This window comes from Gemmobacter megaterium, assembly GCF_900156815.1.
Taxonomy (GTDB): domain Bacteria; phylum Pseudomonadota; class Alphaproteobacteria; order Rhodobacterales; family Rhodobacteraceae; genus Wagnerdoeblera; species Wagnerdoeblera megaterium.
Window position 1 is genome coordinate 1 of sequence record NZ_FTOT01000001.1, and the last position, 57,671, is coordinate 57,671.

General features: G+C 64.7%; 50 protein-coding genes, 2 tRNA genes and 1 riboswitch (1 of these 53 running past the window's edge). Of the genes, 33 read left to right on the forward strand and 19 right to left on the reverse strand.

The annotated features are described in order from the left end of the window. Nucleotides 1-94: GTP-binding protein (locus tag BW970_RS00005; protein WP_018590913.1), on the reverse strand; the 94-nt coding region annotated here is incomplete at its 3' end. Between the two features lie 124 nt (nucleotides 95-218). Then, nucleotides 219-800, reverse strand: a complete 582-nt coding sequence (locus BW970_RS00010) for a hypothetical protein (protein WP_076527487.1) — start codon at nucleotides 798-800, stop codon at nucleotides 219-221. Nucleotides 801-974: 174 nt separating this feature from the next. Between BW970_RS00010 and BW970_RS20680 the strand changes: the two genes are divergently transcribed. The 3 genes from BW970_RS20680 to dusA all read left to right on the forward strand — a co-directional run bounded on the left by BW970_RS20680 (nucleotide 975) and on the right by dusA (nucleotide 2,746). Further along, complete coding sequence (locus BW970_RS20680) at nucleotides 975-1,430, forward strand: hypothetical protein (protein ID WP_159441406.1); 456 nt, start codon at nucleotides 975-977, stop codon at nucleotides 1,428-1,430. A gap of 71 nt (nucleotides 1,431-1,501) precedes the next feature. Beyond that, nucleotides 1,502-1,577: transfer RNA gene (locus BW970_RS00020), tRNA-Trp, on the forward strand. A gap of 179 nt (nucleotides 1,578-1,756) precedes the next feature. Continuing rightward, a complete protein-coding gene (gene dusA, locus BW970_RS00025; RefSeq protein WP_076527491.1) occupies nucleotides 1,757-2,746 on the forward strand; it encodes a tRNA dihydrouridine(20/20a) synthase DusA in 990 nt (329 codons plus the stop codon). Here the strand turns inward: dusA and BW970_RS00030 are convergent. The 3 genes from BW970_RS00030 to BW970_RS00040 are packed head-to-tail and all read right to left on the reverse strand — an operon-like array spanning nucleotide 2,743 to nucleotide 7,636. Next, entirely contained in the window at nucleotides 2,743-3,519 is a 777-nt protein-coding gene (locus BW970_RS00030) for a heme-dependent oxidative N-demethylase family protein (RefSeq protein ID WP_076527493.1), read from the reverse strand. The two genes, dusA and BW970_RS00030, sit on opposite strands and share 4 nt — an antisense overlap. Further along, nucleotides 3,519-7,106 (reverse strand): transcription-repair coupling factor, encoded by a 3,588-nt coding sequence (mfd, locus tag BW970_RS00035; protein ID WP_083701075.1) that lies wholly within the window; start codon nucleotides 7,104-7,106, stop codon nucleotides 3,519-3,521. Before mfd ends, BW970_RS00030 begins: the two co-directional genes overlap by 1 nt. A gap of 2 nt (nucleotides 7,107-7,108) precedes the next feature. After that, complete coding sequence (locus BW970_RS00040) at nucleotides 7,109-7,636, reverse strand: component of SufBCD complex (RefSeq protein WP_076527496.1); 528 nt, start codon at nucleotides 7,634-7,636, stop codon at nucleotides 7,109-7,111. A gap of 123 nt (nucleotides 7,637-7,759) precedes the next feature. Here BW970_RS00040 and hemB point away from each other — a divergent pair, with 123 nt between their 5' ends. Together hemB and BW970_RS00050 are read left to right on the forward strand one after the other, a co-directional pair. Next, nucleotides 7,760-8,758 (forward strand): porphobilinogen synthase, encoded by a 999-nt coding sequence (gene hemB, locus BW970_RS00045; protein WP_076527498.1) that lies wholly within the window; start codon nucleotides 7,760-7,762, stop codon nucleotides 8,756-8,758. A 118-nt stretch (nucleotides 8,759-8,876) separates the two neighbouring features. Then, nucleotides 8,877-9,440, forward strand: coding sequence for a lipid-binding SYLF domain-containing protein (locus BW970_RS00050; protein WP_076527500.1), 564 nt, complete (start codon nucleotides 8,877-8,879; stop codon nucleotides 9,438-9,440). Between the two features lie 193 nt (nucleotides 9,441-9,633). On the opposite strand, the gene BW970_RS00055 is transcribed toward BW970_RS00050, so the two are convergent. Next, nucleotides 9,634-9,909, reverse strand: a complete 276-nt coding sequence (locus tag BW970_RS00055; RefSeq protein WP_076527502.1) for an usg protein — start codon at nucleotides 9,907-9,909, stop codon at nucleotides 9,634-9,636. Between the two features lie 207 nt (nucleotides 9,910-10,116). Between BW970_RS00055 and gyrA the strand changes: the two genes are divergently transcribed. From gyrA to BW970_RS00090, 7 genes are all read left to right on the forward strand, one after another. Further along, a complete protein-coding gene (gene gyrA / locus BW970_RS00060; protein WP_076527504.1) occupies nucleotides 10,117-12,846 on the forward strand; it encodes a DNA gyrase subunit A in 2,730 nt (909 codons plus the stop codon). 69 nt (nucleotides 12,847-12,915) lie between these two features. Continuing rightward, complete coding sequence (locus BW970_RS00065; RefSeq protein WP_076527506.1) at nucleotides 12,916-13,494, forward strand: retropepsin-like aspartic protease family protein; 579 nt, start codon at nucleotides 12,916-12,918, stop codon at nucleotides 13,492-13,494. A gap of 81 nt (nucleotides 13,495-13,575) precedes the next feature. After that, complete coding sequence (locus BW970_RS00070) at nucleotides 13,576-14,667, forward strand: PA0069 family radical SAM protein (protein ID WP_076527508.1); 1,092 nt, start codon at nucleotides 13,576-13,578, stop codon at nucleotides 14,665-14,667. Nucleotides 14,668-14,790: 123 nt separating this feature from the next. Next, the gene (locus BW970_RS00075; protein ID WP_076529059.1) at nucleotides 14,791-17,337 is read left to right on the forward strand and encodes a penicillin-binding protein 1A; all 2,547 of its coding nucleotides are present in this window, start codon (nucleotides 14,791-14,793) and stop codon (nucleotides 17,335-17,337) included. Between the two features lie 168 nt (nucleotides 17,338-17,505). After that, the gene (locus BW970_RS21275) at nucleotides 17,506-19,581 is read left to right on the forward strand and encodes a calcium-binding protein (RefSeq protein ID WP_159441407.1); all 2,076 of its coding nucleotides are present in this window, start codon (nucleotides 17,506-17,508) and stop codon (nucleotides 19,579-19,581) included. 94 nt (nucleotides 19,582-19,675) lie between these two features. After that, nucleotides 19,676-20,803 (forward strand): peptide chain release factor 2, encoded by a 1,128-nt coding sequence (gene prfB, locus BW970_RS00085; RefSeq protein ID WP_076527512.1) that lies wholly within the window; start codon nucleotides 19,676-19,678, stop codon nucleotides 20,801-20,803. Nucleotides 20,804-21,021: 218 nt separating this feature from the next. Then, nucleotides 21,022-21,792 (forward strand): DUF2189 domain-containing protein, encoded by a 771-nt coding sequence (locus BW970_RS00090; RefSeq protein WP_076527514.1) that lies wholly within the window; start codon nucleotides 21,022-21,024, stop codon nucleotides 21,790-21,792. 66 nt (nucleotides 21,793-21,858) lie between these two features. On the opposite strand, the gene BW970_RS00095 is transcribed toward BW970_RS00090, so the two are convergent. The 4 genes from BW970_RS00095 to ppk2 form a co-directional block, all read right to left on the reverse strand. Then, a complete protein-coding gene (locus BW970_RS00095) occupies nucleotides 21,859-22,341 on the reverse strand; it encodes a bactofilin family protein (protein WP_076527516.1) in 483 nt (160 codons plus the stop codon). Then, on the reverse strand, nucleotides 22,331-23,671 hold the full coding sequence (locus tag BW970_RS00100; protein WP_076527518.1) for a M23 family metallopeptidase: 1,341 nt from the start codon (nucleotides 23,669-23,671) through the stop codon (nucleotides 22,331-22,333). Before BW970_RS00100 ends, BW970_RS00095 begins: the two co-directional genes overlap by 11 nt. A gap of 142 nt (nucleotides 23,672-23,813) precedes the next feature. Continuing rightward, nucleotides 23,814-24,662: a ferritin-like domain-containing protein gene (locus BW970_RS00105; protein WP_076527520.1), complete on the reverse strand. Its 849-nt coding sequence runs from the start codon at nucleotides 24,660-24,662 to the stop codon at nucleotides 23,814-23,816. An 87-nt stretch (nucleotides 24,663-24,749) separates the two neighbouring features. Beyond that, on the reverse strand, nucleotides 24,750-25,730 hold the full coding sequence (gene ppk2 / locus BW970_RS00110) for a polyphosphate kinase 2 (RefSeq protein ID WP_076527522.1): 981 nt from the start codon (nucleotides 25,728-25,730) through the stop codon (nucleotides 24,750-24,752). A 358-nt stretch (nucleotides 25,731-26,088) separates the two neighbouring features. On the opposite strand from ppk2, the gene BW970_RS00115 reads away from it, so the two are divergent. Both BW970_RS00115 and parE read left to right on the forward strand, forming a co-directional pair. Then, on the forward strand, nucleotides 26,089-26,748 hold the full coding sequence (locus BW970_RS00115) for a glutathione S-transferase family protein (RefSeq protein WP_076529061.1): 660 nt from the start codon (nucleotides 26,089-26,091) through the stop codon (nucleotides 26,746-26,748). A gap of 106 nt (nucleotides 26,749-26,854) precedes the next feature. Next, complete coding sequence (parE, locus tag BW970_RS00120) at nucleotides 26,855-28,807, forward strand: DNA topoisomerase IV subunit B (protein WP_076527524.1); 1,953 nt, start codon at nucleotides 26,855-26,857, stop codon at nucleotides 28,805-28,807. A 65-nt stretch (nucleotides 28,808-28,872) separates the two neighbouring features. On the opposite strand, the gene BW970_RS00125 is transcribed toward parE, so the two are convergent. After that, nucleotides 28,873-29,607: a DUF3108 domain-containing protein gene (locus tag BW970_RS00125; protein WP_076527526.1), complete on the reverse strand. Its 735-nt coding sequence runs from the start codon at nucleotides 29,605-29,607 to the stop codon at nucleotides 28,873-28,875. A gap of 155 nt (nucleotides 29,608-29,762) precedes the next feature. Between BW970_RS00125 and meaB the strand changes: the two genes are divergently transcribed. From meaB to ruvB, 4 genes are all read left to right on the forward strand, one after another. Next, complete coding sequence (gene meaB, locus BW970_RS00130; RefSeq protein ID WP_076527529.1) at nucleotides 29,763-30,740, forward strand: methylmalonyl Co-A mutase-associated GTPase MeaB; 978 nt, start codon at nucleotides 29,763-29,765, stop codon at nucleotides 30,738-30,740. 10 nt (nucleotides 30,741-30,750) lie between these two features. Continuing rightward, nucleotides 30,751-31,932, forward strand: coding sequence for a trans-sulfuration enzyme family protein (locus BW970_RS00135; protein ID WP_076527532.1), 1,182 nt, complete (start codon nucleotides 30,751-30,753; stop codon nucleotides 31,930-31,932). Nucleotides 31,933-32,059: 127 nt separating this feature from the next. Next, nucleotides 32,060-33,088, forward strand: coding sequence for a sensor histidine kinase (locus BW970_RS00140; protein ID WP_371870120.1), 1,029 nt, complete (start codon nucleotides 32,060-32,062; stop codon nucleotides 33,086-33,088). 50 nt (nucleotides 33,089-33,138) lie between these two features. Beyond that, entirely contained in the window at nucleotides 33,139-34,167 is a 1,029-nt protein-coding gene (ruvB, locus tag BW970_RS00145) for a Holliday junction branch migration DNA helicase RuvB (protein WP_076527534.1), read from the forward strand. A 4-nt stretch (nucleotides 34,168-34,171) separates the two neighbouring features. Here ruvB and BW970_RS00150 read toward each other — a convergent pair whose 3' ends face one another. Together BW970_RS00150 and BW970_RS00155 are read right to left on the reverse strand one after the other, a co-directional pair. Continuing rightward, a complete protein-coding gene (locus BW970_RS00150; RefSeq protein ID WP_076527536.1) occupies nucleotides 34,172-34,822 on the reverse strand; it encodes a GntR family transcriptional regulator in 651 nt (216 codons plus the stop codon). A gap of 30 nt (nucleotides 34,823-34,852) precedes the next feature. Further along, a complete protein-coding gene (locus tag BW970_RS00155; RefSeq protein WP_076529065.1) occupies nucleotides 34,853-35,545 on the reverse strand; it encodes a M48 family metallopeptidase in 693 nt (230 codons plus the stop codon). A 110-nt stretch (nucleotides 35,546-35,655) separates the two neighbouring features. Here BW970_RS00155 and BW970_RS00160 point away from each other — a divergent pair, with 110 nt between their 5' ends. From BW970_RS00160 to rpoC, 10 genes are all read left to right on the forward strand, one after another. Further along, nucleotides 35,656-35,976: a TIGR02300 family protein gene (locus BW970_RS00160; protein ID WP_076527538.1), complete on the forward strand. Its 321-nt coding sequence runs from the start codon at nucleotides 35,656-35,658 to the stop codon at nucleotides 35,974-35,976. Nucleotides 35,977-36,088: 112 nt separating this feature from the next. Beyond that, nucleotides 36,089-36,164 (forward strand) — tRNA-Ala (locus BW970_RS00165). Between the two features lie 195 nt (nucleotides 36,165-36,359). Further along, nucleotides 36,360-36,557, forward strand: coding sequence for a preprotein translocase subunit SecE (gene secE, locus BW970_RS00170; RefSeq protein WP_076529067.1), 198 nt, complete (start codon nucleotides 36,360-36,362; stop codon nucleotides 36,555-36,557). 172 nt (nucleotides 36,558-36,729) lie between these two features. Then, complete coding sequence (gene nusG, locus BW970_RS00175) at nucleotides 36,730-37,266, forward strand: transcription termination/antitermination protein NusG (RefSeq protein WP_076527540.1); 537 nt, start codon at nucleotides 36,730-36,732, stop codon at nucleotides 37,264-37,266. A gap of 100 nt (nucleotides 37,267-37,366) precedes the next feature. After that, nucleotides 37,367-37,819 (forward strand): 50S ribosomal protein L11, encoded by a 453-nt coding sequence (gene rplK / locus BW970_RS00180; RefSeq protein WP_076527542.1) that lies wholly within the window; start codon nucleotides 37,367-37,369, stop codon nucleotides 37,817-37,819. A 4-nt stretch (nucleotides 37,820-37,823) separates the two neighbouring features. Then, complete coding sequence (rplA, locus tag BW970_RS00185; protein WP_076527544.1) at nucleotides 37,824-38,522, forward strand: 50S ribosomal protein L1; 699 nt, start codon at nucleotides 37,824-37,826, stop codon at nucleotides 38,520-38,522. 268 nt (nucleotides 38,523-38,790) lie between these two features. Beyond that, nucleotides 38,791-39,306, forward strand: a complete 516-nt coding sequence (gene rplJ / locus BW970_RS00190; protein ID WP_076527546.1) for a 50S ribosomal protein L10 — start codon at nucleotides 38,791-38,793, stop codon at nucleotides 39,304-39,306. Between the two features lie 69 nt (nucleotides 39,307-39,375). Further along, the gene (rplL, locus tag BW970_RS00195) at nucleotides 39,376-39,753 is read left to right on the forward strand and encodes a 50S ribosomal protein L7/L12 (RefSeq protein WP_076527548.1); all 378 of its coding nucleotides are present in this window, start codon (nucleotides 39,376-39,378) and stop codon (nucleotides 39,751-39,753) included. A 241-nt stretch (nucleotides 39,754-39,994) separates the two neighbouring features. Beyond that, nucleotides 39,995-44,128: a DNA-directed RNA polymerase subunit beta gene (gene rpoB / locus BW970_RS00200; protein ID WP_076527550.1), complete on the forward strand. Its 4,134-nt coding sequence runs from the start codon at nucleotides 39,995-39,997 to the stop codon at nucleotides 44,126-44,128. Between the two features lie 46 nt (nucleotides 44,129-44,174). After that, nucleotides 44,175-48,422, forward strand: coding sequence for a DNA-directed RNA polymerase subunit beta' (gene rpoC / locus BW970_RS00205; protein WP_076527553.1), 4,248 nt, complete (start codon nucleotides 44,175-44,177; stop codon nucleotides 48,420-48,422). A gap of 168 nt (nucleotides 48,423-48,590) precedes the next feature. Here rpoC and BW970_RS00210 read toward each other — a convergent pair whose 3' ends face one another. Beyond that, nucleotides 48,591-49,817, reverse strand: a complete 1,227-nt coding sequence (locus BW970_RS00210) for a urate hydroxylase PuuD (protein WP_076529070.1) — start codon at nucleotides 49,815-49,817, stop codon at nucleotides 48,591-48,593. Nucleotides 49,818-49,928: 111 nt separating this feature from the next. On the opposite strand from BW970_RS00210, the gene BW970_RS00215 reads away from it, so the two are divergent. Both BW970_RS00215 and BW970_RS00220 read left to right on the forward strand, forming a co-directional pair. Continuing rightward, nucleotides 49,929-50,849 (forward strand): LysR family transcriptional regulator, encoded by a 921-nt coding sequence (locus BW970_RS00215; protein ID WP_076527555.1) that lies wholly within the window; start codon nucleotides 49,929-49,931, stop codon nucleotides 50,847-50,849. Further along, the gene (locus tag BW970_RS00220; protein ID WP_076527557.1) at nucleotides 50,846-51,265 is read left to right on the forward strand and encodes a hypothetical protein; all 420 of its coding nucleotides are present in this window, start codon (nucleotides 50,846-50,848) and stop codon (nucleotides 51,263-51,265) included. Before BW970_RS00215 ends, BW970_RS00220 begins: the two co-directional genes overlap by 4 nt. A 20-nt stretch (nucleotides 51,266-51,285) precedes the next feature. Here the strand turns inward: BW970_RS00220 and metZ are convergent, their stop codons facing one another. Then, entirely contained in the window at nucleotides 51,286-52,467 is a 1,182-nt protein-coding gene (gene metZ, locus BW970_RS00225) for an O-succinylhomoserine sulfhydrylase (protein ID WP_076529071.1), read from the reverse strand. A 38-nt stretch (nucleotides 52,468-52,505) separates the two neighbouring features. Next, nucleotides 52,506-52,586: riboswitch (SAM riboswitch) on the reverse strand. 21 nt (nucleotides 52,587-52,607) lie between these two features. Next, nucleotides 52,608-52,985, reverse strand: coding sequence for a nuclear transport factor 2 family protein (locus tag BW970_RS00230; protein ID WP_076527559.1), 378 nt, complete (start codon nucleotides 52,983-52,985; stop codon nucleotides 52,608-52,610). A 78-nt stretch (nucleotides 52,986-53,063) separates the two neighbouring features. Between BW970_RS00230 and BW970_RS00235 the strand changes: the two genes are divergently transcribed. Further along, the gene (locus BW970_RS00235) at nucleotides 53,064-53,768 is read left to right on the forward strand and encodes a glutathione S-transferase family protein (protein ID WP_076527561.1); all 705 of its coding nucleotides are present in this window, start codon (nucleotides 53,064-53,066) and stop codon (nucleotides 53,766-53,768) included. 40 nt (nucleotides 53,769-53,808) lie between these two features. Here BW970_RS00235 and BW970_RS00240 read toward each other — a convergent pair whose 3' ends face one another. The 3 genes from BW970_RS00240 to ftsY all read right to left on the reverse strand — a co-directional run bounded on the left by BW970_RS00240 (nucleotide 53,809) and on the right by ftsY (nucleotide 56,408). After that, complete coding sequence (locus BW970_RS00240; RefSeq protein ID WP_076527563.1) at nucleotides 53,809-54,414, reverse strand: inner membrane-spanning protein YciB; 606 nt, start codon at nucleotides 54,412-54,414, stop codon at nucleotides 53,809-53,811. A 6-nt stretch (nucleotides 54,415-54,420) separates the two neighbouring features. Next, complete coding sequence (locus tag BW970_RS00245) at nucleotides 54,421-55,320, reverse strand: EamA family transporter (RefSeq protein WP_076527565.1); 900 nt, start codon at nucleotides 55,318-55,320, stop codon at nucleotides 54,421-54,423. A 101-nt stretch (nucleotides 55,321-55,421) separates the two neighbouring features. Beyond that, nucleotides 55,422-56,408, reverse strand: a complete 987-nt coding sequence (gene ftsY / locus BW970_RS00250) for a signal recognition particle-docking protein FtsY (RefSeq protein WP_076527567.1) — start codon at nucleotides 56,406-56,408, stop codon at nucleotides 55,422-55,424. 166 nt (nucleotides 56,409-56,574) lie between these two features. Between ftsY and BW970_RS20685 the strand changes: the two genes are divergently transcribed. Then, complete coding sequence (locus tag BW970_RS20685; RefSeq protein WP_159441408.1) at nucleotides 56,575-57,351, forward strand: serine/threonine protein phosphatase; 777 nt, start codon at nucleotides 56,575-56,577, stop codon at nucleotides 57,349-57,351. Between the two features lie 49 nt (nucleotides 57,352-57,400). Then, nucleotides 57,401-57,671, forward strand: the beginning of a protein-coding gene (locus BW970_RS00260) for an alkane 1-monooxygenase (RefSeq protein WP_229740416.1). The gene runs 827 nt beyond the window's last position; 271 of the gene's 1,098 nt are visible here — the first part of the coding sequence; its start codon is at nucleotides 57,401-57,403; the stop codon falls past the right edge of the window.

Consider the following 57,671-nt stretch of genomic DNA (forward strand, 5'->3'; position numbering starts at 1 on the left):
TCGCAGCCGTCAGCGTCGTCTTGCCGTGGTCAACGTGACCAATCGTCCCGATGTTCACGTGCGGCTTGTTACGTTCAAACTTTGCCTTCGCCATGGCCCAGACATCCCATGCTTGGGGGCCCCCGCAGGCGCGGCCGGCCCGATTCAACACCGGGCGCGATGTATCGGCTGCCAAGGGAAATTTCAAGCGCCGTCGCGTAGAGGCCGGCGCCTGTGTGTCATTTCACCGATGCGGCGGGAATGGTCACGATCGGCTTGGCATCCGGGTCGAAGAACTGCGGGTTCTTTGCCAGCCAGTCCTCGATGGCAAGGGCTGCGTTGAAGGACAGATTTTCCATCTGCTCTTCGGCGGTCTTGGTCAGCCCGGTGCCGACGACTGTGCCGCCCGACAGGGTTTCGAACACAGTCAGCTGCTCTGGCTTGGGGTTCAACACCTTGCCGCCCTCGGTGTCGGTGATCAGCGTGACCGAGATGATCAGCACCGATTTGGGCGAGATCACCAGCGGCACACCGGGCGGGGCAAGCGCATAGCCATCGACATGCACGCCCAGGTGATAGAACGTGTCGCCGTCGATCCGTCCGAACCTGTCGCGAACGGCCTTGCTCAGCGCGGCTTTCCATTGTTCGGGCTGTGCATCGCGTGAAATCGGCGCCTTGGTCGCCTTGTCGGCCACGACGGCGACATGGCCCAGCTTGAACGATGCAAGCTCTGCAGGCGGGGCATCAAGGCCGGTGCGGGTTTCGCAGGCGGCCAGCGCCAGGGTGGCGGCGGTCAGGGCGATCAGGCGGAATGCGGTCATCGGGGTTCTCCGTTGGCCGAACCGCCATAGCCGAAAGCCGGCACCGGGGCAACGCCCGCCCCCGTCTGCGGCCAGGATCCCGCCGATGCCCCCCCGTATCGGGCACGCTTGACCGCGCTGCGGCGCCGTGTCCCCATGGCGTCTGACCACCACCTCCCGCCCCGCGAGTCGCCCATGCCGCACAAAGCCGCCCTTGCCATTGTCTGGGCCGTCCTGACGGTCGCGCTGGCCGCCCCGGCCCGTGCCGATGACCCGCCCCTGACGCTTGAACTGACATTTTCGCAGCGGGCCTTGCAGGAACTTGCGGGCCTGTCCGAAATGGTCACGGTCTCGGCGTTTTATTTCGGCGAACCCGCGCCCGGCGCGACGATCGAGCCGGACGAGGACGGGCTGATCTTTCTGGGGCTGGAGGAACATGTGATCTGGCCGGTACCGCAACGGCTGCGGCTGGGGGCGAATCTGGCGGCGATGCCACATGCGCAGGTGGTCGCGCCGCAGGTGAACGTGAATATCTATTCCGCGCGTTTCGGCGCCGAGGACAACCTGCTGGACTGCGGGCTGATCGACGGGCCGGTGCAGGATTTTGCCGGCAGGCCGCAGACCATTGGCTGCAAGCTGATCGGCGAATGATCCGGCCGCGGTCGCCCGCGATTCCCCCTTGACCCGCCCGAGCCGCTGGCTTAACCCCTGCGCCACGGCCTAGGGGTATAGCTCAGTTGGTAGAGCATCGGTCTCCAAAACCGAGGGTCGCGGGTTCGAGTCCCTCTGCCCCTGCCAAGTTCCTCGTCGGGACTTGTGGCCTGTGACACCATTCGGATGGTGCCCCGTGGGGCAGCATCTTCCAAGGTGCAAAGCGATCAGCGGAGTATCACATGCCGGGTGGCGCAATCGGTGGACCCGCTTTCGGGCCAGGCCCGGCAGGACAGGCCCAGGCCGTCCGAGGCGCTGGCGCGGCGATGCCGGTCCCGCCGCCGCACAGGCTGTCTGTCGCCCCAATGATGGATTGGACCGACCGGCATTGCCGGGCCTTTCACCGCACCCTGTCGCGCCGGGCGCAGTTGTGGACCGAAATGGTGACCGCCCCTGCGGTGATCCATGGCGACCGCGAGCGGCTCTTGGGTTTTGAGGCAGCAGAGCATCCGGTTGTGCTGCAACTGGGCGGGTCGGATCCGGCACAGTTGGCGCAGGCGGCGGCCATCGGCGCCGACTTCGGCTATGACGAGATCAACCTGAACTGCGGCTGCCCATCGGACCGGGTGCAATCGGGGTGCTTTGGCGCGGTGCTGATGGAACGCCCGGAACTGGTGGCCGAGTGTGTGGCGGCCATGATCGCGGCACAGCCCCGGCCTGTGACGGTGAAATGCCGCATCGGCGTTGATGATCAGGTGCCCGAGGAGGTGCTGCCCGCCTTTCTGGAAACCGTCTCGGCGGCAGGTGTGCGGCATTTCGTGATCCATGCCCGCAAGGCCTGGCTGCAAGGGCTGAGCCCCAAGGAGAACCGCGAGATCCCGCCGCTGAACCATGCCTTGGTGGTGCAGATGAAGCGGGACTTTCCCCAGCTTGAAATCTGTCTGAACGGCGGGTTGACCGCGCGCGATCAGGTGCCGGGATTGCTGGATCAGGGGCTGGACGGGGCGATGTTTGGCCGGGCCGCCTATCACGATCCGGCTGCGGTGTTGCTGGGGGCCGACAGCACCCTGTGGGGGCAGGCCGATCCGGTGGACAGCGCCGAAGGCGCGGCCGAGGCGATGCGCCCCTATATCGCGCGGCATCTGGAACGGGGCGGGCGGCTGCATCAGATCACCCGGCACATGCTGGGCCTGTTCACTGGGCGGCCCGGTGCGCGGGCTTGGCGGCGGCTGTTGTCCGAGGCAGGCGGGCGGCCCGGATCGGGGCTGGCAGACTATGACGCGGCACTGGCTGCGGTGGTGTCGCGCGCCGCCTAAGGGTGCAGGGCGTGGAACGCGGCCAGAGCGTCGGGGTCAACATCGTCGATATGAACGATGCTGGTGTGGATCGAGAATACCACGGCGCGGGTTTTTTCCAGCCTGACAAGGCATTGGCGCTCGGTTCTCAGGTAATTTCTTGACTGCGGGCGCGGCCGTTCCTCGCCTTCGCGGCGGGGCTGGTGCAGGCTTGGGTCTTCGTACAGCAGCGCATTGGCCCGCCAGAGTGGTTGTTCGGGCCGGATCGCATCGAACAGCCGCTGGACGCGCGCGGCCAGTGCCGCATCATAGACCGCGACCGGAGTATGGATCCCCGTCAGCGGGCGGCCGATCTTTTCGGCCAGCGTCCAACTGGCCGGAAAGCACAGGATGGCCGCCATCAGGGCGTGTTCGCTTCCCTGGGGCAGGTGGATGCAGAAATCCTCTTGCACCAGCCGGCCCAGGGTCAACAGCGGTGCGGCCCGATCCAGCGGGACGGTAACACCATCGGGGCGGGTGACAGAGCCGTGGCCCATGTGGTGGCCAAGGGCTGGCAGTTGGGGCAGCACCAGCTCCAGCAGTTCCGATGCCGCCTCTTGGGCCGGGGCCATCAGGGCATGGACCGTCTCGGGGCAGGTGCGGATCAGCCGGTCGCGTTCGGCCATCTGGCCTGCAAAAGCCTCGTCCACGCGCAACCAGTCACCGGGGGCCACCGGCTGGATGCCGGGCAGCCGTGCGGTGGCCGGTTGCATCCAGGGCATCTGCGGCAAGCGTCGTTGCAGGATGGGCGCCATCACCGGCGGCGCCCCGGAAAGACCGGCTTGTCGCGCGGACCCAGCTTGCGCCGTTCCACCGGCACCGCCCGCGGCATCGGCTTGGGCGGCGGCGGTGGCGGCGGGGCCTTGGGCGGCGGGCCGGTCGGGCGGGGCGGTTGTTTGGGCGCCGCGCCGGGGCGGGTGCGGTCGGCCAGATCGCGGGCGATGGCGAAGGCGCCCTTGATCTTGTCGGCCTCGGAGGACCAGTCGCGGGCGATGACCAGCTTGTTGTCCTTGATCCGCGTATGCTGCGGGTCGGATTGCAGATATTCGACCAGACCGGCCGGATTGGCGTATTTGTCGCCGTGGAATTGCACGGTGGCGCCCTTTGGCCCGCCATCCAGCCGGGCGATGCCAGCCTTTTTGCACATCGCCTTGATACGCATGACCAGCAAGAGCGTGTTGACCTCGCGCGGGACAGGACCGAAGCGGTCGATCAGTTCGGCGGCGAACCCTTCCAGTTCGACCTTGCCGGTCAGACCGGACAGGCGGCGATAGAGGCCCAGCCGCACGTCCAGATCTGGAATGTAATCCTCGGGGATCATCACCGGCACGCCCAGGTTGATCTGGGGCGACCAATCGGTATCCAGCGCCTGCGGTCCTTCGATCTCGCCGGATTTGATCTTGGCGATCGTCTCTTCCAGCATGTGCTGGTACAGTTCGAACCCGACTTCCTTGATATGGCCCGACTGCTCCTCGCCCAGCAGGTTCCCGGCGCCGCGCTGGTCCAGATCGTGGCTGGCCAGGGTAAAGCCCGCCCCGAGGCTGTCAAAGCTGGCCAGAAGCTTCAGCCGCTTTTCCGCCTGTGGTGTCAGGGGAACGCGCGGCTTGGTGGTCAGATAGCAATAGGCGCGGGTCTTGCTGCGCCCGACCCTGCCGCGGATCTGATAGAGCTGCGACAGGCCGAACATATCCGCGCGATGCACGATCATCGTGTTGGCCGTCGGAATGTCGAGACCGGATTCGACGATGGTGGTGGCCAGCAGCACATCGGCCTTGCCATCGTAGAAATCGTTCATGCGCTGATCCAGATCGCCTGCCGCAAGCTGCCCGGTGGCGGTGATCACCGAGACTTCGGGCACGTGTTCGCGCAGGAAATCCTCGATGTCTGGCAGGTCAGAAATGCGCGGCACCACAAAGAACGACTGCCCGCCGCGATATTTCTCGCGCAGCAGCGCCTCGCGGATGGTGACGCCGTCGAACTCGGACACATAGGTGCGGATCGCCAGCCGGTCCACCGGAGGCGTGGCGATGATCGACAAATCCCGCACGCCCGACAGCGACAGTTGCAGCGTGCGCGGGATGGGCGTTGCCGTCAGCGTCAGGACATGGACGTCCGAGCGCAATTCCTTGAGCCGTTCCTTGTGCGCCACGCCGAAATGCTGTTCCTCGTCGATGATCATCAGGCCCAGGCGCATGAACTTGACCGCCTGGGCCAGAACGGCATGGGTGCCCACGACGATATCGACCGTGCCATCGGCAAGCCCGGCGCGGGTGGCGGCCGCCTCCTTGGCGGTGACAAACCGCGACAACGGGCGCACGTTCAGCGGAAACCCCCGGAACCGTTCGGCAAATCCGCGATAGTGCTGGCGGGCCAGCAGGGTGGTCGGGGCGATGACCGCCACCTGCAACCCGGCCATGGCGGCGACAAAGGCCGCGCGCATCGCCACCTCGGTCTTGCCGAACCCGACATCGCCGACGACCAGACGGTCCATCGGGTTGCCATTGGCCAGATCCTCCAGTACAGCGGCGATGGCCGACAACTGATCATCGGTTTCCATATAGGGAAAGCGGGCGCAGAACTGGTCCCACATGCCATCGGGCGGGGTCAGCACGGGGGCCGCGCGCAGGTGGCGTTCGGCGGCCACGCGCATCAGGCGGTCGGCAATCTCGCGGATGCGTTCCTTGAGCTTGGCCTTGCGCGCCTGCCAGGCCCCGCCGCCCAGCTTGTCCAGCAGACCTTCGTCATGGCCATAGCGCGACAGCAGCTCGATGTTTTCCACCGGCAGATACAGCCGGTCGCCCCCCGCATATTCCAGCGCCACACAATCATGCGGCGCCCCCAGCGCGGTGATCGTTTCCAGCCCCTTGAAACGGCCGATGCCATGTTCGACATGAACCACCAGATCGCCGGGCGACAGGCTGGAGGTTTCGTTCAGGAAATTCTCGGCCTTGCGCTTGCGCCGGGGGCGTCCGACCATACGGTCGCCCAGGATGTCCTGTTCGGAAATCACCGTCAGGCCCGGCGCCTCGAACCCGTCCTCCAGCGGCCAGATGACCAGATAGAGCCGCCCCTTGCCCGGTTGCGCCGGGGGCAGGGCGCGCAGATCGTCCACCAGTTCGGCGCCGGTCATGCCCTGATCCGCCAAAAGCCCGGCCATCCGGTCGCGCGCGCCTTCGGAATAGTGGGTCAGGATCACATGGCCGGCGGATTTGCGCGCGCGGATATGGTCGGCCACGGCTGCGAACAGATCCACGCCCTCGGCCTGCCGTTCGGCGGCAAAGCTGCGCCCGCGCCGGGCGCCTGCGTCGATCACCGCGGGTCCGGGCGGTTGCGGGGCGCCATGGAACTGCACCACGCGGCTGTCCGCCAGCGCCACGCCCCACGCCGCATCGTCCAGATACAGCAATTCGGGCGGGCAGGGCTTGTAGACGCTGTCGAGCCGCGCCTTCGTGCCCAATGCCTCGCGCCGGGCGTCATACTGGTCGGCTATCGCCTCCCATCGGGCGGCGCGCATGGCCTCGGACTGGTCGTCCAGCGTGATCGTGGCACCGGGCAGATAGTCGAACAGCGTTTCCAGCCGATCATGGAAGAATGGCAGCCAATGCTCCATCCCGGCATGTTTGCGACCCGCACTGACCGATTCATACAGCGGATCGTCATTTCCGCCCGCGCCGAACGCGCGCCGGTAATTCTGCCGAAAACGGCTGATCGCGGCGTCGTCCAGAATGATTTCCGACACCGGCGCCAGATCCACATGGGTAAGCCGATCGCCGGAGCGCTGGGTCTCCGGGTCAAATCGGCGGATCGTATCCAGCTGGTCGCCAAAGAAATCCAGCCGCAGGGGGGCGTCGATCCCCGGTGGCCAGACATCGACGATCCCGCCGCGCAGCGCGCAATCGCCGGGTTCGGTCACGGTCGGGGTCTGCACGAAACCGGCGCGTACCAGAAAGGCCCGCAGCGCCCCTTCGTCCACCCGGTCCCCGACCCGTGCAACAAAGCTGGCGGTGCGCAGGCTGTCACGGGCAGGCACCCGCTGGGTGGCCGCCGACAGCGTGGTCAGCACGATCGGGGCCACGGGCAGCCCATGCGCCAGCGCGGCGAGGACGGACATCCGCGCCGCCGATACCTCGGGGTTGGGCGAGATGCGGTCATAGGGCAGGCAGTCCCAGGCTGGAAAGGACAGCACCAGCCGGTCAGGCGCCAGGACCGCCAGCGCGGCCCGCATCGCCTCGGCCCGCTTGTCGTCGCGCGCCACATGCAGGACAGGCGCCCTGGCCGCCTCGCGCAGCACAAGCGTGGCATCGAATCCTTCCGGCGCGCCCCCGGCCAGCACTCGCACCATGGTCAGTTCCCCAGCACCGACGCGGACAGGTTCTGGAACATCCCCCACATCGCGGTAAAGAAGATAGAGGTCAGCCCGATGGCCTGGGTGGTGAACCGATGGGCCCGCAGGCGGCGGTACAGCGCCTCGCCGGTGTCTTCTCCGGCCTCGATTCGCCTGGCGGCGCGCAGCGACAGCAAGGCGACCAGGCTCATCGGTGCAAGCAGCAGAAAGACCGCCTGACAGAACTGGATGCCATACCAGAACCCCAGCACCCACAGGCCCGACAGGCTGCCAGCGACCAGACCCATCAGCCAGGTGCCGGACACCCGCCCGATGAACAGCAGGCGACGGGTATAGATCCGGGCCAGATCCTCGACATCCTGCTGTTGCGCGCCGCCCTTGCGCCGGGCGCGCAAGACCAGATCCCACGGCACGCCGATCACCCAGTGACTGGCGGTCGACCACATGACCGCAAGCGCGATCCAGAACCACAGGTTCGAGAACGACCGCATGTCGATGACTTCGAAGATGGTGCGGGGCAGGTCCACGCTTGGCCTCTGGCTGGATGTCTCGGGCTGTTCTAGCTTGTGGGCCGGGGGATTCCCAGCCTTGAGATACACGCGCAGGTGTGGCAGGCAGGGCGGCATCGCCAGCCACGCCGGACGCCCGCCATGACACCGACCTTTGCGCCGTACCCCGCCACCCGCTTTCGCCGCCTGCGCCGGACGCCCGCCCTGCGCGATCTGGTGCAGCAGGAACGGCTGTCGGCCGCCGATCTGATCTGGCCGGTGTTCATCCGCGACGGACAGGGGGTCGAAGAGCCGATCCCCTCGATGCCCGGCGTCGCGCGACTGTCGCTGGATCGGCTGCTGGTGCAGGCCACCGAGGCGCACCGGCTGGGAATTCCGGCGATCTGTCTGTTTCCCTATACCGACGCGGCCCTGCGCACCGAAGATTGCGCCGAAGCCTGGAACCCCCAGAACCTGACCAACCGGGCGATCCGCGCGCTCAAGGCAGAACTGCCCGATCTGGCGGTGATGACCGACATCGCACTGGATCCCTACAATGCGAATGGCCATGACGGGCTGGTGCGCGACGGTATCATCCTGAATGACGAATCCGTCGAGGCATTGGTCAGGATGGCGCTGGCCCAGGCCGAAGCCGGGGCCGACATCCTTGGACCGTCCGACATGATGGATGGCCGGATCGGCGCGATCCGCACCGCGATGGAGTCGGCCGGGCACAAGGATGTGGCGATCATGTCCTATGCCGCGAAATATGCGAGTTGCTTTTACGGGCCGTTCCGCGATGCGGTCGGCGCCTCGGGGCGACTGGTCGGCGACAAGAAGACCTATCAGATGAATCCCGGAAATTCCGACGAGGCGCTGCGACTGGTCGCCCGCGATCTGTCCGAAGGCGCCGACATGGTCATGGTCAAGCCGGGGATGCCCTATCTGGACATCTGCCGCCGGGTCAAGGATGCCTTTGGCGCACCCACCTATGCCTATCAGGTTTCGGGGGAATATGCGATGATCCGCGCCGCCGAGCAGAACGGCTGGATCGACGGCACACGCGCGATGGCCGAAAGCCTGCTGTGCTTCCGTCGCGCCGGTTGCGACGGTATCCTGACCTACTTCGCACCCGCCATGGCGCGCGCGCTGAACGGCTGATCGACGCGGCGCGGCGAACAGTCGCGCAAGGCGCAACCGACCCGGTGACAGGCCCCGGTATTGTTGGTATTCTTTGTTCAAGGGGCGCCCACAGCCCCACCCAGAGGCGGAGCACCCCATGACCCATTCCATCAGCCTTCCCCGGCGCGGCCTCCTGACGGGCCTTGGCGCGACCCTGGCCCTGGCGGCCTGCGGCAACGGCCTTGGATCGCGCGGCGGGGAAACCATCGACGCCCGCGTCGATGCCACCCGCGATTTCCTCTTCAACCGCTACCCCGGCACCCGCGATCTGGCCGCCAAAGCCTCGGGTGTGCTGTATATCCCGCTGGTGACCGAGGCGGGGTTCGGTGTCGGCGGCGGGTTCGGCCGCGGCGCGCTGCGCATCAACAATGTCACTGTGGACTATTATGCCGCTGTCCGTGCCACCATCGGATTCCAGATCGGCGCGCAGCAATATGCCCATGCGCTGTTCTTCATGACCGAGGAATCGCTGGGGGAATTCCGTCGTGCCGACGGCTGGGCCGTGGGCGCGGACGCCCGCTATGCGCTGCCCGACAAGGGCGGCAGCATCGGCAAGGAGAGCACCGAGAACGCCCCTGTCATCGCGCTGGTCTTTGGCCAGTCGGGGCTGATCGCAGGCGCGACGCTGTCGGGCATCAAATACACCCGTATCATTCCCTGAGACCCGTGGCCGGCGTCGCGCGGCGACCCTTGCGTGCACATCGTGGCAGGCAGTTTTGGGTATTTGGGGCAAGATGAACGGGGAAGACGGCGCTTTTCTTTGCTTTCATCTTGCCTGAAATACCCACGGGGATTTTCAAGGGGGGCGTGCCTCCCTTGAAGCGGGGAGTGCGAGGGGGTGCGCCCCCTCGCGTTCAGTGCAGGGTGAATTCGTCGGTGACGTTGCGCCATTCACCGGGGGCGATCAGCTTGCGATGCGTGAACCGGACCGAATGCAGCGGGCCTTCGATGGTATCCTGCCAGAATTCGATGAAGGCAAACAGCCTGGGATGATCGGGTGCCAGATCATACTCTTGCCAGATATAGCTGTTCAGCACGCGCTGATAATCGGGCATCCGGTAGAAGAACTCTGCCGTTGTCAGCCCATAGCCCTTCAGCATCAGTTCGGTTTCGCTTGGATCGTCGCGCATTCCTGACCTCCGGTTGTGGCCCCCCCTGATCCCATAGTGCCAGATTCGGGTTGTTAATCAATGAAAACAGTATGTTGTCACTACAGGTCGTTGGCTGCCAGATCCGGCCCGGCTGCTTGCCTTGCACCCAAGCCCTTGCATGGTCTATAGTCCGCGCAACCAAATCTGGGGTTGCAAGACCCCCTTCCAGCCAGAGATCGAGCGAACGTGAACGACCGCCCGGAAGACATTGAAACCGCACCGGAAATGCCGGAGCGCCCCACCCATTCCGGCCCGCAGGTCGATATCTCGGCCGAAATGCGGACGGCCTATCTGGATTATGCGATGTCGGTCATCGTGTCGCGCGCGATCCCCGATCTGCGCGACGGGCTGAAGCCGGTGCACCGTCGCATCCTGTTTTCGATGCATGAAAGCGGCAATACCCACGACAAGCCCTATCGGAAATCGGCGCGACCGGTGGGCGATACGATGGGCAAGTATCACCCACATGGTGACAGTGCGATCTATGATGCGCTGGTGCGGATGGCGCAGCCGTTTTCCATGTCGCTCAAGCTGTTGGACGGGCAGGGCAACTTCGGCTCGATGGATGGCGATGCGGCGGCCGCGATGCGCTATACCGAAGTGCGGATGGACAAGCCTGCGGCCTTCCTTCTGGCGGATATCGACAAGAACACCGTTGATTTTCAGGACAACTACGATGGCAAGGACCGTGAGCCGGTCGTTCTGCCGGCGCGGTATCCCAACATGCTGGTCAATGGGGCCGAGGGTATCGCCGTCGGCATGGCCACCCGCATTCCGCCGCACAATCTGGGCGAGGTGATCGACGGCACGCTGGCGCTGATCGAAAATCCCGATCTGTCGACCGAGAGGCTGATGGAGATCATTCCGGCACCCGATTTCCCGACGGGGGGGCAGATTCTGGGCCGTTCGGGTGCGCGCAAAGCCTATCTCGACGGGCGCGGCTCGGTGCTGATCCGGGCGAAAACCCGTGTCGAGGAGGTCCGCAAGGACCGTTTCGCCATTGTCGTGGACGAGGTGCCCTATCAGGTCAACAAGGCCGCGATGATCGAGAAGATCGCGGAACTGGTGCGCGAGAAGAAGCTGGAAGGCATCGCCGGGGTCGCCGACGAATCCGACCGCATCGGCGTACGCGTGGTGATCGAGTTGAAACGCGATGCCACGCCGGATGTGGTGTTGAACCAGTTGTTCCGCTTCACCTCGTTGCAGGTCAGCTTCGGGTGCAACATGCTGGCCTTGAACGGCGGGCGCCCCGAGACGCTGGCGCTGCGCGATTTTCTGACCCATTTCCTGACCTTCCGCGAGGAAGTGGTGGTGCGCCGCACGGCCTTTGAGCTGAACAAGGCGCGCGATCGCAGCCATGTCCTGTGTGGTCTGGCCGTTGCCGTATCGAATGTGGACGAAGTGGTGCGGACGATCCGATCCTCTTCCGACGCGGCCGAGGCGCGGGACCGTCTGATGACGCGGCGCTGGCCCGCCGCCGAGATTGCCGATTACATCCGTCTGGTCGATGATCCGACGCACAAGATGAACGACGACGGCACCTATAACCTGTCGGAAACCCAGGCGCGGGCCATTCTGGACCTGCGGCTGCAACGCCTGACACAACTGGGCGTGAAGGAAGTCACTGACGAGCTGGAAGAGCTGGCCGCCAGGATCAAGGATTATCTGGCGATCCTGGGGTCGCGGGACCGGATCATGGCGATCATTTCGGATGAATTGCGCGAGGTGAAGGCGCAATTTGCCGTGCCGCGCCGCACCGAGATCGTCGAATGGGGCGGCGATCTGGAAGACGAGGATCTGATCGAGCGTGAGGATATGGTCGTCACCATCACCTCGGGCGGCTATATCAAGCGGACCCCGCTGGCCGAATTCCGGTCGCAGCGCCGGGGCGGCAAGGGTCTGGCCTCGATGCAGACCAAAGAGGATGATGTCGTCACCACGCTGTTCGTGGCCAATACCCATACGGCGCTGTTGTTCTTCACTACCGATGGCATGGTCTATCAGTTGAAATGCTGGCGCCTGCCGCTGGCCGGCCGGACCGCCAAGGGCAAGGCCATCGTCAATATCCTGCCGATCCAGCCGGGGGTGTCGATCGCCGCGCTGATGCCGGTGGACGCGCCCGAGGTGGAATGGGACAGCCTGCAGATCGTCTTTGCCACATCGGATGGCGACGTGCGCCGCAATGCGCTGTCGGATTTCACCAACATCATGCGCAACGGCAAGATTGCCATGAAGCTGCCCGAAGGTGTCAGCCTGGTGAATGCGCGGATTGCCGACGAGAATGACGACGTGATGCTTGTCACCCGTCAGGGCAGGGCGATCCGGTTCTCGACCACTGATGTTCGGGTGTTCAAGGGGCGGGATTCCACCGGGGTGCGGGGCGTGAAGCTGGCGCCGGGTGACAGTGTGGTCTCCATGGCCGTGATCCGCCATTTCGATGCCAGCGCCGAGGAACGGGCCGCCTATCTCAAGCAGCGCCGCCTGATTGCGGGAACGACTGACGAAGATGTGGCCGATGACGAGGAAGATGCCGTCGAGGCCGGGCAGTTGTCTCCCGAACGCTATGCCGAAATGTCGGCGGCCGAGGATCTGATCGTGACCGTGACCGCCAAGGGGCTGGGCAAGCTTACGTCCAGCCATGATTATCCGGTACGCGGACGTGCCGGTATCGGGGTGCGTGCGGCCGATGCGGCGATGCGCGGCGGCCCGCTGGTTGCAGCCTTTCCGGTGGACATGTCGGATCAGGTGATGCTGGTCACGTCCTCGGGGCAGTCCATCCGTATTCCGGTCGAGGGAATCCGCTTCATGTCGCGTTCGGGCGGTGGGGTCAGGGTGCTGAACCTCAACGGATCCGGCGAGGAAGTGGCATCGGTTGCCCGTATTGCCGAAGCCGCCGAGGACGACGCCGAGGAATGATCGCGGGCCCTGCACCGGCACTGGTGCAGGGCTCCCGCCCTCCCCATATCGCGGGGCAGGAGGTACCGGATGGACGGTGACGATTTTGCAAGGGTGGCCTATCTGATCCTGCTGGGGTCTGCGGTTGGCGGCTGGTTGATCGTGGAAAGCCGGGGGCGGATGGGGCAGATGGCCCGTCAGGCCCTGGCGTGGCTGCTGATCGTGGTTGGGCTTGCGGCAGGCTATGGGCTGTGGACCGATTTCGACCTCAGATCCCCGCAGCAGGCCGTCCTTCGGCAGGATGGCCAAATCGTGGTGGCCCGCGCGCCGGATGACCATTTCTATCTGACGCTGGATATTGGCGGGACGCCGGTGCGGTTCATGGTCGATACCGGGGCCACGAATATCGTGCTCTCGGACCATGATACCGACAGGCTTGGAATCGACCGGCGGGGACTTGCGTTCCTGGGCACCGCACAGACGGCGAATGGCGTGATCCGCACCGCCCGTATCCCGCTGCGCGATATCCGGCTGGAAGGCGAGCCCTTGGGCGATATGCCGGCATGGGTCGGGGATGGGCCGCTTGGCATATCCCTGCTGGGCATGGATTTCCTGAACCGCTTTCAAAAGGTTGAGATGTCGCGGGACCGGCTGGTGCTCAGCCGCTGACCTCGGACGAGGGGTGCGGCGGTTCGTTGGGCGGCCAGACGGGGTGTTGCAAATGTTCCCCTTTTGTTTTTATGCTGCGCCATGGCCGATGCGACGATCCCCGCGAATCTGCGCCTGCGCGCCCGAGGCGCCGGGTCGAACGCCTCCGGGCGGTTCGAGCGGGAGTTGCGCGAACGGTTCGAGGATGGCTGGGACATCCCCGAGGACGCGCGCCCGCTGACCACCCATGTCCGGCTGGAGAGCCCGCGATCCGCATTGGTCTATAACCAGTCGCCGGATCTGTATTTCGATCGGTCGATCAACCCCTATCGCGGATGCGAACATGGCTGCATCTACTGCTTTGCCCGCCCGACCCACGCCTATCTGGGCTTGTCGCCGGGGCTGGATTTCGAAACGCAGTTGATCGCCCGGCCGGGTATCGGCGCGGTGCTGGACCGGGAATTGCGCCGCAGGGCCTATGCGCCGGCCCCGATCGGCATCGGGACGAATACCGATCCGTATCAACCCTGCGAGGTGCGCTACCGTGTCATGCGTGAGGTGCTGGAGGTGCTGGCGGCCTTTCGCCACCCGGTTGGCATCACGACAAAGGGCACGCTGGTCGAGCGGGATCTGGATCTTCTGGCGCCAATGGCGGCGCAGGGGCTGGCGGGGGTCGGGGTTTCGCTGACCACGCTTGACCCCGCGCTGTCGCGTCGGCTGGAACCCCGCGCCCCGGCCCCGGCCCGGCGGCTGGAAACCATCCGCCGCCTGACCCAGGCCGGTGTGCCGGTGCGCGCGATGATCGCGCCCGTGGTGCCTGGGCTGACCGATCACGAGTTGGAAAGCCTGCTGGCCGCCGCCGCCGAGGCGGGGGCGCGCAATGCCAGCTACATTGCGCTGCGTTTGCCGCGCGAGGTGGCGGGCCTGTTCCGCGACTGGCTGGAGGTGCATGAGCCTGGCAAGGCCGCCCATGTGATGGGGCGCGTTCGTGAAATGCATGGCGGACAGGACTATGACCCGCAGTTCGGTGCGCGGATGAAGGGGCGGGGCATCTGGGCCGATCTTCTGGCGCGTCGCTTTGCTGCGGCGATCCGACGGCTGGGCCTGACCGCGCCGCGCGCCACGCTGCGGTGTGATCTGTTCCGCCCGCCCGCGCGTCCGGGGGATCAACTGGGATTGTTCGACGCCTTGTGATCGCTGGGGCGGCGCGCGGAACCGCTGCTGACCGGGTTGTGACATCTGGCCGTCCCTCGGGCTTTGACCCCAGGGTCGGTGGCGTGTATGGAAATGGTTCAGGCCATTCGGGGGTTTTGGCGCGTGTTCCGGTTCATCGGCTCGTTCTTCGGGGCCATCTTCACCTTTGTCACCCTTGGCGTGCTGGCAAGCGCGCTTATGGTGGGTGGCGTCTTGTGGTTTTATGCGCGCGATCTGCCCAGCCACGAGTCGCTGGCGCAATACACCCCGCCCACGATCAGCCGGATCTATTCGTCCGAAGGCCGGATCATCGACGAATTCGCCCACGAGCGTCGGCTGTACACGCCCATCGAGGATGTGCCGGCGATCGTCAAACAGGCGTTTGTCGCGGCAGAGGACCAGAATTTCTATACCCACAAGGGCTATGACGCCAAAGGCATGGTCGCGGCTGCGGTCGAGGCGGTGGCCACCCGTGGCCAGCGGGTGCGCGGTGCCTCTACGATCACCCAGCAGGTGATGAAGAACTTCCTGCTGGGCGGCGAGCGCACGGGCGAGCGCAAGATCAAGGAAATCATCCTCGCCACCCGGATCGAGGAAACGCTGTCCAAGGACAAGATCCTTGAGCTGTATCTGAACGAGATTTTCCTTGGCCAGAATTCCTATGGCGTCGCGGCCGCAGCTCAGACCTATTTCAACAAGCCGCTGCACGATCTCCGGCTTGAAGAGGCCGCCGTCCTGGCAAGCCTTCCGACCCAGCCGTCGAACTTTCACCCCGTGCGCAACCGTGACCGCCTGCTGGAACGGCGCGGCTATGTGCTGCGGCGGATGTTCGAGGATGGCTATATCACCCGCAGCCAGGTTGACGATGCCCTCGCCTCGCCGCTCAGCACGGTGCAGGCGGGCGATTATGCTTCGTTCCGCTCTGCCATGCCGCCGCGCGATTATTTCACCGATGAGATCCGCCGCCAGTTGTCGTCCAGCTTTGGCGAGCAGGAGTTCTTTGGCGGTGGCCTGACCATCCGTGCGACGGTTGATCCCGACATGCAGCAGATCGCCGCCAAGGCACTGCGCGACGGGCTGGAGAAATACGACCGCAACCTTGGTATCTGGCGCGGCACCCGTGCGACGCTGGATCCCGGCCTGTTGGGCGACGAAACCAGATGGCGCGAGGAACTGGCCCGGCTGGAACTGCCGCGCGATATCGACGGCTGGTTCGCCGCCGTTGTGCTGGACACCGAGGGGAACACAGCCCGCATCGGGATCGAAGGGGTCGAAGGCACCGATCACGCCATTCCCGCCAATGACGTGACCTGGGCGCGCAAGCGTCTGGCCAATGGCCGGCTGGGCAACAAGGCCCGCGTGCCGTCGGATCTGCTGGATGTGGGCGATGTCGTGCTGGTGCGCGCCGTGACCAACACCAACGGCGAGTTTCAGCGCTGGTCCCTGCGCCAAGTGCCCGAGATTCAGGGCGCCTTCATGGCGATGGATGTGAATACGGGCCGCGTGATTTCCATGCAGGGCGGGTTCTCGTATCAGGACACGGTGTTCAACCGCGCCACCCAGGCCCAGCGCCAGCCCGGTTCCAGCTTCAAGCCGTTTGTCTATGCCGCAGCACTGGACAACGGGTTCAGCCCGGCCACCATCGTGGTGGACGCCCCGATCGAGGTGAACACGCCTCAGGGCCTGTGGAAGCCGAAGAACGCGTCGAACCGCTTTTATGGTCCGACCCCGGTGCGCACGGGGATCGAACAGTCGCGCAACCTGATGACCGTACGCATCGCCCAGGAACTGGGGATGGATACCGTGGCCGCCTATGCGGAACGCTTTGGCGTCTATAACCGCATGGGGGCCTATCTGGCGAATGCGCTGGGGGCCGAGGAAACGACGCTGTTCAAGATGGTCGCGGCCTATGCCATGTTCGCCAATGGTGGCGAACGGGTGGAACCCACGCTGGTGGACCGCGTGCAAGACCGCTGGGGCCGTACCGTCTATCGCCACGATCAGCGCGAATGCGCGGAGTGCCGGCTTGCCAGCCTGGATCCGGGTGCCGCTCCGCGCATCGTTGCCAAGCGCGAGCGGGTGATGGATGCCATCACCGCCTATCAGTTGACCTCGATGATGGAAGGCGCGATCCAGCGCGGCACCGGGCGCGGCATTTCGGTGGGCGCCCCGGTCGCAGGCAAGACAGGCACCACGAATGACGCCAAGGATGTCTGGTTCGTCGGCTATACGTCCAACATCGTTGCGGGATGCTACATCGGGTATGATCAGCCGCGCAGCCTTGGCAGCGCCTCTGGTGGCGGCATGTGTGGCCCGGTGTTTACCGAATTCATGCGCGAGGCGGTGAAGAAATACGGCGGAACCCGGTTCAAGGTGCCACCGGGCGGCTACTGGGTAAAGGTGGACCGTTTCACCGGGACGCGCCTGCCGGACAATGCCGGGGGCGAAAACGTGATCGCCGAGTATTTCCGCGAAGGCCAGGAAGACCTGTATGGCTTTGGCATGATGGTGGACGGCGGCTTTGCAATGGGCTCGAACCTGCCGCTCTTTGCCTATGGCGAGACCGATGGTTCCGAAGCCACCACAACGGTGACGACGGCCAGCGGCAAGACGCGGGCGATCCCGAAGAAGGCCGATTTCGGCACGGTATCATCGGGCGGCCTGTACTAGCGTCACTCGGGCATTCCCTGCCGCACAGGGCCGGGCATTCCCGTCCGATGGGTAAAAGCCATATTTCTGCCATATTTAATCGCCGCGGGCTTGATCCCGTGGCGATTCGGTTCCACCCTGTCCGGCGGTGAGGCGGGTTTCCGCCATGATATGGGACTTGGGGTTGTCATGAACATTATCGGCGGACTGAACTTTCGGACATTCATCAACGATTTCGCACCCGAGATTGAACTCTACGGTGCCTATGACGTGACAACCAGCGTCGTGAACGGTCGCATATATGTCTATGTCAGCGGCTATTACGACGATGGCATCCAGATTCTGACCATGGCCGAGGACGGAACGCTGACGCCAGCAGGCGCCATTTCCGACACGGCCCAGATCGGGCTGAACGGTCCGACGCGGATGGAAGTCGTCACCGCCGGCAGCAATACCTATCTTGTCGTGACAGGCTATGACAACGATGCGCTGAACGTCTTTCGCATCGACGAACGTCGCGCGACCGAGGGCCAGCTGATCCATGTGGACACCAAGTTCAACGCGGGAGAGGCGTTGCTGGACCGCGCCTTCGGCTTTGGCGTGGCCAAGGTTGGCAACAACACCTTCATTGTCACCACTTCGGATACGCAGGATGCGATCGTTGTGCACCGTATGGCGGACAATGGGAGGCTGACGCTGACCGATACGATCCGCGACACGGCCAGCCCCACCCTGAACCTTGACGGGGCGGGCAAGCCGGTTGTCCATGCGATCGGCAACCAGACCTATATCTTTGTCGGCGGCTACAACGATGCCGGGATCAGCGGCTTCACGCTCAGCAATCAGGGAAAGCTGAGCCATGTGTCGAGCTTTGACCAGACCGGCACCTACTATGCCGAGATGACCTCGATGACGGTGGGGGGCAAGCATTACCTATTTGCGTCGACCAATTCGTCTGGCGGCAATCTCGACAGTTTCCGCATCGAAGCGGATGGGTCGCTGACCTCGCTGGGCGGTTCCACGGTGGGCTTCCTGAAGGATCTCAAGACCATCACCATCGAGGGGGTGTCCTTCCTGGTCGGTGCGCGCAACGGGCAGGACACGGTGCTGCTGATGTCCTTCACCGAGGCCGAAGGCATTGTCACGGTTCAAAGCATTACCGACAACACCCAGCTTGATGGCGTGTCCGGCACCCATCACATCCAGATCGGCAGCCGCCACTTCCTGCTTGCCGGCGCGGTGAACAGCAGCCGGGTCAGCGTCCACGAGATCGGGGCAGAGGGCGAGGCGATGATCGGCACCTCGGGTGCCGATGCCATGCTGGGGCTGAACGGCGATGACGAATTGCTTGGCCGTGGTGGCAATGACACGCTGTTCGGCGGCGATGGAAACGACGTGCTGTCCGGCGGAAGCGGGGCCGACATGTTGTTCGGCGGGGCCGAGGACGATGTGCTGATCGGCGGTGCGGGCAACGATGTCCTGCATGGCGGCGCCGGGGCCGATGTGCTGATCGGCGGGGCCGGGCGCGACAAGGCGGTTTACCAGGGATCGTCGGCCGGGGTGGATGTCAACCTTGCCACAGGCCGGGCCAGCGGCGGGGATGCCGAAGGCGATATCCTTGGCGGGATCGAGGATATCGACGGCAGTGCACATGCCGATACCCTGACCGGCGATGCAGGCGACAACCGCCTCAGCGGCCAGGCTGGCGATGACGTGCTGGACGGTGGCGGCGGGAACGACAACCTTCAGGGCGGCGGTGGCAACGACCTGCTGTATGGCGGTGACGGCAACGATACCCTGAATGGCAGTGGCGGCGCCGATCTGCTGGAGGGTGGCACCGGGAACGACAAGCTCAAGGGCGGCGGCGGGAACGACACGCTGGACGGCGGCGATGGGCGCGACAATCTGGCCGGGGGCAATGGAAATGACCTGCTGCTTGGCGCCGGTGGCAATGACCGGCTGAACGGCGGCAAGGGGCATGACACGCTGGACGGCGGCCAGGGCAATGATACGCTTATCGGTGGCGCCGGGCGCGATGTGTTCGTCTTTGCCGACGGGTTTGGCAATGATGTCGTCAAGGATTTCCAGACCGGCACCGACCAGATCGACCTGAGCGGTCTGTCCAGCCTGAATTCGCTGGCCGATGTGCTGGACCGGGCCATCACCTTCCGGGGCGATACGGTGATCCAGATTGATCAGGACACCTCGATCCTTCTGGAAGGCGTGAACCGCAACGCCCTTGGCGACGGCGACTTCCTGTTCTGATCCGCGTGCCCTGCCGCCTTGCGGCGGGGCTTCGCCTTCCGTATATCGGGCATGACCGCCGCGGCATGGCTCCGGTGGCAAGCCGAGGAATACCATGCGCGCCGAGACCCTGAACAACGTTGCCGCGATCGAGAAGTCGCTCAAGCTGCTGGCCCAGCGGATGGACTGGGAGACGGCGCCGCACCGGCTGGAAGAGTTCGACGCGCTGATCGAGGCGCCGGACCTGTGGAATGACCCGGCCAAGGCGCAAAAGCTGATGCGCGAACGTCAGGCCCTGATCGACGCGGTGGCCACCTACAAACGCATCGCGCAAGGTCTGAAGGACAATGTCGAGCTGATCGAGCTGGGCGAGATGGAGGATGACGCCGAAATCGTCGCCGAGGCAGAGGACAGCCTGAAGGCGCTTTTGGCCGATGCCGCCGAAAAGGAACTGGAGGCCCTGCTGGACGGCGAGGCCGACAGCAACGATACCTTCCTGGAAATCAACGCCGGGGCAGGTGGCACCGAAAGCCAGGACTGGGCCGAAATGCTGGCGCGCATGTACACAAGGTGGGCCGAGCGCAAGGGCTACAAGGTTGAACTGCAATCCGAAACGCCGGGCGAGGAAGCGGGCATCAAGTCGGTATCGTACCGCGTCTCGGGCCTCAATGCCTATGGGTGGCTGAAATCGGAATCGGGCGTGCACCGTCTGGTGCGGATCAGCCCCTTTGGCTCTGGTGACAAGCGGCAGACCTCTTTCGCCTCGGTCTGGGTCTATCCGGTGGTGGACGACAATATCGAGATCGACATTCCCGCCAATGACATCCGGATCGACACCTATCGTTCCTCCGGGGCAGGGGGGCAGCACGTCAACACGACCGACTCGGCCGTGCGGATCACCCACTTGCCGACCAATATCGTTGTCACCTCGTCGATGAAATCGCAGCACCAGAACCGTGAAGCGGCGATGAATGCGCTCAAGGCGCGGCTGTACCAGATGGAACTGGACCGTCGCAATGCCGCGATCAATGCGCAGCACGAGGCCAAGGGCGATGCAGGCTGGGGCAACCAGATCCGGTCTTATGTGTTGCAGCCTTACCAGATGGTCAAGGATCTGCGCACCAGCTACGAGACCAGCGATACCCAGGGCGTGCTCGACGGCGATCTTGACCAGTTCATGGCGGCGACATTGGCGATGGATGTTGCCGGGAAATCCCGTGCAGAGGCGCAGGGCGACGACTGATCGCCGCCGCAGCCCGCTCTGATCGGCAGGTCGCGCGGGTTCAGTGCAGGCGCGTGATCCGTTCGTGATGCACATGGGCTGGTCGATCCAGAGACCCGGTGGGAGCCTGTGGCAGGGCGACCGGCGCGCTTGAGGCGATGGCACAAGATCACTTGCAAAAACATCTTTTCGTGCCTTGTCGTGCCGCCTAGTCTGGCCCTGTCCAGGGGAGGGACGCCATGCACGAAAGCACCATTGCCGCGCCACCAGCCGAGATCCGGACCGTCACGCGGGCGGATCTGGCGGCAAGCCTGCGCGCGGGATGGCGGGATCTGACCCAGGCGCCGCTGTTCGGCCTGTTCTTCAGCCTGGTCTATGTGGCGGGGGGCTGGCTGTTGTGGTGGGCCCTGACCACGGCGGGGCAGCTTTGGTGGACGATTCCCGTCACACTGGGCTTTCCGTTGCTGGGTCCATTCATCGCCGTCGGGTTCTACGAGATCAGCCGCAGAATCGAGGTTGGCGCACCGCTGGATTGGGGCGCAGTGCTGGGCGTGATCTTTCGCCAGAAGGATCGCCAGATCCCCTCGATCGCAGCGGTTGTCGTGGTGTTTTTCCTGTTCTGGAACTTTCTGGCCCACATGATCTTTGCCCTGTTCATGGGGTTGCAGGTGATGACCAACATCTCCTCCAGTTATGAGGCGTTCCTGACCCCGCATGGCCTTGCCATGATCACGATGGGCACAGCCGTCGGCGCCGTGTTTTCTGCGGTGCTGTTTTCCATGACGGTTGTGGCCCTGCCGATGTTGCTGGACCGCGAGGTCGATTTCGTCACGGCCATGCTGACCTCGCTTGCGGTGGTGCGGCAAAGCCCGGCGGTCATGCTTGGGTGGGGGATGCTGATTGCGGTGCTGTTGTTCGTGGCGATGTTGCCTGCGTTTCTGGGCCTGTTCCTGGTGTTGCCGCTGCTTGGACATGCAAGCTGGCACCTGTATCGCAGGGCCCTGGGCTGAAACGACGAACGCCGCAGGCGGGGCCTGCGGCGGTATTTGGTGCGGTCTGATGGGGCGGCGGGCGGCTCAGTTGGCCGCCAGACCCGGCTTGGAGCCCTCTGCCAGCGGATCGTCCTGACGCTGCACCGAGCCTTCGAAATGCGCCCCGGATTCGATGGCGATGGTCTTGTGGATGATGTCGCCTTCGACCCGCGCGGTCGAGGTCAGGCGCACCTTGAGGCCACGCACGCGGCCGATGACCCGGCCGTTGATCACGATGTCATCGGCAACGATTTCGCCGCGGATCGTGGCGCTTTCGCCGACGGTCAGCAGATGGGCGCGGATATCGCCCTCGACCACACCTTCGACCTGAATGTCGCCGGTGGTCTTCAGATTGCCCACAACGGTCAGGTCCGACGACAGTACAGATGCCGCAGGCTTGCCGCGCGACACGGGTGCGGCGAAATCCGAACCGGATTTGCCACCGACTGCCGACGAAGCCTCGGGCACTTTCTTCTCCGGCTCGGAGGCCTTGGGACCGGGTTCATTGATCCTGGATTTAGAAAACATTGCTCGCTGCCTTGATGTAGATCATCGGATTGACGGGTTTGCCGTTCACCCTCACTTCGTAGTGCAGATGGGTGCCGGTAGAACGTCCTGTACTTCCCATATCACCGATCCGGTCCCCGCGCGAGACCCGTTGGCCCTCCTTCACGCGGATTTCGGACATATGGGCATAGAGGGTTTCTATTCCGAACTCGTGCTGGACGATGACGGTTTTGCCATACCCGGAATGCCAGCCGGCCTTTTTCACCACACCGTCGCCTGCGGTGTAGATCGGCGTGCCGCGACCGGCGGCGAAATCGGTGCCCGAATGCATCCGGCGGCCCGCACCCTTGGGATCGCGGCGATAGCCGAAGCCAGAGGTAAAGCGGAATCCGCTTTTCACCGGCATGGCAAAGGGCAGCTTGGCGGCGGCGAGGCGGTAGAGCGCCATTTCATCCAGCCCGTTCAGCACCCGGTTCGCGCGCAGTTCGTCGTCGGACACATCGTTGCCCTTGGTGGAAATCCGCAGCGGCCCAAGCGGCCCCCCCTGGCCGGAATAGCCGCGGCGAACCTGGCGCAAAACCTCGTCGGGTTTGAGCCCGGCCGAGCGGAACATGCGATCCAGCGGTTCCATCGACACGGCGACGGCATCTTCCAGCGTGCGGAAGATTTCGTCGTTGCGCTTTTCCAGCTTGCGTTTCGCGTCGCTTACCGCGCGGGCCTCGGCGCGGGCGGCTTCGGCGGTCTGCACCATGGTGTCCCGTTCAACCGCGGTGGCCCCTAGGGTGGCGGCCAGAAGATCCAGCGTCGTTTCCATGTCGCGGGCGCGGGCGGCCTCGGGGCTGCCTTCGCCGCCCTGTGCGATCAGCTCGCCTTTCAGCGCGGCGGCTTCGGCGCGGGCGTCTTCGCGCTCGCGGATGGTGCGGCGCAGGGTCAGTTGCACCACGTCCAGCCCGGTCTCCACCTCTTTGCGGCGGTCTTCGGAGGCCAGCAGCAGCGATTGCATCTGCGAGACCTTGGCGAGTGCCTGGTTGAAACGTTCCTGTGCGCGCACGGCTTCCTGCGCGCGTTCGTCGCGTTCGCGCGACAGGGCATCGAGCCGCCGTTCGAATTCGGTGACAGAGCGTTGCGCCTGTTCACGGGCGTTTCCGGCGCTCAGATAGTCGATCATCAGAATGGAGGTCGCCAGGATCGTCCAGGCGACCAGCGCGCCCCCGACGACGGTGGCAATCGCCTGCGTCAGCGGGCGCAGCCGGACAAAGCGGGTTTCGGTATCGGATTTCAGGAACAGCCGTTGCTCGGGAAATCGTCGTTCAAGTGCGTGATTCACCCGCTGCAAAAGGCGTTGCGGCATCGGCCCGTTGTCCCCGTTCCAGATGGCCCGGACCTGTGCCCGGACATTTGAGGCGGCGCCCGCACGGGCGCGGCCATTTCCCCGAGCAGATGCTTAGCCGTCCGGGGCGGCACCGTGCAACCTTTCGGTTCCCAAAAAACGCTTAGTCCGTGGATTTGCGCGAGATCCCGCCGAATGCTGCGGCCGACTCCTCGGCCAATGGCCAGTAGAAGTCGGGCGGCAGACCGGCCTCGGCCCGTTTTTCCTCGTTGAATGGCGGTTTGAGCGCGCCGTGGAAATATCGTCGCACCAGATCGTGAAAGACATCTTTCGGATCCAGTTCATGGCGCCCGCACAGGAAGTGGAACCACTTCGACCCATAGGCGACATGGCCGACTTCCTCGGCATAGATCACCTCCAGCGCGGCAATGGCGGCATCGTCCCCGGCCTTGCGGAAGATGTCGATCATCTGCGGCGTGACATCCAGGCCCCGCGCCTCCAGCACCATGGGCACCACGGCAAGGCGGCCCATGAAATCGTCGCGCGTGTCCTCGGCGGCGCGCCACATTCCGGCATGGGCGGGGAGGTCGCCATAGCGGCTGCCGTGGTTTTCCAGGCAATCGCACATCAGGTTGAAGTGCTTGCATTCCTCGTCGGCGGCCTTGACCCAGTCGTCATAAAAGCCAAGCGGCATAGGCACATGAGAAAACCGCGCGATGATGTCCCAGTGCAGATCCACCGCGTTCAGTTCGATATGGGCCACCGCGTGAAGCAGTGCCAGACGCCCCGGCAGCGTTCCTGGCCTGCGTCGCGGCATGTCGCGCGGGGCCAGCAATTCGGGCCGTTCGGGGCGTGCCGGCCGGTCTGGCGGGGCGCAGTGCCCGATCTCCAGCGGTGTGCCGGTGGCGCGGGCGGCAAACCACGTTGCCGCATGGCGCCGCCCCAGCGCGGTCTTTTCGCGCCCGTCGGCGCAGGTCAGCACCTCGACCGCCATTTCCGCCAGTGTTGCCATTGTCGCCTCTCTGCCATGTCCCGAGACCGGGCATATCAAGCCGGACCCGCCCGTGCAAACCGGGCAGGTTCGGCGCGATCGCCCGCCTTAGCCAGAGCGGGCGACCGGACCGCCGACATCCAGCACATGCGAGGCCCGGCCCACGATCAGCGGATCGGGGGCCTGGACGACCGACAGATCCTTGTCGGGATAGTCGATGGTGGACAGGAAATGGCGCATACAGTTCAGCCGGGCGCGTTTCTTGTCGTTAGATTTGACGATCACCCAAGGCGCATCTGCGGTGTCGGTGTAAAAGAACATCGCCTCCTTGGCGTCGGTATACTCCTGCCACTTGTCGAGGCTTGCCTTGTCGATGGGCGACAGCTTCCAGCGTTTCAGGGGGTCGGTCTCGCGGGCCAGAAACCGCGCGTGCTGTTCGGCTTGTGTGACCGAGAACCAGTATTTGTAAAGCCGTATCCCCGAGCGGACCAGCATCCGTTCCAGATCCGGCGCCTCGCGCATGAATTCCAGGTATTCCGACGGGGTGCAAAAGCCCATCACCCGTTCGACACCCGCGCGGTTGTACCAGCTGCGGTCAAAGAACACGATTTCCCCGGTGGTCGGCAGATGCTGGATATAGCGCTGAAAGTACCATTCGCCCCGTTCCTTGTCCGATGGCTTGGTCAGCGCGACGACGCGGGCATAGCGGGGGTTCAGATGTTCCATGAACCGCTTGATCGTGCCGCCCTTGCCGGCGGCGTCGCGCCCTTCCATCAGGATCACGAACTTCTGCCCGGTTTCCTGCGCCCAGATCTGCACCTTCAGAAGCTCGGCCTGCAATCTGGCCTTTTCGGCCTCATATGCGGCGCGGCCCATGCGGTGTGGATACGGGTAGCGCCCGGATTCGAAACTGGCGCGGATCTGTTCCGGCGTGGTGATCGCAGGAAGGTGCCGTGGGGCGCGCGGGACAGGCGCGACCGCCGGGGCCGCAGCAGAGGGGGACGCATCAGGATCTGCGGTGCTCGCCTGGTCCGGGGGGGCGATGGCTTCTTCGGACGCGGTGGCGGTTGCGATCCTGTCCTGGGGCATCGGGCGTCTCCTTGGCTATGACGAGTCGGTGGCGGGTGAAACGCAGCCTATATAGGACAGTTTGCCGCAAAGCGCCTTGATCGGTATCAATCGGCGCTTTCATGTCGTCCGGGGCCTGCCCGGATGCGCAGAGGCGGTGGCACCAAGGATGCCACCGCCTCAAGGGGACTAGGAATAGGTAAAATTCTTGCGCCAATCCGCATATCCTACGGCGTCGCACCGGCGCGCGACATACCCTGTTCGGGGGGACTGGCGGGATATCCGGGCGAAAGGGGCCGAGCCCTGGGCGCGCTATCCGCTTTTCGCCGGAAAAACCGCAGCATAGGGTGTGCCCGAACCGCTGCAGGAGGAAACGGCGATGCTGACGATCTATGGCACCATGCGCTCGCGCGCGACGCGGCCCATCTGGTTGCTTTACGAAACGGGGACCGAGTTCACGCATGTCCCGGTGATTCAATCCTACCGACTGGCGGATCCGCAGGCTGCCGATGCGCCGCTGAACACCGCCTCGCCCGAGTTTCTGGCAATCAACCCGCAGGGCCTTGTGCCTGCAATGCTGGATGGCGACCTGCTGCTGACGGAATCGCTGGCCATCACCTATTACCTTGCGCGCAAGCTGGGCGGCGATCTGGCGCCGCGCGATCTGGCCGAGGAAGGGCAGGCGGTGCAATGGGCACTGCTGGGGGCCACGGCGGTTGAAACCCCGGCGCTGGACATTGCGCAGGTGCATGGCAAGGGCATCGCCGACACGCCCGAAGGAAAATCCATCGTTGCGGCCCGCACGGCGACGCTTGCCCGCCCCTTCGCCCGGATCGAGGCACATCTTCAGGGCAGGGACTGGCTGATGGGGGATCGCTTTACCGTGGCGGACATCGTGCTGTCGGAAGGCGTGCGCTACGCGATGGCGCAGCCGGGCATTTACGATGAATGGCCCGCGCTCAAGGCATGGCTGGCCCGCTGTCATGCCCGCCCCGCATGGCAGCGGCTGTGGGCCGAGCGCAACGCAGAACCGGCATAGGCCGGATCGTTGCCGACCGGGCAGGGCGCATGGCTACCATAACTTGCGTCCTGTCCCGTCGGATGGTCTATTGCTGCGCTAAACCGACAGTCAGAATCGAGCAGCCATGTCCGACCTTCTCAACCAGCAACCGGAAACCTATGACGCCTCGTCCATCGAAGTGCTCGAAGGGCTGGAGGCGGTGCGCAAGCGGCCCGGCATGTATATCGGCGGCACCGATGAACGCGCGCTGCATCATATGGTGGCCGAAATCCTCGACAATGCGATGGACGAGGCGGTGGCCGGTCATGCCAGCCGCATCGAGGTGGAACTGCACGCCGATTATTCGGTGACGGTGCGTGACAATGGCCGGGGCATCCCGGTCGATCCGCATCCGAAATTTCCCGACAAATCCGCGCTGGAGGTGATTCTGTGCACGCTCCACGCCGGGGGCAAGTTTTCCAACAAGGCCTATTCCACCTCTGGCGGTCTGAACGGTGTGGGATCGTCGGTCGTGAACGCCCTGTCCGATCTGATGCGGGTCGAGGTGGCGCGCAATCGGGAACTGTTCGCGCAGGAATTCAGCCGTGGCAAGCCGCAGGGGCCGGTGGTCAAGGTGGGCCCCGTGGCGAACCGGCGCGGCACCGCCGTGACCTTCCATGCCGATCCGGACATCTTCGGCAGCCAGCGGATGAAACCGGCGCGACTGTACAAGATGGTGCGGTCCAAGGCCTATCTGTTCTCGGGCGTTGAAATCCGCTGGCACTCTGAGATCGACGATGGCGAAACCCCGCGCGAGGCGGTGTTCCACTATCCCGGCGGTCTGGCCCAGTATCTGGGCGACACGCTGGACAAGACCATGACCTATGCGGACAGGCCCTTTGCCGGAAAGGTCAGCTTCGAAGAAAAATACGGCGTCCCCGGCAGCGTGGAATGGGCGATCAACTGGACGCCGATGCGCGATGGCTTCATCCAGTCCTATACCAATACCGTTCCCACGCCCGAAGGCGGGACGCACGAGACGGGGTTCTGGGCGGCGATCTACAAGGGCATCCGCGCCTATGGCGAATTGTCCAAGAACCGCAAGGCCGAGTTGATCACCCGCGACGACCTGATGTCGGGCGGCTGCGCGCTGATCTCGATCTTTATCCGCGAACCCAGTTTCGTGGGGCAGACCAAGGACCGGCTGTCCACCGAAGAGGCGGCAAAATGGGTCGAGGGCGCGGTCCGCGACCATTTCGATACCTGGCTGGGAGGAGATCCGAAATCCGCCGGGGCGATCATGGATTTTCTGGTCCTGCGTGCCGAGGAACGCCTGCGCCGCCGGCAGGAAAAGGAAACCGCCCGCAAGACCGCGACGAAAAAGCTGCGCTTGCCCGGCAAGCTGGTCGATTGTTCGGCGACCAACCGCGAAGGCACAGAGCTGTTCATCGTCGAGGGCGATTCGGCAGGCGGCAGCGCCAAGATGGCCCGCGACCGCGCCACCCAGGGGCTGTTGCCACTGCGCGGCAAGATCCTGAACGTGCTGGGCGCCGCAGGCGGCAAGATGGGCGCGAACCAGGAAATCAACGATCTGTGCCAGGCGCTTGGCGTTCAGATGGGCAGCAAGTTCAACGTCGAGGATCTGCGCTACGACAAGGTCATCATCATGACCGATGCCGATGTGGACGGCGCGCATATCGCCAGCCTGCTGATGACCTTTTTCTTCACCCAGATGCGCCCGATGATCGACAAGGGCCACCTGTATCTGGCCTGTCCGCCGCTGTACCGCCTGACCCAGGGCGCCAAGCGTGTCTATGTGGCCGATGATGCGGAAAAAGAGGACTGGCTGAAGCGCGGACTTGGCGGCAAGGGCAAGATCGACGTGCAGCGGTTCAAGGGGCTGGGCGAGATGGATGCCAAGGATCTCAAGGACACCACGATGAACCCGGCCAGCCGCAAGCTGATCCGCGTCAGCATCGACGACGACATTCCTGGCGAAACCGGCGATCTGGTCGAACGGCTGATGGGCAAGAAACCTGAACTGCGGTTCCAGTATATTCAGGAAAACGCCCGTTTCGTCGAGGATGTTGACGTCTGACGGCGCGCTCCGGTCGTCGCCTAAGCGCGCCGCCGTCCGGGGGCGCTCCCGCGCCGTGCCTGCTGTTATCGCCTGACCAGCCGGGCGCTGCCATACAGGCTGTCCATCGTCACTCGGACGACCCGCATCTGCCCGTCCGGCTGTGCCGCATAGTGAACGGTAAAGGGAAAGTGGGTCCGCTCGGCCATTTCCTCGGCCGTAAAGCCCGCGACACGGATGTAGTCCCCGGTGCAGGCCGTTGCGTTGCCGTTGCGCTGCGGCGCCGACATGCGCAGTTGCATCCGGTAGCGCCCATCATAGAGCGCAAGGTTGGCCTGGCATTCCTCGCCCGGCACCACGTCGCGCAAGGTGGCGTAAAGCGCGGTCAGCGTATCCACCGTGCCGCGCTGCTGCGCCGGGTCGGCATCGCGGTCGCGGGCGGGTCTGGGGGGATCCTGCCGTTCGATCCGGGGCAGACCGCCAGACCAGACCACAACCTCTTCGGTATACCGCGATCCGATGCCGCCGGATTGTTCATAGCGCATGGGCGCAAATCGCGGCGGGGTCCGGAAGCCCTGCACCTTGGCGTCATACTGCATCTTGCGCAGCATCCCGGCCAATCCGGTGGTGCGGACCGTGCCCGATACCGCATAGGAGGCTGGCGTTTCGAGTCCGGCGAACAGCAGTTCGCCAACGGTAACCCCGCGGATTTCCAAGGCGAAACGCGCGTCCTGTCGCTGCTCTTGCGCGAAGGCCGGCGCGGGGGGGGCCAGGGGCAGCGCCGCCAGCGAAAGAGCGGCAAGGATCGTGGCTAGGCGCATCGCGGATCTCCGGGTCACGTCATCGGGAACCGCGGCGCCTCTGGACATGGCGCGCGGCTTGGGCACAGATACCCCCGGAACCGGCCGGGGGCACATGACATCTGCGTCACGGCTCCGTTGTCGGCAAGGGCTTGCCAGAGGAGAAAGGTGGCGTGATGGATCTGGATGTGCTGGCAGAGCGGCTTGCAGCCGGGGATCGGCGTGCCCTGGCGCGCGCGATCACGCTGGTCGAAAGCTCGCGCGCCGACCATCGGGGCCAGACCGCCGAACTGCTGGCCCGGCTGGGCACGCTGGGGCGCCAGGCGCTGCGCATCGGGCTGTCGGGCACGCCGGGGGTGGGAAAATCCACCTTTATCGAGGCATTCGGCCTGCAACTGACCGGGCTTGGCCTGCGGGTGGCGGTGCTGGCGGTCGATCCGTCCTCGGCGCGGTCGGGCGGGTCGATCCTGGGCGACAAGACGCGGATGGAATTGCTCAGCCGCGACCCCAACGCCTATATCCGCCCCTCGCCCAGCCAGACCCATCTGGGCGGCGTGGCCCGGCGCACCCGCGAATCGGTCAGCCTGTGCGAGGCGGCGGGGTTCGATGTGGTGCTGGTGGAAACCGTGGGCGTCGGGCAATCGGAAACCGTGGTGGCCGAGATGACGGATCTGTTCATCCTGCTGCTGGCCCCGGCCGGCGGGGACGAGTTGCAGGGCGTCAAGCGCGGCATAATGGAAATGGCCGACATCATTCTGGTGAACAAGGCCGATGGCGACCTCAAGCCGGTGGCCACCCGCACCGCTGCCGATTACGCGGGCGCCCTGCGGCTGTTGCGCAAACGCCCGCAGGATCCCGAGGGCTTTCCCAAGGTGCTGACCGTTTCGGCGGTCGAAGGCGACGGGATCGGCAAGGCCTGGCACGAGATGACCGCGCTGGCCGAATGGCGCCGCGCGCACAGCCACTGGGACGGCCGCCGCGCAGCCCAGGCCCGCCGCTGGTTCGAGGACGAAGTGCGCCAGGCCCTGCTGGCCCGGCTGACCGACGACCCCGCCCTGCGCGCCCGGATGGAGACGGCAGGACAGCGCGTGGCCCATGGCGATCTGTCGCCCGCCGCCGCCGCCCAAGATATTCTTTCGCATCTGACGACCTGAAAGGCCCGCAATGACCGACCCCAACCTGATCCGCCGCCAGGGTTTTCCAACCGGACGTTCGCGCCCGGTGGCCTCGCCTCTCCATCCTACGGTGGTCTGGGCGGCGGATACGCCCGACCAACTCGACAACATCTATGAAAATCCCGGCACCGGCTTCACCTATGCCCGCGAGGCGCATCCCAATGCCGAGGCGCTGGCCCAGCGGCTGGATGCGCTGGAAGGCGGGCAGGGCGGGCTTGTCACCGGATCGGGCATGGCGGCGGTCACGGCGGCGCTGCTGGGGTGCCTGAAGGCGGGCGATCATGTGCTGGGGGGCGATCAGTTGTATGGCCGGTCCTTGCGGCTGATGGCGGAAACGCTGCCGGCCATGGGGATTGAAACCTCGCTGGCCGATCCGACCGATGCGCTGGCCTTTGCCAAGGGGGTGCGTCCCAACACCCGCGCCATCCTGATCGAAACGGTGTCGAATCCGACCCTGCGGGTGGCGGATCTCGCAGGCATTGCCGCATTGGCCAAGGAGCGGGGCATCCTGTTGCTGGTCGATTCCACCTTTTCCACCCCGCGCGCCGTGCGGGCGCTGGATCTGGGGGCCGACATCGTGATCCAGTCGGTGACCAAGCTGCTGGCCGGGCATTCGGATGTGACCCTGGGCTATGTGCTGGCCCGCGATCCGGCACGCATGGCGGCGATCCGCACGCTGGCGGTGACAATGGGGCTGACGCCCAGCCCGTTTGACTGCTGGCTGGCAGAACGCGGCCTGTTCACCTTTGCCCTGCGCTATGATGCGGCAGAGCGGAATGCCCAGGCCCTGGCCGATCATATCGCCGGGTTGCCGGGTGTGGCGCGGGTGATCTATCCGGGGCGCGCCGACCACCCCGACCACAACCGCGCCCGCGCGCTGCTGGGCGAGCGGCCCGGCAACATGCTGTCCTTTGAACTGGCCGGGGGCCGCGCGGCGGCCAATGCGCTGACGGCGGCGATGCCCGATGTGCCTTTTGCCCCCACGCTGGGCGATGTGGCAACCACGCTGTCGCATCCGCCGTCGTCCTCGCATCGGGCGCTCACGGTGGCGGCGCGCGAGGCGATCGGGATTTCCGAAGGGTTCTTCCGGGTGTCGGTCGGGGTCGAGGATGTCGAGATGCTGAAGGCCGATTTCACCCGCGGGATCGCCGCCGCGGCCGCGGCGGTCTGACCCCATCGGACGGCCCCGGCCCGCCCCCCCTGCGGGCCGGGGCCATCGGCAGGCATGATGTGCGCGGCGGGGGCGCTGTCATGCCCGTGTCACCAACGGGTTGCACAAAGGCGGAATGGAGAGCTTGGTGAACGACCGCACGATGTCTGACCTTCTGGCCGCTGTGCCGATGCCCATGGTGCTTGTGGGGCCGGATGCGCGCATCCTGATGCTGAACGCACCGGCCCGCACCGCCTATGGTGATTGTGTCGGCGCGCATTACCTGACGGTGATCCGCCAGCCCGAACCCGTCGCCGCGCTGGAGCGGGTGCTGGGCGGCGGCGAGGGGGGCGCGGTGCGTTGGCGCGTGACCGGGCCGGGGCGTGACACCATTTATCGTGGCACTGTCGCGCGGGTGAGCGGCCTTGGCGTGACGCTGGCCTTCGAGGACATTTCCGAACTGGAACAGGCCGCCGACATGCGCCGCGATTTCGTGGCCAATGTCAGCCATGAATTGCGCACGCCGCTGACCGCGCTGCTGGGCTTCATCGAAACGTTGCGTGGGGCGGCGCGCGATGATCCGGCGGCGCGCGACCGCTTTCTGGGCATCATGGAACGCGAGGCGCTGCGCATGAACCGGCTGGTGGCAGACCTGCTGTCGCTGAGCCGGGTCGAGGCCGAAGAGCGGGTGCGCCCGACGGCGCGGGTCGATCTGGTCGGCACGGCGGCTTCGGTGCTTGCAACGCTGCGCGGTGTCGCCGAGGCGGCCGGGGTGGAATTGGAACTGGATGCCGAGGCCGACGTCCCGCTGGTGCCGGGCGACGGCGACCAGATCACGCAGGTCTTGCACAATCTGGTGGAAAACGCCCTGAAATATGGCGCCAGCGGCGGCAAGGTGCAGGTTCAACTGCGCCGCATCGCTGTGCATCCGCATTTGCGGGGGGCAGGTGTGTCTTTGGCCGTGGTCGATCATGGCGAAGGGATAGATCCGCTGCACCTGCCGCGACTGACCGAACGGTTCTACCGCGTGGACAGCCACCGCTCGCGCGAGAAGGGCGGCACCGGCCTGGGGCTGGCCATCGTCAAGCACATTGTCAACCGGCATCGCGGGCGCATGAAGGTTGAAAGCGAGAAGGGCGAAGGAACCCGGTTCGAGATTGTTCTGCCGCTGCAATAGGGGCGCAACGGCCCTTGCAAAGCCCCCGGCGTTCCGCGATTGTTCCGGCCATGACGCAGCCTGACCCCACCCTTCGCCCTGACCGTCTGCCCGAAGACGGCGACCGCGCCCTGCGCCCTGCGCAACTGGACGATTTCATCGGCCAGCAAGAGGCGCGGGCGAATTTGCGGGTCTTTATCGAATCGGCGCGGATGCGGGGCGAGGCGATGGATCACACCTTGTTCCACGGGCCGCCCGGTCTGGGGAAAACCACGCTGGCGCAGATCATGGCGCGCGAATTGGGCGTCGGCTTTCGCATGACCAGTGGCCCGGTGCTGGCCAAGGCGGGCGATCTGGCGGCGATCCTGACCAACCTGGAGCCGCGCGATGTGCTGTTCATCGACGAGATCCACCGCCTGTCCGCCGTGGTCGAGGAAGTGCTCTATCCCGCGATGGAGGATTTCGCGCTGGATCTGGTGATCGGCGAGGGGCCGGCGGCGCGCACCGTGCGGATTGATCTGCAACCTTTCACGCTGGTCGGGGCGACCACCCGGTTGGGTCTGCTGACGACACCGCTGCGCGACCGCTTCGGGATTCCGACGCGGTTGCAATTCTATACCATCGACGAGCTGGATCTGATCGTGACCCGCGGGGCGCGGCTGCTGGGCGTGCCTTCGGATCCCGAAGGCACGTGGGAAATTGCCCGCCGTGCACGCGGCACGCCGCGGATTGCCGGGCGGTTGCTGCGCCGTGTGGTGGATTTTGCGCTGGTCGAAGGTGACGGGCGGCTGACACGGGCGATTGCCGACCGGGCGCTCACCCGCCTGGGAGTGGATGACCTGGGCCTTGACGGGGCCGACAGGCGCTATCTGCTGCTGCTGGCGGAAAATTACGGGGGCGGGCCGGTCGGGGTGGAAACCATTGCCGCCGCCCTGTCCGAATCGCGCGATGCCATCGAAGAGGTGATCGAGCCGTTTCTGCTGCAACAGGGGCTGATCCAGCGCACGCCCCGCGGGCGGATGCTGGCGGCCAAGGCGTGGCGCCATCTGGGACTTGCCGCCCCGCGTGCGCCCGGCCAGCCCGATCTGTTCGAGGCCTGAGGTTTCAGGCCGCCAGGTGGCGCAGCCCTTGGGTCACATCCGTGCGCACCGCCAGCCGCAGGCCCGGCTCGTCGCCTGCGCGCAGTGCGGCAAGGATATGGCGGTGATGCGCCGGTGGTTCGTTACGCCGCAGGCGGGCATACAGCGCGCGCATCGTCGGCCCCAGTTGCAGCCAGACCGTTTCGCAGATGGCCAGCATGGCCGGGGCCTGGGCGCGCAGATACAGCGTGCGGTGAAATTCCAGGTTGGTGCGGATATAGGCGACCGCATCCTGCCGCGCCACGGCCTCGGCGTTCAGGGTGTTGATGGCGGTCAGCCGGTCGATCAGGGCGAAATGCGCGCGGGGCAGGGCGCGCGAGGCCATTTCGGGTTCGATCAACGCGCGAATCGCGGCCAGTTCCTCGATCCTCTCGGGCGTCAGTTCCGGTGTGGCGACCCGGCCCGAGGAGGACAGCGTCAGCGCGCCTTCGGCGACAAGGCGCTGCAATGCCTCACGCACGGGGGTGACGGACATGCCATGCTGCTGGGCCAGACCGCGCAACGTAAGCGCCTGGCCGGGTGCGATTTCCCCGTGCATGACCTGCGTGCGCAGCACCCGGTACAGCCGGTCATGCGCGGAGAGGGCAGAATCAGAGGTGCGGGCCTGGATCACCATGAGGTCATTGTCCTTCGGCTGGTGGGTCGGTCAATCCTGAAAGCGCCAGGCATGCAGGTCCGAGCCATGGCTTTTCAGCCATCGTCGCGGGGCTTCATAGCCGGGCAGCAGCCGGGCCACCACGGCCCAGTAGCGTGGCGAATGGTTCATTTCGGCAAGATGCGCGACCTCGTGGGCGGCCACATAATCCAGCACCTCGGGCGGGGCCATGATCAGCCGCCAGCTGAACATCAGCCCCCCCGCCGCCGTGCATGAGCCCCAGCGTGAACGCGTGTCGCGCAGTGTCAGGCTGGAATGGCGGCGCCCGAGGGCCTGGGTGTAGTGCGCGACCGATCTTTCCAGCCTGGCCCGCGCAAGGTGGCGCAGGAAGGTGGCAACCCGCACGCCGCATTGCGACGGATCACCGGGGACCACCAGCCCCTCGTCCGTTAGGTGCACGGCCCCGCGCGCCGGACCTGCGGTAATGGCGCGCAGCCGACCCTCGACCGGAAACGCCACGCCCGGTGCGATCTGCGCCGCTCTGGGGACACGTGCCAGTGCCTGCGCGATCCAGTCCGCGCGCGACCGCGCAAAGGCCAGCCCTTCGGCCTCGCGCACCCGCGCGGGCAAGGTCAGCGTGACCTGACCGTCAAGGCCGGACACGCGCAGCGAGATGCGCCGCGCCCGCGCCGACCGGCGCAAGGCAATCTCGATCTGGGGCGGCCCGCCGGGCGGGCCGGGGATTCGTGCCATGGCCCGTCCTTCCGTTTCACCATCAAGGGATTTGACAGGGCCTTGGCGTTGTGACAAGGGAGGCCGACTCCGGCCCATCCATCTCTTGCAGGGAAAATACCATGCCCAAGGCAGAATGGGGCACGAAGCGCATTTGCCCGACCACCGGGAAACGCTTCTACGACCTCAACCGCACCCCGATCGTCAGCCCCTACACCGGCGAGATCGTCGATATTGAAACCGTGCGTCGCAAGGCCGCAGGTGCCATCATCGCACAGGAAGCCAAGACGGCCGCCGTTCTGGATGACGATCTGGATGGCGAGGATCTGATCGAAGCCGATGCCGACGACGCCGATCTGGACGAAGAGTTGCTGGAAGACGACGACGAGACCGTCTCGCTGGACGATCTTGCCGATGTTGCCGGCGGCGAAGACGACGCCTGAGAAAACGTTCCGGGGGGCGCATTTTCCCACTTGCAGCCCCCCGACGAACCGCCTAAACACCGCCTCACGAAGCGACGATGACGGAAACGGAACGCAGCTTCGCACCTCCGGTGGGGCCATAGCTCAGATGGGAGAGCGCTTGAATGGCATTCAAGAGGTCGGCGGTTCGATCCCGCCTGGCTCCACCAAAAATCCAAATTTGACGTTGAATAAAGCCCCCTCCGGGGCTTTTGTCATTTCATGCCATGCGTGAGACGGGATGCGCGGTCTGCGCGGGCAGGCGCCGGTGCCTGGGTGCCCTGCCCATGGCGCAGCGGGGCAGGGCTTGAACTCATCTGCCCTTGCGCGTATCTGGACGCGATCCGGTATGCGAGGCGATGACGATGGCCAAGACGAACCCCTTCCAGTTCCTCCAGCAGACGCGCTCCGAAGTGGGCAAGATCGTCTGGCCGAACCGGCGCGAGGTTGTATTGACCACCGTCATGGTGTTCGTGATGGCAACCTTGACGGCGATCTTCTTCTTTGGGGTCGATACGCTTATCAACCTTGGGCTTCGCAGTCTGCTGTCGTTCTTCGGCTGATCCGGCGACACCCCTTGAAATCGCGCGGTCCCGGCGTTAGACGGGGCAGCGTTCCCCGGACAGCGGCGTGCAGCGATTCGCATGCGCGCTGTGATTTTGTCCGGGTTTGGGCCGTTCGGGTCCATGAAACGACAGAAAGACCGGGGCAGCCCGGAAGGCGAAGGTGGCAGGCATGGCAAAGCGCTGGTATTCGGTGAGCGTCCTCTCGAACTTCGAGAAGAAGGTCGCCGAACAGATTCGTACGGCCGTAACCGACGCCGGTCTGGAAGATGAAATCGACGAGGTGCTGGTCCCGACCGAAGAGGTCATCGAGATCCGCCGCGGCAAGAAGGTCACGTCCGAGCGCCGGTTCATGCCGGGCTATGTGCTTGTTCACATGGATATGTCGAACCGTGGCTATCATCTGGTCACGTCGATCAACCGCGTGACGGGCTTTCTTGGCCCGCAAGGCAAGCCGATGCCGATGCGCGACGACGAGGTGAACGGTATCCTCAACCGTGCCGAGGCCGGGGCAGAGGTGGCGCCACGCAACCTGATCCGTTTCGAGATTGGCGAGCGGGTCAAGGTGAACGACGGCCCGTTCGAAGGTTTCGACGGCATGGTCGAGGATGTGGACGAGGCGGCAAGCCGCCTCAAGGTCACGGTCTCGATCTTTGGTCGCGCCACGCCCGTGGAACTGGAATTCACCCAGGTGTCGAAAGTCGCCTGAGGTGCACCTGCGGGAGGCGGACGGGAAACCGGGCCGCCGCACCGCTAAACTTGCCCGGCCGGAATGATCCTGCGGGCACAGTGACGAAGGAGTAGGCCAGATGGCCAAGAAAGTAATGGGGCAGCTCAAGCTGCAAGTGAAGGCCCAGCAGGCCAACCCGTCGCCCCCAGTGGGTCCGGCGCTGGGTCAGCGCGGTCTGAACATCATGGCGTTCGTGAAGGAATTCAACGCCCGGACCGCCGACATCGAGGCCGGCGCGCCGACCCCGGTGGTGATCACCTACTACCAGGACAAGTCGTTCACGCTGGAGCTGAAAACGCCCCCGGCCTCTTACCTGCTGAAAAAGGCCGCTGGCCTGAAGCCGCAGGGCAAGCGCGCCCGTATGCAGGGCAGCCCGAAGCCGGGCCGTCATGTGCAGGGAACCGTGACCGCGGCGCAGGTGCGCCAGATCGCCGAAGTCAAGATGAAGGACTTGTCGGCGCATGACATCGATGCAGCGATGCAGATCATTCTTGGCTCTGCCAAGTCCTGCGGCATCGAAGTGAAGGGCTGAGATCATGGCGAAAGTTGCAAAACGCACCGCAGCCGCCCGCGCGCTGTTCGAAGGCAAGTCGAACGTCACCGTTGAAGAAGCGGTCGACCTGATCAAGAAGGCCGCTTCGGCAAAGTTCGACGAAACCGTCGAAATCTCGCTGAACCTGGGCGTCGATCCGCGTCATGCCGACCAGATGGTCCGTGGCGTGGTCAATCTGCCGAACGGTACCGGCAAGACCGTGCGCGTCGCGGTGTTCGCACGCGGCGCCAAGGCTGACGAGGCCAAGGAAGCCGGTGCAGAGATCGTCGGCGCCGAAGACCTGCTGGAAACCATCCAGAAGGGCGAGATCAACTTTGATCGTTGCATCGCAACCCCGGACATGATGCCGCTGGTCGGCCGTCTGGGCAAGATCCTGGGCCCGCGCAACCTGATGCCGAACCCCAAGGTCGGCACCGTGACCATGGATGTCGCCACCGCGGTGAAGAACGCCAAGGGCGGCGAAGTCCAGTTCAAGGTTGAAAAGGCCGGGATCATCCACGGCGGCATCGGCAAGGTGTCGTTCGAGGGCAACCAGCTGGCAGAGAACATCCGCGCCTTCGTGGATGCCGTCTCGCGCGCCAAGCCGACCGGGGCCAAGGGCACCTATCTGAAAAAGGTGTCGCTGTCCTCGACCATGGGCCCTGGCGTCAGCGTCGACCTGACCTCGGCCACGGCGAAGTGATTTGCAGTCTGGGTGGAAACACCCATTCTGACGAGCTTCCGATCTGAAAGGATCGGAATGACAGGGCGGAAACGCCCTGTCCTGTCCGAGACGGAGGGTGCCGGGAAACCGGCTTAATGTCCTTCCCGAGATGGGAAACGGGAACGGAATTCGGGGCATGTGCCTCGGGTGATCTGGAACCGGGACCCTGAAACGGACCCGACCGCCCGGCCCGCAAGGGCAGGGCGAAAACGAGCCGGGGGGAAACCCCCAAACTTGGAGTAAACCTGTGGATAGAGCGCAGAAAGAGAAAGTGGTCGAGGAACTCGGCCAGATCTTCGAAAGCTCTGGCGTCGTGGTGGTTGCCCACTACGAAGGCATGACGGTTTCTCAGATGCAGGCCCTGCGGGCGGACATGCGTGCCGTCGCCGGGGGCGTTCGCGTTGCCAAGAACAAGCTCGCCCAGATCGCCCTTGAAGGCAAGCCCGGACAGGGCATGACCGAACTGCTCAAGGGCATGACCGTGTTTGCCTATTCGGATGACCCCGTCGCTGCGGCGAAGGTCTGCGAAGCTTATGCCAAGAAGAACGACAAGTTCGTGATCCTTGGCGGCGCTATGGGCAATGCGGTTCTCGACCAGGCCGGTGTCAAGGCCGTGGCAGCCATGCCGTCGCGTGAAGAGCTTATCGCTCAGATCGTTTCGTGCATCGGTGCCCCTGCTTCGAACATCGCTGGTGCGATCGGCGCGCCTGCGGCGAACATCGCTGGAATCCTCAAGACCCTTGAGGAACGCGAAGCTGCCTGAGACTTCCCCATGCCTTCGACTGGACATCCCGTCGTCGGAACCCCATCTAGTATCGAACGGAACTGAAAAATGGCTGATCTGAAAGCACTCGCCGAGCAAATCGTCAACCTGACGCTGCTGCAGGCCCAGGAACTGAAAACGATCCTGAAAGACGACTACGGCATCGAGCCCGCCGCTGGCGGCGCTGTGATGATGGCTGGCCCGGCTGCTGGTGCAGCTGCCCCCGCCGAAGAAGAAAAAACCGAATTCGACGTCGTCCTGACCGATGCCGGCGCCAACAAGATCAACGTGATCAAGGAAGTGCGCGCGATCACCGGTCTGGGCCTGAAAGAAGCCAAGGACCTGGTCGAAGCTGGCGGCAAGGTGAAAGAAGGCATCTCGAAAGCCGACGCCGAAGCCATGAAGAAAAAGCTCGAAGAAGCTGGCGCGAAAGTCGAGCTGAAGTGATCATGTCCGGGATGCGCGACGCATCCTGACACTGTCATCAGGCCGGATCCGGGGAACCCCGGGTCCGGCCAGACCTGTCTTGAAGGGCGCATCCAGGTGCGCCGTTCCGGAAAGGTCCGGGTTCGGGAGCCCGCCGGTGGGACGGCGGGCAGGCATGGAACCCAAGACATCCGCGTTCGAAAGGCGCTCCTCCGTGGCCCGACGGAGAGACGCGCCGAGATGACGAAAGGTGACCACGAGCATGGCGCAAGCTTACGTTGGCCAGAAGCGCATTCGCCGCCACTTCGGCAAAATCCGCGAAGTTCTTGAAATGCCGAACCTCATCGAGGTTCAGAAATCGTCCTATGACCTGTTCTTGCGGTCTGGCGACGGCGACAAGCCCGCCGACGGCGACGGGATTCAGGGGGTGTTCCAGTCGGTTTTCCCGATCAAGGACTTCAACGATACGGCCGTGCTCGAGTTCGTGAAATACGAACTGGAGAAGCCGAAGTACGACGTTGACGAATGCATGCAGCGCGACATGACCTATGCCGCGCCGCTGAAGGTGACGCTGCGCCTGATCGTGTTCGATGTGAACGAGGATACCGGCGCCCGGTCCGTGAAAGACATCAAGGAACAGGATGTCTACATGGGCGACATGCCGTTGATGACCGCGAACGGGACCTTCGTGGTGAACGGCACAGAGCGCGTGGTCGTCAGCCAGATGCACCGCAGCCCCGGCGTGTTCTTTGACCATGACAAGGGCAAGACGCATTCCTCGGGCAAGCTGCTGTTCGCCTGCCGGATCATTCCCTATCGCGGATCGTGGCTCGACTTCGAATTCGACGCCAAGGATCTGGTGTTCGCCCGTATCGACCGCCGCCGCAAGCTGCCGGTGACGACGCTGCTCTATGCGCTTGGCATGGATCAGGACGCCATCATGGCGGCCTATTACAACACCGTGTCCTACCGCTACGAGCGCAACAAGGGCTGGGTCACCCGCTTCTTCCCCGAGCGCGTGCGCGGCACCCGTCCGACCTGGGATCTGATTGATGCGGCCACCGGCGAGGTCATCCTCAAGGCAGGCGAAAAGGCCACGCCGCGGATGGTCAAGAAATGGATCGACGAAGGCGCCGTCACCGAATTGCTGGTGCCGTTCGACCATATCCTCGGCCGTTTCGTCGCCCGCGACATCATCAACGAGGAAACCGGCGAGATCTGGGTCGAGGCCGGTGACGAGCTGACCTGGGAACTGGACCGCGACGGCGAAGTCAAGGGCGGCTCGCTCAAGACGCTGCTGGATCAGGGCATCATCGACATTCCGGTGCTGGACATCGACAACATCAACGTCGGCCCCTACATCCGCAACACCGTTGCGGCCGACAAGAACATGAACCGTGACGGTGCCCTGATGGACATCTACCGCGTCATGCGCCCCGGCGAGCCGCCGACGCTGGATGCGGCCGCGAACCTGTTCGACAGCCTGTTCTTTGACAGTGAACGTTACGACCTGTCCGCCGTGGGCCGGGTCAAGATGAACATGCGTCTGGATCTGGATGCCGCCGACACCCAGCGCACCCTGCGCCGCGAAGACATCATCGCCTGCATCAAGGGCCTGGTGGAATTGCGCGACGGCAAGGGCGAGATCGACGACATCGACCACCTGGGCAACCGCCGGGTGCGCTCGGTCGGCGAGTTGATGGAAAACCAGTACCGCGTTGGTCTGCTGCGCATGGAGCGCGCCATCAAGGAGCGCATGTCGTCGGTGGAAATCGACACGATCATGCCGCAGGATCTGATCAACGCCAAACCGGCGGCTGCGGCTGTCCGCGAATTCTTCGGCTCCTCGCAGCTGTCGCAGTTCATGGACCAGACCAACCCGCTGTCCGAAGTCACCCACAAGCGCCGCCTGTCGGCCCTTGGGCCGGGCGGTCTGACCCGTGAGCGTGCGGGCTTTGAGGTGCGCGACGTTCACCCGACCCACTATGGCCGGATGTGCCCGATCGAAACGCCGGAAGGCCAGAACATCGGTCTGATCAACTCGTTGGCCACCTATGCCCGCGTCAACAAATACGGCTTCATCGAAACCCCCTATCGCAAGGTGGTCGATGGGCAGGTTACGGATGACGTGATCTATCTGAGCGCGACCGAGGAAATGCGCCATACCGTGGCGCAGGCGAACGCCAACCTCGACGACGACGGTCGTTTCGTGAACGAGTTGGTATCGACCCGCAAGGCCGGTGAATTCATGCTGAACCCGGCCGAAGCCGTCGATCTGATCGACGTTTCGCCGAAACAGCTGGTGTCGGTTGCGGCCTCGCTGATCCCGTTCCTGGAAAACGACGACGCCAACCGCGCGCTGATGGGCTCGAACATGCAGCGTCAGGCGGTTCCGCTGCTGCAATCCGACGCGCCCTTTGTCGGCACCGGGATCGAGGGCGTTGTGGCCCGCGATTCTGGCGCCGCGATCATGGCACGCCGGGGCGGGGTCATCGACCAGGTGGACGCGCAGCGTATCGTTGTGCGCGCGACCGAATTCCTGGAGCCGGGCGAGCCGGGCGTCGATATCTATCGTCTGCGCAAGTTCAAGCGGTCGAACCAGTCGTCCTGCATCAACCAGCGCCCCATCGTGAAGGTGGGCGACGTCGTGACGCGCAACGAGATCATCGCCGATGGTCCCTGCACCGACATGGGCGAACTGGCGCTTGGCCGGAACGTGGTCGTGGCCTTCATGCCGTGGAATGGCTACAACTACGAGGACTCGATCCTGATCTCGGAGCGCATCCTGAAGGATGACGTCTTCACCTCGATCCACATCGAGGAATACGAGGTCGCCGCCCGCGATACCAAGCTGGGGCCGGAAGAGATCACCCGTGACATCCCCAACGTCGGCGAGGAAGCCCTGCGCAACCTTGACGAGGCGGGCATCGTCTATATCGGGGCCGAAGTGCAGCCGGGCGACATTCTGGTCGGCAAGATCACCCCCAAGGGTGAATCGCCGATGACGCCGGAAGAAAAACTGCTGCGCGCCATCTTTGGCGAAAAGGCATCGGATGTGCGCGACACCTCGCTGCGCCTGCCGCCCGGCGCCTATGGCACCGTGGTCGAAGTGCGGGTGTTCAACCGGCATGGCGTGGACAAGGACGAACGCGCGTTGCAGATCGAGCGCGAGGAAGTCGAACGCCTCGCCCGCGACCGCGACGACGAATTGGCCATTCTGGAGCGCAACATCTATGCGCGCCTGAAAACGCTGATCATGGGCAAGGTTGCGGTCAAGGGGCCGAAGGGCGTCAAGTCCGGCTCCGAGATCAACGACGATCTGCTGTCCACGCTGAGCCGTGGCCAGTGGTGGCAACTGGCAGTGGCCGAAGAAGACCTGGCCAAGGATGTCGAGGCGCTGAACGACCAGTACAACGCGCAGAAACGCGCCCTGGAACATCGGTTCGAGGACAAGGTCGAAAAGGTCCGCCGTGGCGACGATCTGCCCCCCGGCGTGATGAAGATGGTCAAGGTGTTCGTCGCGGTGAAGCGCAAGCTGCAACCCGGCGACAAGATGGCCGGTCGTCACGGCAACAAGGGCGTGGTCTCGAAAGTCGTCCCGATGGAGGACATGCCGTTCCTGGGCGATGGTACCACGGTTGACCTGGTGCTGAACCCGCTGGGCGTGCCGTCGCGGATGAACGTCGGTCAGATTCTGGAAACCCATATGGGTTGGGCCGCGCGCGGCCTGGGGATCAAGATCGACGAGGCGCTGGCCGATTACCGCCGCAACGGCGACCTGACCCCGGTCAAGGAAGCCATGCGGATCGCCTATGGCGACGAGACCTATGACGCGGCCTTTGGCGATGTCGATGACGATGCCTTTGTCGAAAGCGCGCAGACCGTCACGCGCGGCGTGCCGATTGCCACCCCGGTCTTTGACGGGGCCAAAGAGGCCGACGTGAACGACGCGCTGCGCCGGGCAGGGTTCGACCAGTCTGGCCAGTCGATCGTGTTCGACGGCCGTACCGGCGAGCAGTTCGCGCGTCCTGTCACGGTCGGGGTCAAGTATGTGCTGAAACTGCACCACCTGGTGGACGACAAGCTGCACGCCCGTTCGACCGGCCCGTACAGCCTCGTGACTCAGCAACCGCTGGGCGGCAAGGCGCAGTTCGGTGGTCAGCGTCTGGGGGAGATGGAGGTCTGGGCACTCGAAGCCTATGGCGCCGCCTATACCCTGCAAGAGATGCTGACGGTCAAGTCCGACGACGTGGCAGGCCGGACCAAGGTCTACGAATCCATCGTCAAGGGCGAGGACAACTTCGAAGCGGGCGTGCCCGAGAGCTTCAACGTGCTCGTGAAGGAAGTCCGCGGCCTCGGCCTGAACATGGAACTCCTGGATGCGGAGGAGGAGTGAGGGCTTCGGCCCTCTCTCAACCGCTCCCCTTAGCTAAGGACGCAAGATGAACCAGGAAATCACTTCTGCCGCCAATCCGTTCAACCCGATGGCGCAGCCCAAGACCTTTGACGAGATCAAGATCTCGCTGGCCTCGCCCGAGCGGATCCTGTCGTGGTCGTATGGGGAAATCAAGAAGCCCGAAACGATCAACTACCGGACCTTCAAGCCCGAGCGCGACGGCCTGTTCTGTGCGCGCATCTTCGGGCCGATCAAGGACTACGAATGCCTGTGCGGCAAATACAAGCGCATGAAGTATCGCGGCGTCGTCTGCGAGAAATGCGGCGTGGAAGTCACGCTGCAAAAGGTGCGCCGCGAACGGATGGGCCATATCGAACTGGCCTCGCCGGTTGCGCATATCTGGTTCCTGAAATCGCTGCCCAGCCGCATCGGCCTGATGCTGGACATGACGCTGCGCGATCTGGAACGCATCCTCTATTTCGAAAACTATGTGGTGATCGAGCCGGGTCTGACCGACCTGACCTATGGCCAGTTGCTGACCGAGGAAGAATTCCTCGACAAGCAGGACCAGTGGGGGGCTGACGCCTTTACCGCCAACATCGGCGCGGAAGCCATCCGCGAGATGCTGACGATGATCGACCTGCAAGCCGAGGCCGACAAGCTGCGCGAGGAGCTGAAAGAGGCCACCGGCGAGCTGAAGCCGAAGAAGATCATCAAGCGGCTGAAAGTCGTCGAGCATTTCCTGGATTCGGGCAACCGTCCGGAATGGATGATCCTGACGGTCCTGCCGGTGATCCCGCCGGAGCTGCGCCCGCTGGTGCCGCTGGACGGTGGCCGCTTTGCGACCTCGGACCTCAACGACCTGTATCGTCGCGTCATCAACCGCAACAACCGCCTCAAGCGGCTGATCGAACTGCGTGCGCCCGACATCATCGTGCGCAACGAAAAGCGGATGCTGCAAGAGGCGGTGGACGCGCTGTTCGACAACGGCCGTCGCGGCCGCGTGATCACGGGCACCAACAAGCGCCCGCTGAAATCGCTGTCCGACATGCTGAAAGGCAAGCAGGGCCGCTTCCGTCAGAACCTTCTGGGCAAGCGGGTGGACTTCTCGGGCCGTTCGGTCATCGTGACCGGGCCAGAACTGAAGCTGCACCAGTGCGGTCTGCCGAAGAAGATGGCGCTCGAGCTGTTCAAGCCGTTCATCTATTCGCGGCTGGAGGCCAAGGGCCTGTCCTCGACCGTGAAACAGGCGAAAAAGCTGGTCGAGAAAGAGCGCCCCGAGGTCTGGGATATTCTGGATGAAGTCATCCGCGAACACCCGGTCCTTCTGAACCGTGCGCCGACGCTGCACCGTCTGGGCATCCAGGCGTTCGAGCCGATCCTGATCGAAGGCAAGGCGATCCAGCTTCACCCGCTGGTCTGCTCGGCCTTCAACGCCGACTTTGACGGCGACCAGATGGCCGTTCACGTCCCGCTCTCGCTGGAAGCCCAGCTTGAAGCGCGCGTTCTGATGATGTCCACGAACAACGTGCTGTCGCCTGCCAACGGCAGCCCGATCATCGTGCCGTCGCAGGACATGGTGCTTGGCCTGTACTACGTCACCATGAACCGCAAGGGCATGAAGGGCGAAGGCAAGATCTTCCGCGACATCGACGAGGTGGAACACGCGCTTGCCGCTGGCGAGGTGCACCTGCACTCGACCATCACCGCGCGGATCAAGCAGATCGACGAGGAAGGCAACGAGGTCTGGAAGCGGTTTGAAACCACCCCCGGCCGTCTGCGCCTGGGCAACCTGCTGCCGTTGAACGCAAAGGCGCCGTTCGAACTGGTGAACCGCCTGCTGCGCAAGAAGGACGTGCAGAACGTCATCGACACCGTCTACCGCTACTGCGGCCAGAAGGAATCGGTGATCTTCTGTGACCAGATCATGGGTCTGGGCTTCCGCGAGGCGTTCAAGGCCGGCATCTCCTTCGGCAAGGACGATATGCTGATCCCGCACAACAAGTGGGACATCGTGAACGGCGTCCGCGATCAGGTGAAGGAATTCGAACAACAGTACATGGACGGCCTGATCACCCAGGGCGAAAAGTACAACAAGGTTGTCGATGCCTGGTCGAAATGCTCGGATGCCGTGGCCGCCGAGATGATGAAGGAAATCTCGGCCGTCCGCACCGACGACATGGGCGCCGAAAAGGAACCGAACTCGGTCTATATGATGTCCCACTCCGGGGCACGGGGGTCGCCTGCGCAGATGAAGCAGCTGGGCGGGATGCGCGGTCTGATGGCCAAGCCTTCGGGCGAGATCATCGAGACGCCGATCATCTCGAACTTCAAGGAAGGTCTGACCGTGTTGGAGTACTTCAACTCCACCCACGGGGCCCGGAAGGGTCTGGCCGATACCGCGTTGAAGACGGCGAACTCCGGCTATCTGACGCGGCGTCTGGTGGACGTGGCGCAGGATTGCATCGTGCGTTCGCTCGATTGCGGCACGGATCGCTACATCACCGCAGAGGCAGCGATCAACGATGGCGAGGTTGTCGCCTCGCTGGCCGAGCGTGTGCTGGGCCGCGTGACGGCAGAGGATGTGATCGACCCGGCAACCGGCGACGTGCTGCTGGCCAAAGGCGTGCTGATCGACGAGCGCAAGGCCGATGCCATCGACACGGCAGGCGTGGTGAACGTCAAGATCCGCTCGCCGCTGACCTGCGAGGCCGAGGAAGGCGTCTGCGCCACCTGCTATGGCCGTGACCTTGCACGCGGCACCATGGTGAACGAGGGTGAGGCCGTCGGCATCATCGCCGCGCAATCCATCGGGGAACCCGGCACGCAGCTGACGATGCGGACCTTCCACATCGGCGGCATCGCGCAGGGTGGTCAGCAGTCGTTCCTCGAAGCGTCGCAGGAAGGCAAGATCGAATACCGCAACCCGAACACGCTGGAAGCCGCCAATGGCGACATCATCGTGATGGGCCGGAACATGTCGATCGCCATCATCGACGAGAACGAGCAGGAACGCGCCGTCCACAAGCTGACCTATGGCACCAAGCTGTTCGTCCGCGAAGGCGCGGCGGTGAAACGTGGCACCAAGCTGTTCGAATGGGATCCCTATACCCTGCCGATCATCGCCGAAAAGGCGGGTGTTGCGAAATTCGTCGATCTGGTCTCGGGCCTGTCGGTCCGCGAAGATACCGACGAAGCCACCGGCATGACGCAGAAAATCGTGTCTGACTGGCGCTCGGCCCCGCGTGCCAACGATCTGAAGCCTGAAATCATCATCATGGATCCCGAAACCGGCGAACCCATGCGCAATGAACAGGGCAATCCGATCAGCTACCCGATGTCGGTCGATGCCATTCTGTCGGTTGAAGACCAGCAAGAGGTGAAGGCCGGCGACACCGTGGCGCGTATCCCGCGCGAAGGTGCCAAGACCAAGGACATCACCGGGGGTCTGCCCCGCGTGGCGGAACTGTTCGAGGCCCGTCGTCCCAAGGATCACGCGATCATCGCCGAACTCGATGGCTATGTGCGCTTTGGCAAGGACTACAAGAACAAGCGCCGCATCTCGATCGAGCCGGTGGACGACACGCTGCAAGCCGTCGAATACATGGTGCCGAAAGGCAAGCACATCCCGGTGCAGGAAGGCGACTTCGTGCAGCGTGGGGACTACATCATGGACGGCAATCCCGCACCGCATGACATCCTGCGGATCATGGGGATCGAGGCGCTGGCCAACTACCTGATCGACGAAGTGCAGGACGTCTATCGTCTGCAAGGCGTGAAGATCAACGACAAGCACATCGAGGTGATCGTGCGGCAGATGCTGCAAAAGATCGAGATCCTCGATTCCGGCGAGACCACGCTGCTGAAAGGCGAGCAGGTCGACAAGACCGAGCTGGAGGAAGAAAACGCCAAGGTCATGGCCCGTGGTGGCCGCCCCGCATCGGGCGAGCCGGTTCTGCTGGGCATCACCAAGGCGTCGCTGCAAACCCGCAGCTTCATCTCGGCGGCGTCGTTCCAGGAAACCACCCGCGTTCTGACCGAAGCTTCGGTGATGGGCAAACGCGACAAGCTGGTTGGCCTGAAAGAGAACGTCATCGTTGGTCGTCTGATCCCGGCAGGGACGGGCGGTGCCACCAGCCGCGTCAAGCGCATCGCCTCCGAACGCGATCAGGCGGTGATCGAGGAACGCCGTGCCGAGGCCGAAGCGGCCGCTGCGCTGGCCGCCCCGATGGACGTGGCCGAGACCGAGGTCGCCTCGGGTCTGGTGGATACGGTCGAGAGCCGCGATCTCTGATCGTGACGTGAGATGAGATGAAAGGCCCCGGCACCACTGCCGGGGCCTTTCGCGTTTCGGCCTGCTGGACCGGGCAGGGCGGGGCGCGGTCCCGTTGCTGGCGGACGCAGCCCATGAAAAAGCCCCGCGCATGAGCGCAGGGCGGGCGGCAGGGCGGTTCGGTGCGGGTCAGCCTTCGGTGGCGGTGCGGAACCAGCGGCGGATCGCCGCGCGCTCTTCCTCTTCCATGAAGCTGAGGTTTGCGGGGGGCATCGCATGGCTTAGCCCCGACTGGAGCCAGATATCGCGCGCATGGCGGGCCACCGCTTCGGGGGTGTCCAGCACCACGCCCTTCGGTGCCCAGGCCAGCCCCTGCCAGCCGGGTTCGGCGGCATGGCACATCGAACAGCGACCCATGACGATGTCGCTGACGTCGGCGAACCCCTCCGCAGCGGCGAAACGGGCCGGGGCGCCGGTCAGCGCCGCCTGATCCTCGTCACCGATGCGCAGGGGCGCGGTGGACAACCACATGATCAGCACGAACAGCACCGCCGTCACGCCCCAGGTCCAGTGCGGATTGCCAAGGCGCGCATGTTTCGAGTTGAACCAATGCCGGATCGTCACCCCCATCAGAAACACGAGTGAGGCGATGATCCAGGTGTTGTCGGTGGCAAAGGCCAGCGGATAGTGGTTCGACAGCATCAGGAAGATCACCGGAAGCGTCAGGTAATTGTTGTGCGTGCTGCGCTGCTTGGCGATCTTGCCATATTTCGGGTCGGGCTTGCGGCCCGCTTGCAGGTCGGCCACCACCACCCGCTGGTTGGGCATGATGATGAAGAACACGTTCCCCGACATGATTGACGCGGTGAACGCCCCAAGATGCAGCATCGCCGCCCGGCCCGAAAAGACGCTGGTGTAGAAATAGGCCATGCCAACCAGCACGACGAACAGCGCCACCATCACCAGGGTCTGGTTCGCATTCACAAAGGTCTTGCAGATCTGGTTATAGGCCATCCAGCCAAAGGCCAGCGACCCCAGAGAGATCAGCACCGCGCCCCAGATCGGCAGATCCATCACCGCAGGATCCACCAGATAGAATTCCGCGCCCAGATAGTAGACCAGTGCCAGCAGGGCAAAGCCCGACAGCCAGGTGGCATAGCTTTCCCATTTGAACCAGGTCAGATGCTCGGGCATCGCCGCCGGGGCCACCAGATATTTGCGGATATGATAGAATCCGCCGCCATGCACCTGCCACTCCTCGCCATGCGCCCCTTCGGGCAGATCCGGCGCCTTGCGCAGCCCCAGATCCAGCGCGATGAAGTAGAAGCTGGAGCCAATCCAGGCGATGGCCGTGATCACATGCAGCCAGCGCACGGCAAATTCCGCCCAGGCGCCGAAAACGTATAGGTCATACATGGCCCGCATCTCCCCTGTTTGCCGCAGGCTATACCGGCGCGCATCTTTCTGTTAGCACAGGCAATCGCCAAGCAGTTTCAAACCAGCCCGAAAAATGCCCGTGGTCCACCCATGTCCTATGTGAACAATATCCGCATGTTCGTGCGTGTCTATGAATTGGGCAGCATGAGCGCGGCCGCCCGCGATCAACGCACCTCTCCGGCGGTGGCCTCGGCCCGGATCTCGGAACTGGAAAAGCATCTGGGTGTGCGCCTGTTCAACCGGACCACGCGCAGCCTGCAAGCGACGGAAAGCGGGCGGTTGTTCTATGACGGGGCCTGCAAGGTGCTGGAGGCGATTGACGAGGCCGAGGCGGCGGTCGTCGATGCCACGCAGAACCCCCGCGGCACGCTGCATATTGCGGCGCCACTGGGGGTAGGGCGGCGGCTGATTGCGCCCCTGGTTCCGGCCTTCAAACATGACTGGCCGCTGATCGACCTGCGGCTGCGGCTGTCCGACCGTTCCATCGACGTGACGGCCGAAGGGCTGGATGTGGCCTTTCATCTGGGGATTCTGGAGGATTCGAACCTCAAGGTCCGGGTCATCGCCGATTGCCCCCGTCTGCTGTGCGCCGCCCCGGCCTATGTCGCGCGCCGTGGGATGCCGGCCGATGGCGCCGCGCTGGTGCAGGACCGGCACGAGTGCCTGAACCTGCGCTTTCCCGGCGCGCGCGAGTTCCAATGGACGCTTGTCACCCCCGACGGCCCACAGCGGTTCGAGATCACCGGCCCGTTCGAGACCGATGACGGCGATGTTCTGACCGGCTGGGCGCTGGAGGGATGGGGTATCGTGCTGAAGCCGCTGTTCGAGGTGGCCGACCATCTGCGGTCCGGCGCCTTGGTGCCGGTGGCGGTGGCCACGCCGCCCTTGCCGGTGCAACTGTCGGCGTTGATGCCGCATCGACGTCTGAAAGACCCCAAGACACGGCTGCTGGTGGATTTCATGGCCACCCGGATCAAGGCCGATCTGGCGGCCAAGGTCATGGGGCTATGAGACAGGCGCTGATCCTTGGCCTTGCCCTTGTCGGGCTGGCGGGGCCGGTCATGGCCAGCGATGCGCGGTTCGTGGGCGAATGGTCCTGTCGCAGCGATCATGCGGATCTGGATGGCGCGGGCAAACATGTGTCCGGCTTTACCCGCAGCTTTTATCTGATCGTGCTGGGCGATGGCACCTTCATCGCCGAAGGGCGGCAGACCGGCTATGGAACGTTTCGCACCTTCGGCCCCTGGCAGGTGGTGGGCGGTGACACGATGACCGCCCGCGGGCAAGAACGCGGGGGGCTTGGCCCCGGCCTGTTCACGCTGATGCTGAAACCGGCGCAGGATGGCACATTGATAGATGTCTGGGAGATGACAGACAGCCGTGGCCGGGTCATCGCCCGCACCGTCGACAGTTGCACGCGGGCCTGAGGCCCGCGCGCAACGGCGCCTCAGGCCGCTGCCAGCCCGCGCAGCAGGTCGTCGATCAGATCGCCCGCATCCTCCAGCCCCACCGACAGACGGATCAGGCCGGGGGTGATGCCCAGCCGCGCCTTCTGATCGTCCGGCAGGCGCTGGTGCGTGGTGGTCGCGGGATGCGTCGCAATGGTTTTCGCATCGCCCAGGTTGTTGGAAATCTTGGCGATCTGCAATGCATTCATGAAACGGAACGCAGCCTCTTTGCCACCTGCTATATCAAAGGCGACCATCGTGCCGCCCGAGCCGATCTGGCGCATCGCCAGTTTGTGCTGCGGATGCGAGGACAGGCCGGGATAGATCATCCGCGTCACCTTGGCATGGCCTTGCAATGCCGTCGCGATGGCCAGTGCACTGTCCGCCATGGCCCGGCAGCGCAGGTCAAGCGTTGCCATGCCGTTCAGCATGATCCAGCTGGTAAAGGGGCTCATCGCGGCGCCGGTGTGCTTCAGATAGGGCTCCGCCACCTTGCGCACGAAGTCGCGGCTGCCGCAGATCACGCCGCCCAGGGCGCGGCCCTGGCCGTCGATATGTTTGGTGGTGGAATAGACGACAACATCGGCCCCTTGGTCCACCGCCCGCGAAAAGATCGGCGTGGCAAAGACATTGTCCACGATCACCAGGGCCCCCACCTCGTGGGCGATCTGTGAAACGGCTGCGATATCAACAAGTTCCAGCGTGGGGTTCGACATCGACTCGAAGAACACCGCCTTGGTGTCGGGTGTCACGGCCGCGCGCCACTGGTCCAGATCGGCGCCATCGACAAAGGTGACGCGCACGCCATAGCGCGTCAGGACGTCCTCCAGGATATACAGGCACGAGCCGAACAGCGCCCGCGCCGACACCACATGATCGCCCGAACGCAGCATCGAGGTCAGCGCCCCGTTGACGGCCGCCATTCCGCTGGCAGTGGCAAAGGCATCCTCGGTTCCTTCCAGCGCGGCGATGCGCTCTTCGAACATCCGGGTGGTCGGGTTGCCATAGCGGGCATAGATGAACTCGTCCGGTCCCGACTGGATGAACCGCGCCTCGGCCTGTTCGGCGCTGTCATAGGCAAAGCCCTGCGTCAGGAAAATCGCCTCGGCCATCTCGCCATACTGGCTGCGGCGGCTGCCTTCGTGGACCAGTTTCGTGCGCGTCTTCCAAGTGTCGGCCATGGCGGACCCCCAAGCAAAAGCCCCGGACACCAGAGGCGCCGGGGCGAACCGGGGCTCCTCTTTAGCGGCTTGTTTAACGTGGCCCGCAATCCGGAAAACAAAGCGCCACAAACGCGCGATACGCCCGCGTGGACCAAAGGTCAAGGGAGGGCTGCACCCTGGGGCGTATCCTGGCTGAACAGGTTGATCCAGGTGCCACCCTGCCGCTGCCACAGCGACGCGACGAACATCGCCTCCTCCCGGTCCGATCCGCAGCGGCGAAAGTCGGCGCGATAGGCCAACAGCGCCAGATCCGGGGCCGGTGCGATCACTCGTGGGTCCGAGATGCGAAAGGTGTCGATGGTCGGCCCCTGGGCCAACTGGCCGGAATGATCGTCGCGGTTTGCAAAGCCGGTCGGATAGACGCCCAGGAACCCCGGCGCCAGAAGCGCGCGGTCCGCAGCCATGTCCCCGTCGGCCAGCGCCTGCCAGACGGCGGTTTCCGCCGCCAGCACCTGGGCCAGAACATCCTCGGTCATCGACGCCTCCTGTCGGCTTGCCCCTTGTGCGGGGCGGGGTTTCGGCACAGCTTTGATGCCAGCAGCCGGAGAACCGCCATGACATCGCCCATCGTGCTCTACTATTGGCCCACGCCCAACGGGTGGAAGATCTCTGTCGCGCTGGCAGAGATGGGTCTGCCCCACGAGGTGCATTACGTCAATATCGGCGCAGGCGAACAGTTCGATCCCGATTTTCTGAAGATCGGCCCGAACAACCGGATGCCGGTGATCGTGGACCCGGAGGGGCCGGACGGAATGCCCGTTTCGATCTTTGAATCCGGGGCGATCCTCCAGTATCTGGCCCGCAAGACCGGCCAGTTCTATGGCACCACAGAGCGCGACCGCATCGCGGTGGACCAATGGCTGATGTGGCAGATGGGCGGCGTCGGCCCGATGGCGGGGCAGGCGCATCACTTCCTGTCCTATGCCCCGCAGATGGATCCCCCGCAGGTGCTGCCCTATGCCCAGGACCGCTACCGCAACGAGGTTGCCCGGCTTTATGGCGTGCTGGACCGGCGGCTGGCGCAATCGGAATATGTCGCAGGCGGCTTTGTGTCGATTGCCGATATGGCGATCTGGCCCTGGGCCATCCTGTGGCAGCGGCAGGAACAGACGCTGGACGACAAACCCCATATGGCCCGCTGGCTGGCCGCGCTGGACCAGCGCCCCGGTTTTGTGGCGGGCAAGGCGCTGGGGGCGGAAAAACGCGCACCGGGCCCGATCGACAAACAGGCCCAGCAGGTTCTGTTCGGCAAACGCTAGGCCGCGTGCCTGCCCGTGAAGTCAGGGCAGGCATCCGGCATCACTCGGCCTTGTCGCCAATGGCGTGGCGGCTGACCAGCCTGCCTTGCAGCATGAAGAACGCGAACAGCGCAACGGGCAGGCCGAAGGTCTTGAAATTCACCCAGGCATCGGTGGACATCAGCCGCCAGATCGCCTCGTTCGCAACGGCCAGCCCGGCAAAGAACCAGGCCATGCGCCGCGTCAGCACCATCCAGCCGGTATGCTCCATCGGCATGATGTCGCCCATCAGCAACGCGACATAGGAGTGTCCGCGCAGCAGGCCAATGCCCAGGATGGCCGCGAACAGCGCATAGATGATGGTGGGCTTCATCTTGAAAAACGTCTCGTCGTTCAGCCAGACGGTCAGGCCACCGAACACCACGACCAGCACGAGGGTAAGCCCCTGCATCCGCGACAGCTTGCCCGTCAGCCCCCACAGGATCAGCGAGCAGACCACCATCAGCGGAATGAAGGCGGCCGTCACCACGACAAACCCGGAATAGTCGGTGCCCCAGATGGTGAAGATGTCATCCTTCCAACGGCTGTAGCCGATGAAAAAGGCGATGACAGGCCCCAGTTCCAGCGCCATCTTTACCCAGGGGCTTACGTTTCTTTCGGTTGCCATCTGTCCTCAACCTGCAAATTTCACGATCACCGCACCGGCCGCGATCAGGGTCATCAACGCCACGCGCCGGGGTCCGGTGCTTTCCCCCAGCATCAGCCAGCCGATCAGCGCGGCAAAGACCGTCGAGCTTTCGCGCAGCACCGCAGCTTCGCCGACATTGCCGATCCGGGTGGCGATCAGGATGGACCCGAAACTGATATAGGCCACCAGCGCGCCCAGAACAGCCTTTTTCGCAAAAGGCCAGCGATCGGCGGCGGGCAGCGCGACCAGCCGGCGCCGCGCCAGCAGGGGCATCAGGATGCCGTCCAGCATGAAGAACCAGGCCAGAAAGGTGAAAGGGTCGGGCGGCTGCCGGATCGCCCAGGCGTCATAGGTCGTATAGGCCGCGACAAAGCCGCCCGTGACGACCGCCAGACCCAGCGCAGGCAACAGCGTGTCGCGGTTGTCGGTGACATGGCGCAGATTATAGGCCGCAAGGCCGAAGATGCCGCTCAGCAGCACCGCCAGCCCCAGCCACTGGCCGGGCGAAAAACTTTCGCCGAACACAAGCCCGGCGCCCAGCACGGTGAACAACGGCGCCGATCCGCGCACCACCGGATAGACCACGGTAAAGGCACCACGGGCATAGGTCGCGGCCTGCACCATCTTGTAGCCGGCATGGATCACGAAGGCCCCGGCAAAGATCGGCCACATATGCGGCTCTGGCCAGGGGACGACGAACAGCGCAAAGGGCGCCGCCATCAGCGCATAGCCCAGATCAATGCCGCCGCGCATCAGCCAGGGATCGAACCGCCCCTTTTGCAAGGCACCGAACACGGCATGGGAAAAAGCGGCCAGCAGCGCCAGCCACAGCGCCACCTGCCGCCCGTCGGCCGTGCCTTCCAGCGAGACAAGCAGTTCTGTCATCGGTGGTGCCGTGCCAGGGGGCAACCGCCGGGGGTTTTCCACCCCCGGACCCCCGGAGGGTATTTGTGGCAAGATGAAAGGGCGCGGGCGTCTGGCAAGGATCAGGGATCCTGGCTGCCGACAAGGGCGCGGGCGAATTCATCGGGGTCGAACGGGGCGAGATCGTCGATCTGTTCGCCGATCCCGATGGCATGGATCGGCAGGCCGAACCGATCGGCCAGCGCCACCAGAACCCCGCCGCGCGCCGTACCGTCGAGTTTGGTCATCACGAGGCCGGTGACATCGGCGATCTTGCGGAAGATCTCGACCTGGCTCAGCGCGTTCTGGCCTGTGGTCGCATCGAGCACCAGCAGGGTGTTGTGCGGGGCATCGGGATCGACCTTGCGCAGCACGCGCAGGATTTTTGCCAGTTCTTCCATCAGGTCTGCGCGGTTTTGCAACCGTCCTGCCGTGTCGATCAGCAGCAGGTCGGCGCCGTCGGCGCGGGCGCGGGTCAGCGCATCGAAGGCGAGGCTGGCCGGGTCGGTGCCCTGGGCTGCCGTCAGCACCGGCACGCCGGCGCGCTGGCCCCAGACCTGGAGCTGTTCGACGGCCGCGGCGCGGAAAGTATCGCCCGCGGCGATCACCACCTGTTTTCCGGCCGCCTGGAACTGGCTGGCCAGTTTGCCGATGGTGGTGGTCTTGCCCGAGCCGTTGACGCCGACGACCAGCACGACCTGCGGCTTTTGCGGATAGATCGGCAGGGGGCGGGCGACGGGGGTCAGGATGCGCGCCACCTCACCGGCCAGGGCGGCGCGCAGGTCCGAGGCGCCGATGCGGCGCCCGAACCGGCCTTCGGCGATATTGGCGGTGACGCGGGCGGCGGTCTCGACGCCCATGTCGGACTGGATCAGCAGATCCTCGAGGCTTTCGAGCATCTCGTCGTCGACCAGTCGCCGTGGCTCTGCCTCGCCGGTCAGCCGGGCCAGCAGGCCGGGTTTGGCGGTCTCTGCCGGGGGCGGCGCCTCGGCGACGATATCGTCCAGTCCGCCGGACAGGCGGGAGGAGCTTTTGAACAGCCGGTCTTTCAGTTTGCCGAAGAAGGACATGTCGGGCCTTTCGCGGGCGGTTTCCCCCTGCTAGCGCAAGGGCGCGGCAAGGGAAAGCCATGGGGTGGCGGAAATGCGGCCCATCGCGCCAGATGCTGGAAATCGCTGGGGGCAGGTGTCATATTGGTGCCGCAGACCCGTCATCCAAGCATAGTGTCGCCGTTACATGAGCCTAGATCGCCCCATTCATGCCGACCCCGACATGCCCGTCGCCTTGCGCGCGGCGCTGGAGGCGGCGCTGCGGCATCCGCCGCAGCGCGTGCAGCGGGTGGCTGCGGGGGGGCGGGCGGTGTGGCTCAAGCAGGCAGAGCAGCTTTCGCTGCGCTGGCGGCTGCAAAAGGGCGATACGCGCCGCGCATTCGAGGCCGACCGCGAGGGGTTGCACGACCTGGCCGCGCTTGGCCTGCCGGTGGCGCATGTCGTGGCCGAGGGGCCGGATTTCTTTGCCACTGCCGAAGTCGGCCATTCCATTGCGCATCTGTTGCGCAATGCCGAATTTGCCGGTCCGGATCGGATTGCGGCCTGCCGTGCCGCCGGGGCTGCGCTGGCCGCGTTGCACCGGGCGGGGGTGGCGCATGGCCGCCCGTCGATCCGCGACATCTGCTGGGATGGTCAGATGGCGCGGTTCATCGACCTGGAACGGTACCGCAAGGGGCGGGCGGGTGAGGGGCAGATGGCGCTGGATGTGCTGATCCTGGTGCATTCGATGTTCGCCATCACCCGTGGCCCGGCGGCCGAGATCGACGCGGCCTGGGCGGCATGGCGCGGCGCGGCGCCCGAGGGGCTGTTGCACGCGGTTCGCGCGCGCGCGCGGCGGGCGCGCTGGCTGGGCGTGCTGGCCAGGCTGGGGCTGCGGCTGCGCCCGGCATTGCGCGAGTTGCGCGCGGTGCCGCTGACGCTGGACCATGTGGCGGCGCAGGGCTGCGACACGACGGCGCCATGATTCCGGCGCCTTCCCGTGGCAGGCTGCGGCGGGCAAGGGGAATCGACGGATGATGGGGCAGGACAGGCTTGCAGCTCTGGGTGCGGTGATGCGGGGCCGCGATGCGGCGTCGCGCGCGATGCGCGACTTTGCCATCGTGACACTGGCCCCTGCCGGTTTGCTGGTGGCGGGGGTCGTGCTGGGGGGCTGGGTTGCGGTGTTGGCCCTGATCTTCATCAGCCCGATCGTCTGGGCGCTGGACCGTTCTGCCGCGCGCGCAGCGCCCCATGTGCCGGGGGCGGACGAATTTCCGGCGGCTGATGGCTTGTCGGTGGTGCTGG

Coding starts and splice junctions, on each gene's coding strand:
- metZ (WP_076529071.1), bottom strand. CDS start 52,467: ATGGCCGACACTTGGAAGACGCGCACGAAACTGGTCCACGAAGGCAGC.
- meaB (WP_076527529.1), top strand. CDS start 29,763: ATGGATCTGGATGTGCTGGCAGAGCGGCTTGCAGCCGGGGATCGGCGT.
- ppk2 (WP_076527522.1), bottom strand. CDS start 25,730: ATGCCCCAGGACAGGATCGCAACCGCCACCGCGTCCGAAGAAGCCATC.
- BW970_RS00055 (WP_076527502.1), bottom strand. CDS start 9,909: ATGCGCGACGATCCAAGCGAAACCGAACTGATGCTGAAGGGCTATGGG.
- BW970_RS20680 (WP_159441406.1), top strand. CDS start 975: ATGCCGCACAAAGCCGCCCTTGCCATTGTCTGGGCCGTCCTGACGGTC.
- BW970_RS00135 (WP_076527532.1), top strand. CDS start 30,751: ATGACCGACCCCAACCTGATCCGCCGCCAGGGTTTTCCAACCGGACGT.
- nusG (WP_076527540.1), top strand. CDS start 36,730: ATGGCAAAGCGCTGGTATTCGGTGAGCGTCCTCTCGAACTTCGAGAAG.
- rpoB (WP_076527550.1), top strand. CDS start 39,995: ATGGCGCAAGCTTACGTTGGCCAGAAGCGCATTCGCCGCCACTTCGGC.
- BW970_RS00100 (WP_076527518.1), bottom strand. CDS start 23,671: ATGCCGCAACGCCTTTTGCAGCGGGTGAATCACGCACTTGAACGACGA.
- rplL (WP_076527548.1), top strand. CDS start 39,376: ATGGCTGATCTGAAAGCACTCGCCGAGCAAATCGTCAACCTGACGCTG.
- BW970_RS00010 (WP_076527487.1), bottom strand. CDS start 800: ATGACCGCATTCCGCCTGATCGCCCTGACCGCCGCCACCCTGGCGCTG.
- BW970_RS00150 (WP_076527536.1), bottom strand. CDS start 34,822: ATGGTGATCCAGGCCCGCACCTCTGATTCTGCCCTCTCCGCGCATGAC.
- secE (WP_076529067.1), top strand. CDS start 36,360: ATGGCCAAGACGAACCCCTTCCAGTTCCTCCAGCAGACGCGCTCCGAA.
- BW970_RS21275 (WP_159441407.1), top strand. CDS start 17,506: ATGAACATTATCGGCGGACTGAACTTTCGGACATTCATCAACGATTTC.
- BW970_RS00210 (WP_076529070.1), bottom strand. CDS start 49,817: ATGTATGACCTATACGTTTTCGGCGCCTGGGCGGAATTTGCCGTGCGC.
- BW970_RS00030 (WP_076527493.1), bottom strand. CDS start 3,519: ATGGCGCCCATCCTGCAACGACGCTTGCCGCAGATGCCCTGGATGCAA.
- BW970_RS00090 (WP_076527514.1), top strand. CDS start 21,022: ATGCACGAAAGCACCATTGCCGCGCCACCAGCCGAGATCCGGACCGTC.
- BW970_RS00050 (WP_076527500.1), top strand. CDS start 8,877: ATGACCCATTCCATCAGCCTTCCCCGGCGCGGCCTCCTGACGGGCCTT.
- prfB (WP_076527512.1), top strand. CDS start 19,676: ATGCGCGCCGAGACCCTGAACAACGTTGCCGCGATCGAGAAGTCGCTC.
- rplA (WP_076527544.1), top strand. CDS start 37,824: ATGGCGAAAGTTGCAAAACGCACCGCAGCCGCCCGCGCGCTGTTCGAA.
- mfd (WP_083701075.1), bottom strand. CDS start 7,106: ATGGTGCGAGTGCTGGCCGGGGGCGCGCCGGAAGGATTCGATGCCACG.
- rpoC (WP_076527553.1), top strand. CDS start 44,175: ATGAACCAGGAAATCACTTCTGCCGCCAATCCGTTCAACCCGATGGCG.
- BW970_RS00125 (WP_076527526.1), bottom strand. CDS start 29,607: ATGCGCCTAGCCACGATCCTTGCCGCTCTTTCGCTGGCGGCGCTGCCC.
- BW970_RS00115 (WP_076529061.1), top strand. CDS start 26,089: ATGCTGACGATCTATGGCACCATGCGCTCGCGCGCGACGCGGCCCATC.
- BW970_RS00070 (WP_076527508.1), top strand. CDS start 13,576: ATGGCCGATGCGACGATCCCCGCGAATCTGCGCCTGCGCGCCCGAGGC.
- BW970_RS00220 (WP_076527557.1), top strand. CDS start 50,846: ATGAGACAGGCGCTGATCCTTGGCCTTGCCCTTGTCGGGCTGGCGGGG.
- ruvB (WP_076527534.1), top strand. CDS start 33,139: ATGACGCAGCCTGACCCCACCCTTCGCCCTGACCGTCTGCCCGAAGAC.
- dusA (WP_076527491.1), top strand. CDS start 1,757: ATGCCGGTCCCGCCGCCGCACAGGCTGTCTGTCGCCCCAATGATGGAT.
- BW970_RS00235 (WP_076527561.1), top strand. CDS start 53,064: ATGACATCGCCCATCGTGCTCTACTATTGGCCCACGCCCAACGGGTGG.
- BW970_RS00095 (WP_076527516.1), bottom strand. CDS start 22,341: ATGTTTTCTAAATCCAGGATCAATGAACCCGGTCCCAAGGCCTCCGAG.
- ftsY (WP_076527567.1), bottom strand. CDS start 56,408: ATGTCCTTCTTCGGCAAACTGAAAGACCGGCTGTTCAAAAGCTCCTCC.
- parE (WP_076527524.1), top strand. CDS start 26,855: ATGTCCGACCTTCTCAACCAGCAACCGGAAACCTATGACGCCTCGTCC.
- BW970_RS00245 (WP_076527565.1), bottom strand. CDS start 55,320: ATGACAGAACTGCTTGTCTCGCTGGAAGGCACGGCCGACGGGCGGCAG.
- rplK (WP_076527542.1), top strand. CDS start 37,367: ATGGCCAAGAAAGTAATGGGGCAGCTCAAGCTGCAAGTGAAGGCCCAG.
- hemB (WP_076527498.1), top strand. CDS start 7,760: ATGACACCGACCTTTGCGCCGTACCCCGCCACCCGCTTTCGCCGCCTG.
- BW970_RS00105 (WP_076527520.1), bottom strand. CDS start 24,662: ATGGCAACACTGGCGGAAATGGCGGTCGAGGTGCTGACCTGCGCCGAC.
- BW970_RS00215 (WP_076527555.1), top strand. CDS start 49,929: ATGTCCTATGTGAACAATATCCGCATGTTCGTGCGTGTCTATGAATTG.
- BW970_RS00240 (WP_076527563.1), bottom strand. CDS start 54,414: ATGGCAACCGAAAGAAACGTAAGCCCCTGGGTAAAGATGGCGCTGGAA.
- BW970_RS00230 (WP_076527559.1), bottom strand. CDS start 52,985: ATGACCGAGGATGTTCTGGCCCAGGTGCTGGCGGCGGAAACCGCCGTC.
- BW970_RS00160 (WP_076527538.1), top strand. CDS start 35,656: ATGCCCAAGGCAGAATGGGGCACGAAGCGCATTTGCCCGACCACCGGG.
- BW970_RS00065 (WP_076527506.1), top strand. CDS start 12,916: ATGGACGGTGACGATTTTGCAAGGGTGGCCTATCTGATCCTGCTGGGG.
- BW970_RS20685 (WP_159441408.1), top strand. CDS start 56,575: ATGAGCCTAGATCGCCCCATTCATGCCGACCCCGACATGCCCGTCGCC.